Source organism: Hyphomicrobium sp. (genome assembly GCF_041674905.1).
GTDB lineage: Bacteria > Pseudomonadota > Alphaproteobacteria > Rhizobiales > Hyphomicrobiaceae > Hyphomicrobium_B.
Window position 1 is genome coordinate 1 of sequence record NZ_JBAYUV010000015.1, and the last position, 57,671, is coordinate 57,671.

General features: G+C 60.3%; 50 protein-coding genes, 1 tRNA gene and 1 pseudogene (1 of these 52 running past the window's edge). 19 read left to right on the forward strand and 33 right to left on the reverse strand.

Annotation, left to right across the window (positions count from 1 at the left end; genetic code table 11):
* Together WC026_RS08330 and WC026_RS08335 are read left to right on the forward strand one after the other, a co-directional pair.
* Nucleotides 1–403, forward strand: a 403-nt coding sequence (locus WC026_RS08330) for a molybdenum cofactor biosynthesis protein MoaE (protein ID WP_372710393.1), incomplete at its 5' end; no start/stop codon positions are given.
* Between the two features lie 172 nt (nt 404–575).
* Complete coding sequence (locus tag WC026_RS08335) at nt 576–1,883, forward strand: N-acetylmuramoyl-L-alanine amidase (protein WP_372710395.1); 1,308 nt, start codon at nt 576–578, stop codon at nt 1,881–1,883.
* A gap of 730 nt (nt 1,884–2,613) precedes the next feature.
* Here the strand turns inward: WC026_RS08335 and WC026_RS08340 are convergent.
* The 3 genes from WC026_RS08340 to WC026_RS08350 form a co-directional block, all read right to left on the reverse strand.
* Nucleotides 2,614–3,543 (reverse strand): diacylglycerol kinase family protein, encoded by a 930-nt coding sequence (locus WC026_RS08340; protein WP_372710396.1) that lies wholly within the window; start codon nt 3,541–3,543, stop codon nt 2,614–2,616.
* Nucleotides 3,544–3,891: 348 nt separating this feature from the next.
* On the reverse strand, nt 3,892–4,779 hold the full coding sequence (gene rpoH, locus WC026_RS08345) for an RNA polymerase sigma factor RpoH (protein WP_372710397.1): 888 nt from the start codon (nt 4,777–4,779) through the stop codon (nt 3,892–3,894).
* A gap of 188 nt (nt 4,780–4,967) precedes the next feature.
* Nucleotides 4,968–6,002 (reverse strand): RluA family pseudouridine synthase, encoded by a 1,035-nt coding sequence (locus WC026_RS08350; RefSeq protein WP_372710398.1) that lies wholly within the window; start codon nt 6,000–6,002, stop codon nt 4,968–4,970.
* Between the two features lie 50 nt (nt 6,003–6,052).
* Here WC026_RS08350 and WC026_RS08355 point away from each other — a divergent pair, with 50 nt between their 5' ends.
* The gene (locus WC026_RS08355; protein WP_372710399.1) at nt 6,053–6,430 is read left to right on the forward strand and encodes a hypothetical protein; all 378 of its coding nucleotides are present in this window, start codon (nt 6,053–6,055) and stop codon (nt 6,428–6,430) included.
* 153 nt (nt 6,431–6,583) lie between these two features.
* Nucleotides 6,584–6,659: transfer RNA gene (locus WC026_RS08360), tRNA-Glu, on the forward strand.
* 219 nt (nt 6,660–6,878) lie between these two features.
* Here the strand turns inward: WC026_RS08360 and WC026_RS08365 are convergent.
* From WC026_RS08365 to aceA, 9 genes are all read right to left on the reverse strand, one after another.
* Nucleotides 6,879–7,247, reverse strand: a complete 369-nt coding sequence (locus tag WC026_RS08365) for a hypothetical protein (RefSeq protein ID WP_372710400.1) — start codon at nt 7,245–7,247, stop codon at nt 6,879–6,881.
* Between the two features lie 39 nt (nt 7,248–7,286).
* On the reverse strand, nt 7,287–10,634 hold the full coding sequence (locus tag WC026_RS08370; RefSeq protein ID WP_372710401.1) for an error-prone DNA polymerase: 3,348 nt from the start codon (nt 10,632–10,634) through the stop codon (nt 7,287–7,289).
* Complete coding sequence (locus tag WC026_RS08375) at nt 10,631–12,172, reverse strand: DNA polymerase Y family protein (protein ID WP_372710403.1); 1,542 nt, start codon at nt 12,170–12,172, stop codon at nt 10,631–10,633. The genes WC026_RS08370 and WC026_RS08375 overlap by 4 nt, the downstream gene beginning before the upstream one ends.
* The gene (locus WC026_RS08380) at nt 12,096–12,746 is read right to left on the reverse strand and encodes an ImuA family protein (RefSeq protein ID WP_372710404.1); all 651 of its coding nucleotides are present in this window, start codon (nt 12,744–12,746) and stop codon (nt 12,096–12,098) included. Before WC026_RS08380 ends, WC026_RS08375 begins: the two co-directional genes overlap by 77 nt.
* A 246-nt stretch (nt 12,747–12,992) precedes the next feature.
* Nucleotides 12,993–14,537 carry a hypothetical protein gene (locus tag WC026_RS08385; protein WP_372710405.1) on the reverse strand — a complete coding sequence of 515 codons (1,545 nt, stop codon included), beginning with the start codon at nt 14,535–14,537 and terminating at the stop codon, nt 12,993–12,995.
* A 42-nt stretch (nt 14,538–14,579) separates the two neighbouring features.
* The gene (locus tag WC026_RS08390; protein WP_372710406.1) at nt 14,580–15,278 is read right to left on the reverse strand and encodes a hypothetical protein; all 699 of its coding nucleotides are present in this window, start codon (nt 15,276–15,278) and stop codon (nt 14,580–14,582) included.
* Between the two features lie 525 nt (nt 15,279–15,803).
* Nucleotides 15,804–16,190 (reverse strand): acyl-CoA thioesterase, encoded by a 387-nt coding sequence (locus WC026_RS08395; protein WP_372710407.1) that lies wholly within the window; start codon nt 16,188–16,190, stop codon nt 15,804–15,806.
* 3 nt (nt 16,191–16,193) lie between these two features.
* Complete coding sequence (locus WC026_RS08400; RefSeq protein ID WP_372710408.1) at nt 16,194–16,439, reverse strand: hypothetical protein; 246 nt, start codon at nt 16,437–16,439, stop codon at nt 16,194–16,196.
* A gap of 22 nt (nt 16,440–16,461) precedes the next feature.
* Nucleotides 16,462–17,766 carry an isocitrate lyase gene (gene aceA / locus WC026_RS08405; RefSeq protein WP_372710409.1) on the reverse strand — a complete coding sequence of 435 codons (1,305 nt, stop codon included), beginning with the start codon at nt 17,764–17,766 and terminating at the stop codon, nt 16,462–16,464.
* A 133-nt stretch (nt 17,767–17,899) separates the two neighbouring features.
* Here aceA and WC026_RS08410 point away from each other — a divergent pair, with 133 nt between their 5' ends.
* From WC026_RS08410 to WC026_RS08425, 4 genes are all read left to right on the forward strand, one after another.
* Nucleotides 17,900–19,318 carry a short-chain fatty acyl-CoA regulator family protein gene (locus WC026_RS08410; RefSeq protein ID WP_372710410.1) on the forward strand — a complete coding sequence of 473 codons (1,419 nt, stop codon included), beginning with the start codon at nt 17,900–17,902 and terminating at the stop codon, nt 19,316–19,318.
* A 22-nt stretch (nt 19,319–19,340) separates the two neighbouring features.
* Nucleotides 19,341–19,838, forward strand: coding sequence for a ribonuclease E activity regulator RraA (rraA, locus tag WC026_RS08415; protein ID WP_372710411.1), 498 nt, complete (start codon nt 19,341–19,343; stop codon nt 19,836–19,838).
* Between the two features lie 549 nt (nt 19,839–20,387).
* Nucleotides 20,388–21,788: a hypothetical protein gene (locus WC026_RS08420; protein WP_372710412.1), complete on the forward strand. Its 1,401-nt coding sequence runs from the start codon at nt 20,388–20,390 to the stop codon at nt 21,786–21,788.
* Nucleotides 21,785–22,558 carry a hypothetical protein gene (locus tag WC026_RS08425; RefSeq protein ID WP_372710413.1) on the forward strand — a complete coding sequence of 258 codons (774 nt, stop codon included), beginning with the start codon at nt 21,785–21,787 and terminating at the stop codon, nt 22,556–22,558. The genes WC026_RS08420 and WC026_RS08425 overlap by 4 nt, the downstream gene beginning before the upstream one ends.
* 36 nt (nt 22,559–22,594) lie before the next feature.
* Here the strand turns inward: WC026_RS08425 and WC026_RS08430 are convergent, their stop codons facing one another.
* Nucleotides 22,595–23,644: a LuxR C-terminal-related transcriptional regulator gene (locus tag WC026_RS08430; RefSeq protein WP_372710414.1), complete on the reverse strand. Its 1,050-nt coding sequence runs from the start codon at nt 23,642–23,644 to the stop codon at nt 22,595–22,597.
* Between the two features lie 229 nt (nt 23,645–23,873).
* On the opposite strand from WC026_RS08430, the gene WC026_RS08435 reads away from it, so the two are divergent.
* The 3 genes from WC026_RS08435 (at nt 23,874) to WC026_RS08445 (ending at nt 25,868) form a co-directional block, all read left to right on the forward strand.
* Nucleotides 23,874–24,956, forward strand: a complete 1,083-nt coding sequence (locus WC026_RS08435) for a hypothetical protein (RefSeq protein WP_372710415.1) — start codon at nt 23,874–23,876, stop codon at nt 24,954–24,956.
* Nucleotides 24,953–25,246, forward strand: a complete 294-nt coding sequence (locus WC026_RS08440; RefSeq protein WP_372710416.1) for a hypothetical protein — start codon at nt 24,953–24,955, stop codon at nt 25,244–25,246. The genes WC026_RS08435 and WC026_RS08440 overlap by 4 nt, the downstream gene beginning before the upstream one ends.
* A 247-nt stretch (nt 25,247–25,493) precedes the next feature.
* A complete protein-coding gene (locus tag WC026_RS08445) occupies nt 25,494–25,868 on the forward strand; it encodes a PRC-barrel domain-containing protein (protein ID WP_372710417.1) in 375 nt (124 codons plus the stop codon).
* A gap of 107 nt (nt 25,869–25,975) precedes the next feature.
* Here WC026_RS08445 and WC026_RS08450 read toward each other — a convergent pair whose 3' ends face one another.
* From WC026_RS08450 to WC026_RS08515, 14 genes are all read right to left on the reverse strand, one after another.
* Nucleotides 25,976–26,668, reverse strand: coding sequence for a sulfite exporter TauE/SafE family protein (locus WC026_RS08450; protein WP_372710418.1), 693 nt, complete (start codon nt 26,666–26,668; stop codon nt 25,976–25,978).
* Nucleotides 26,661–26,846, reverse strand: coding sequence for a cbb3-type cytochrome oxidase assembly protein CcoS (ccoS, locus tag WC026_RS08455; RefSeq protein ID WP_372710419.1), 186 nt, complete (start codon nt 26,844–26,846; stop codon nt 26,661–26,663). Before ccoS ends, WC026_RS08450 begins: the two co-directional genes overlap by 8 nt.
* Nucleotides 26,843–29,038, reverse strand: a complete 2,196-nt coding sequence (locus WC026_RS08460) for a heavy metal translocating P-type ATPase (protein ID WP_372710421.1) — start codon at nt 29,036–29,038, stop codon at nt 26,843–26,845. Before WC026_RS08460 ends, ccoS begins: the two co-directional genes overlap by 4 nt.
* Nucleotides 29,023–29,514, reverse strand: coding sequence for a FixH family protein (locus WC026_RS08465; RefSeq protein ID WP_372710422.1), 492 nt, complete (start codon nt 29,512–29,514; stop codon nt 29,023–29,025). The genes WC026_RS08460 and WC026_RS08465 overlap by 16 nt, the downstream gene beginning before the upstream one ends.
* The gene (gene ccoG, locus WC026_RS08470; protein ID WP_372710423.1) at nt 29,511–31,010 is read right to left on the reverse strand and encodes a cytochrome c oxidase accessory protein CcoG; all 1,500 of its coding nucleotides are present in this window, start codon (nt 31,008–31,010) and stop codon (nt 29,511–29,513) included. Before ccoG ends, WC026_RS08465 begins: the two co-directional genes overlap by 4 nt.
* Nucleotides 31,007–31,927, reverse strand: coding sequence for a cytochrome-c oxidase, cbb3-type subunit III (gene ccoP / locus WC026_RS08475; RefSeq protein WP_372710424.1), 921 nt, complete (start codon nt 31,925–31,927; stop codon nt 31,007–31,009). The genes ccoG and ccoP overlap by 4 nt, the downstream gene beginning before the upstream one ends.
* Nucleotides 31,924–32,100, reverse strand: coding sequence for a cbb3-type cytochrome c oxidase subunit 3 (locus WC026_RS08480; protein WP_372710425.1), 177 nt, complete (start codon nt 32,098–32,100; stop codon nt 31,924–31,926). The genes ccoP and WC026_RS08480 overlap by 4 nt, the downstream gene beginning before the upstream one ends.
* A 12-nt stretch (nt 32,101–32,112) precedes the next feature.
* Nucleotides 32,113–32,850 (reverse strand): cytochrome-c oxidase, cbb3-type subunit II, encoded by a 738-nt coding sequence (gene ccoO / locus WC026_RS08485; protein ID WP_372710427.1) that lies wholly within the window; start codon nt 32,848–32,850, stop codon nt 32,113–32,115.
* Between the two features lie 14 nt (nt 32,851–32,864).
* Nucleotides 32,865–34,487 (reverse strand): cytochrome-c oxidase, cbb3-type subunit I, encoded by a 1,623-nt coding sequence (gene ccoN / locus WC026_RS08490; RefSeq protein ID WP_372710454.1) that lies wholly within the window; start codon nt 34,485–34,487, stop codon nt 32,865–32,867.
* Nucleotides 34,488–34,934: 447 nt separating this feature from the next.
* The gene (locus WC026_RS08495) at nt 34,935–35,441 is read right to left on the reverse strand and encodes an N-acetyltransferase family protein (RefSeq protein WP_372710429.1); all 507 of its coding nucleotides are present in this window, start codon (nt 35,439–35,441) and stop codon (nt 34,935–34,937) included.
* A 109-nt stretch (nt 35,442–35,550) separates the two neighbouring features.
* Nucleotides 35,551–36,258, reverse strand: a complete 708-nt coding sequence (locus WC026_RS08500) for an SDR family oxidoreductase (protein ID WP_372710430.1) — start codon at nt 36,256–36,258, stop codon at nt 35,551–35,553.
* On the reverse strand, nt 36,258–37,445 hold the full coding sequence (locus WC026_RS08505) for an acetate/propionate family kinase (protein WP_372710431.1): 1,188 nt from the start codon (nt 37,443–37,445) through the stop codon (nt 36,258–36,260). Before WC026_RS08505 ends, WC026_RS08500 begins: the two co-directional genes overlap by 1 nt.
* Nucleotides 37,442–38,848 carry a bifunctional enoyl-CoA hydratase/phosphate acetyltransferase gene (locus WC026_RS08510; RefSeq protein ID WP_372710432.1) on the reverse strand — a complete coding sequence of 469 codons (1,407 nt, stop codon included), beginning with the start codon at nt 38,846–38,848 and terminating at the stop codon, nt 37,442–37,444. Before WC026_RS08510 ends, WC026_RS08505 begins: the two co-directional genes overlap by 4 nt.
* Nucleotides 38,845–40,602, reverse strand: a complete 1,758-nt coding sequence (locus WC026_RS08515; protein ID WP_372710433.1) for a PHA/PHB synthase family protein — start codon at nt 40,600–40,602, stop codon at nt 38,845–38,847. The genes WC026_RS08510 and WC026_RS08515 overlap by 4 nt, the downstream gene beginning before the upstream one ends.
* Before the next feature lie 557 nt (nt 40,603–41,159).
* Between WC026_RS08515 and kdpF the strand changes: the two genes are divergently transcribed.
* The 6 genes from kdpF to WC026_RS08545 are packed head-to-tail and all read left to right on the forward strand — an operon-like array spanning nt 41,160 to nt 49,031.
* Nucleotides 41,160–41,246: a K(+)-transporting ATPase subunit F gene (gene kdpF / locus WC026_RS08520; RefSeq protein ID WP_372710455.1), complete on the forward strand. Its 87-nt coding sequence runs from the start codon at nt 41,160–41,162 to the stop codon at nt 41,244–41,246.
* A 21-nt stretch (nt 41,247–41,267) separates the two neighbouring features.
* A complete protein-coding gene (gene kdpA / locus WC026_RS08525) occupies nt 41,268–42,977 on the forward strand; it encodes a potassium-transporting ATPase subunit KdpA (protein ID WP_372710435.1) in 1,710 nt (569 codons plus the stop codon).
* Between the two features lie 10 nt (nt 42,978–42,987).
* The gene (kdpB, locus tag WC026_RS08530; protein ID WP_372710437.1) at nt 42,988–45,039 is read left to right on the forward strand and encodes a potassium-transporting ATPase subunit KdpB; all 2,052 of its coding nucleotides are present in this window, start codon (nt 42,988–42,990) and stop codon (nt 45,037–45,039) included.
* Between the two features lie 12 nt (nt 45,040–45,051).
* Nucleotides 45,052–45,630 (forward strand): potassium-transporting ATPase subunit KdpC, encoded by a 579-nt coding sequence (kdpC, locus tag WC026_RS08535; protein WP_372710438.1) that lies wholly within the window; start codon nt 45,052–45,054, stop codon nt 45,628–45,630.
* A gap of 3 nt (nt 45,631–45,633) precedes the next feature.
* Nucleotides 45,634–48,342, forward strand: coding sequence for a DUF4118 domain-containing protein (locus tag WC026_RS08540; protein ID WP_372710439.1), 2,709 nt, complete (start codon nt 45,634–45,636; stop codon nt 48,340–48,342).
* Nucleotides 48,339–49,031, forward strand: a complete 693-nt coding sequence (locus WC026_RS08545) for a response regulator (RefSeq protein ID WP_372710440.1) — start codon at nt 48,339–48,341, stop codon at nt 49,029–49,031. The genes WC026_RS08540 and WC026_RS08545 overlap by 4 nt, the downstream gene beginning before the upstream one ends.
* A gap of 275 nt (nt 49,032–49,306) precedes the next feature.
* On the opposite strand, the gene WC026_RS08550 is transcribed toward WC026_RS08545, so the two are convergent.
* From WC026_RS08550 to WC026_RS08570, 5 genes and pseudogenes are all read right to left on the reverse strand, one after another.
* On the reverse strand, nt 49,307–52,465 hold the full coding sequence (locus tag WC026_RS08550; RefSeq protein WP_372710441.1) for an efflux RND transporter permease subunit: 3,159 nt from the start codon (nt 52,463–52,465) through the stop codon (nt 49,307–49,309).
* Entirely contained in the window at nt 52,462–53,937 is a 1,476-nt protein-coding gene (locus tag WC026_RS08555) for an efflux RND transporter periplasmic adaptor subunit (protein ID WP_372710443.1), read from the reverse strand. Before WC026_RS08555 ends, WC026_RS08550 begins: the two co-directional genes overlap by 4 nt.
* Nucleotides 53,934–54,329, reverse strand: a complete 396-nt coding sequence (locus WC026_RS08560; RefSeq protein WP_372710444.1) for a FixH family protein — start codon at nt 54,327–54,329, stop codon at nt 53,934–53,936. Before WC026_RS08560 ends, WC026_RS08555 begins: the two co-directional genes overlap by 4 nt.
* Before the next feature lie 108 nt (nt 54,330–54,437).
* Entirely contained in the window at nt 54,438–54,818 is a 381-nt protein-coding gene (locus tag WC026_RS08565) for a hypothetical protein (protein ID WP_372710445.1), read from the reverse strand.
* 66 nt (nt 54,819–54,884) lie between these two features.
* Nucleotides 54,885–55,112 (reverse strand): annotated as a pseudogene (locus tag WC026_RS08570) (cation transporter); the annotation flags it as partial.
* On the opposite strand from WC026_RS08570, the gene WC026_RS08575 reads away from it, so the two are divergent.
* Nucleotides 55,060–55,542: a LysR substrate-binding domain-containing protein gene (locus tag WC026_RS08575; RefSeq protein WP_372710446.1), complete on the forward strand. Its 483-nt coding sequence runs from the start codon at nt 55,060–55,062 to the stop codon at nt 55,540–55,542. The pseudogene WC026_RS08570 and the gene WC026_RS08575 overlap by 53 nt on opposite strands.
* Nucleotides 55,543–55,630: 88 nt before the next feature.
* On the opposite strand, the gene WC026_RS08580 is transcribed toward WC026_RS08575, so the two are convergent.
* Entirely contained in the window at nt 55,631–56,515 is an 885-nt protein-coding gene (locus tag WC026_RS08580) for a DMT family transporter (protein ID WP_372710447.1), read from the reverse strand.
* 769 nt (nt 56,516–57,284) lie between these two features.
* On the opposite strand from WC026_RS08580, the gene WC026_RS08585 reads away from it, so the two are divergent.
* A protein-coding gene (locus tag WC026_RS08585; protein ID WP_372710448.1) for a LysR family transcriptional regulator crosses the window boundary here: on the forward strand, nt 57,285–57,671 show its 5' end (the start). 564 nt of this gene lie beyond the right edge of the window; only the first 387 of its 951 coding nucleotides appear in the window; it begins with the start codon at nt 57,285–57,287; its stop codon lies off the right edge, out of view.

Consider the following 57,671-nt stretch of genomic DNA (forward strand, 5'->3'; position numbering starts at 1 on the left):
CTCCGACACGAGCATTGGCGGCGTGGCGCTGTTCGTCGGCAAGGTCCGCGATCATAAAGACGGAGAAACGCTCTCCGAACTCGTTCTCGAACACTATCCCGGCATGACGGAGGCCGAGCTCGAGCGCATCGAGGCCGAAGCCCAGCGCCGTTTCGAGCTTTCAGCTTCGCTGATCGTGCACCGCGTCGGCCCGTTGAAGCCGGGCGACAACATCGTGCTTGTGATCGCGTGCGCGGCGCACCGGCAGAACGCTTTCGCCGCCGCCGAATTCCTGATGGACTATCTGAAAACGCGCGCACCCTTCTGGAAAAAGGAAGTGTTGGCGAGCGGCAAAGGCCATTGGGTCGATGCCCGAGAAAGCGACGACAGAGCTGCCGCGAACTGGGAAACGCCGCGGCGATAACGCCACGAATTTGCTCGACTCAAAGCCTCTCATCACGCTTAACGAGAGCTTAACCGCCGCCATCTCATAACCTTAACGTCGTACCGCTCCGACCGCCAAAACGCCACGTTCCGTAGGCACACAATCGATTTGTGGCGCTTTGGGGCATGGACGCGCCACGGGGGAACAAGGAATGCGAAGCCCGGCACAACGAGCGATGCGCTGCGCGTTTGCAGCGGCGTTGCTCTGTGCAGTCGTTGGCCCGGCCGCAGCCGCAGGCCCCGATCCCGAAACGCCGAAAACGGGCAAGTCGCAGATCGCGATCGCCAACCCAACGCCCAACGCCGATTCCCGCGAGAAGGTGCTTCGCACGCGGTTCGTCGTCGGGCTCGAGCGCAAGGTCGACTATCGTGTCTTCGCGATCTCGAATCCGAACCGCGTCGTCGTCGAACTTCCCGACATCACCATGCAGCTCCCCGCCATTGACGAGAACAGGCCCGTCGGGCTGGTGAGAGCCGTTCGCGCCGGTCTTGCCGCGCCAGGGACGACGCGTATCGTCATTGGCGTGACGCAGCCTGTCGTCGTCGAGAGTTCGAGCATCGAGCAGGACGACAAGGGCCTGTCGCGCCTTGCCATCGTCATTCGCCCGGCCGGGTCCGGGATGAGCGGCCCAGGCATGAAGGAATTCGCCGAGCCTTCGGCACTCGGCGCCGCGGGCTTGCAGTTGCAGCCGCCGCTGCCGCGCCCCGCCGTAAAGCCGACCGAACGCGCCGCGAAAGCGTTCAAGCCGGTCATCGTGCTCGATCCCGGTCATGGCGGATACGACTCCGGCGCGGTGAAATTCGGCACCGTCGAAAAGAACGTGGTGCTCGCCTTCAGCCTCGTGCTGCGCGACCAGCTCGAAAAGACCGGGCGCTATAAAGTGCTGATGACGCGCCACGACGACACGTTCATTCCGCTCGACGACCGGACGAAATACGCCGAGCGCAACAGGGCGAACATCTTCATCGCCATTCATGCCGATTATTCCGACACCGGCTCGCGTGCCCGCGGCGCCACCATCTACACGCTGCGCGACGGCGTGGCTAAGAATCTCGAGCGCTCGGCCAAAGGCAATGCCGCCGAAAACGTTCTCTCGGCGGAGGAAATCGATACGGTCAGGAAGGTCAGCGACGACGTCGGCGCGGTCCGAGGCATCCTGACCGATCTCGCCGAACGCGACCTGGAAATGACGCACGAACGCACCGGCATGTTCGCGAAGACGGTGATCGAGAACATGGGGGAAAGCACGCCTATGCGAAACGAGCCGGATCAGCAGGCTGCGTTCCGCGTGCTCAAGACGGCGCAATTCCCGTCGGTGCTGATCGAACTCGCCTACGTCACCAACAAGCAGGACGCGAGCAACCTGCAATCCGACGGCTGGCGCGGAAAGGTTGCGCAGTCGATCGTCTCGGCAATCGACAACTATTTCTCGCACGAGATCGCGCGTCTGCCTTTTTGATTAGCGCTTCCGACTCGCGTTCCGCGAGCCGGCCGGAAGCGCTGGTTTTTCATCGGCGCTTCCGACTCGCGTTCCGCGAGCCGGCCGGAAGCGCTGGTTTTTCGTCGGCGCTCCGGACTCCGCTTCGCGGAGCCGGCCGGAAGCGCTGAAGAGGCCGTAAACAAAAAAGGCCGGCGCGTCGGCCAGCCTTTTTTATTTCGATGTGGCCGGGGTTCGTCGCACCTTACCCGGCATTGCCCAGTTACCTCCTACTTGGAGGATATTTCAGGTGTTGTCGCCAGAGCAGAAACAACCAGCGGTGTTTCCTCGACAGTTCACGCGGAGCATTCCTCGCAAGTGGTCTGAGAAAATCGGCTGGCCGGCGATAGCGCTTCTGCATGAGGCACTCCATCTTCCAGATGTCCGCGGCCCCGCCACAACGGCGGGGTGGTCTTCGTGGTCGGGCGAAACGCACGCATACGCTCAGCACACGGGCTCGCTGGGCGGCGCGCTAACGTCGGATAGTCGACATCGAAGTAGCGGGAAGGGGTGGACGGGATCGTAAAGGCGACGAGCCTGAACCTGAGCGACGCTCCCTCGGGCAGCCCTGTCCACTGCTGCCACGCGCCGTTCAAAGTTGTCTGCCGGTCCATCCGGATCCGGTTCAGAGAAGAAATGGGCATCGATCCCCGTATCTCGCTCTGACGCTCGCACGTGTTGTAAGGCTAAGCCTCACAACCCTTCACAGTTCTTAGGGTACGCGATTCGTGTGACGATCCGTGAGACCAGCAACATGAGTATCCGGTACGATCAGCCGAACGCGTGGCCCATCGGCCAGCACCTCCACCGGCGACAGGCCCGCCTCGTCGCCGTCGACCTCGATCAGCACCAACGCCTGCCGGCCGATCAGCGCCCGCCGCACAGGCAGGACATGGACGCCGGAAGGGCGCGTTTCCGGATTGCCCAACCGACCGAGTGACAAAGCAATCGCGCTCTTCGCGATCGCGCAACGGGAGCGCGCCTCGATGACGACCGCGATCAGGCCGTCGCGGCCGACCCCCGTCTCGCGCGTCAACACGAACGAACCGCCATAGCGGCTCGCGAACGTCAGGATCAGCCAGCTCGCCTCAAACCGGCGCCCGTCGAGCTCGACGTCGAAATGCCGGACGCCTTCCGCGAGTGTTTTGATCACGGGATAGCCGTAAGCGGCGCGGCCCAGCATCCTTTTGGTGCGATAGTTGAGGCGCGCGACGACGCGGGCGTCGAACCCGGCGCCGACCATCAGAAAGAACGGCGCGCCGTTGATCGTGCCGCCGCCGACGTCGATCACCGATCCTTCGCGCAGGACGCGGGCGACGTCCGGGGCGCGCCGTGAAAGCCCGATCTCATGCGCCAGGACATTGCCGGTGCCGAGCGGCAAGAACCCGACCGGCAAGCCGGTTCCGGCGGCGCCCGTCGCAACGGCGCGGAACGTGCCGTCGCCGCCCGCCGCGATGACCGCATCACAGATCCCTTGGCGCGCGGCTTCCGCCACCCGCTCGGCTGCTTCGGAGGCACTGCGCGCCGGAAGCTGGAAGACGTTCGCGCCGGCCGCGCGCATCGCGCTGAGGACGCCGTCAAGCAGGCGTGGAATCGCGACGCCGGCTTTGGAATTGAAGACGAGAGCAAACCGGCGGCGCATGAAAAAAGAGCGTTGAATATGATTATGGCGGCGCCGGGTGGCACCGCCATGCTTCACAAGCAGATTGCTCGGTAAGCGTCCTACGTGGCCGCGTCAAGAAACAAACGGGCAAGCGGCCCGGGCTGGCGCTAGAGCCTTTTCGATTTTGGTAGAATCGCAGAAAAGCTCTAGCTCTTTGTTTTATCGTGCTTCCTCCGGAAAACCGGTGCCCACTTTTCCGGAAGCACTCGATCGTTATTTTGCCGTGCTTCTTATCGGAAAACCGGTGCCCACTTTTCCGGAAGCACTCGATCTTTGTTTTGCTGTGCTTCTTACCGGAAAACCGGTGCCCACTTTTCCGGAAGCACTCTATGCCGCCGGGGCTTCGGCGCGGCGGGCCGTCGACGTCACCGCCTTCTGGACCTTCTCGAAGGCGCGAACCTCGATCTGGCGGATGCGCTCTCGGCTGACGCCGAACTCGGCCGACAGTTCTTCGAGCGTCGCAGGTTCTTCGGCCAGACGCCGCTGCTCGAAGACGCGGCGTTCGCGGTCGTTCAGGACGGACATAGCCGAAGACAGATACGACTTGCGCCGTGCCAGCTCCTCGTCCTCGACGAGCCGGTCTTCCTGCGTCGGCGTATCGTCGACCAGCCAGTCCTGCCATTCGCCGGATTCGGACTCGGCGCGGATCGGAGCGTTGAGCGATGCGTCGCCGCCCAGGCGGCGGTTCATGCTCACGACATCGTCTTCCGGAACGCCGAGCTTGGTCGCGATCGCCTTGACCTGATCCGGACGCAGATCACCATCATCCAGAGCCTGCAGCTGGCTCTTAGCCCGCCGCAGGTTGAAGAACAGCTTCTTCTGCGCCGCCGTGGTGCCCATCTTCACGAGGCTCCACGAGCGCAAAATGTACTCTTGAATGGATGCGCGTATCCACCACATCGCATAGGTAGCGAGGCGAAAACCCTTCTCCGGGTCGAACCGCTTCACCGCCTGCATCAGGCCGACGTTGCCCTCGGAGATCACTTCGCCGATCGGCAAGCCGTAGCCGCGGTAGCCCATCGCGATGCGCGCGACGAGACGCAGATGCGACGTGACGAGCTTTTCGGCCGCATCGGAATCCTCATGCTGCTGCCAGCGTTTGGCGAGCATGTATTCCTCATTGGGCGCGAGCATCGGAAACTTACGGATCTCCTCGAGATACCGCGAGAGACCGAGCGAACCGCCAGCCAGTGACGGCAGACCTTTTGTAGCCATTAGCCCTGTACGAACCTTCACCCGCCATGCGCGGTACGGTCCGTCGCTCCCTTCATGTCGTAGGAGTCTATCTTCGTGCCCCCGACGTCGCACGTTACATAGTGGTTAAATCTCGCAATTCACCGGGGGTTCCAGTCACGACGTTTTGAGCGTCGCGCACACGGATTAACCGCTGATTGCCTCACACACTACAAACGTTTCTTGTTGGCTTTTTCCGTCGCTTCGAAAGCCACGGCGAGGCGGCGCAAATCTTCTGGTAATTCGCTGTTAAATTTAAGTTTTTTTCCGGACCTCGGATGCTCGAACTGCAGCGTTTCGGCATGTAGCGCCTGGCGCGAGAGCTTCGAAGACGCGATACGGACGGCGTCTCTCAGCGCGGCAAGGCGCGTCCGGAAACCACTGCCGTAAACCGCATCCCCCAAAACGGGATGTCCGATATGCGCGAGATGCACGCGTATCTGATGCGTGCGTCCCGTTTCCAGGACGAGCCGGACGAGCGAGATATCGCCAGTCGGACGCTCTCCTGGAAAAACTTTCACGACCTCATAGTGCGTCGTCGCCAAACGTCCCGCCTCGCCGCGCTTCACGGCGATTTTCATGCGATTGGCCTGGCTGCGGCCGAGCCGCGCGTTGATCGATCCCTTAGGGAGCGGCAACCGTCCCCAAACGAACGCGAGATAGCTTCGGAACAGGCGGCCGTCGCGACCGTGACTTTTGAATTGCTCCGCAAGCCCTTGATGCGCGGCGTCCGTCTTGGCGACGACGAGCAGGCCCGATGTATCCTTATCGAGGCGGTGCACGATCCCGGGGCGCTTGACGCCGCCGATCCCGGACAGGCTGTCGCCGCAGTGCGCGATCAACGCGTTGACCAGCGTGCCCGAGGCGTGCCCCGCGGCCGGATGCACGACCAGTCCAGCGGGTTTGTCGATGACGATGAGGTCCGCATCTTCATGGACGATGGACAGTGGCAAAGGTTCTCCCACCACATCCGGAGCGACCGGAGGCGGCAGCGCGACCCTGTACGTCATGCCCAGTTTGACCGGGGTCCGCGCCTCTCGTATCGTTTCTCCGTCGCTGACGTAGCCGTCGCGAATCAGCGCCTGGATGCGCGCGCGGCTCAGGTCTTCGATCCTTTGCGCCAGCCAGCGATCGAGGCGCTGACCGGCGTCCTCTGGAGCGGCAGTCAGTTCGATCGTGTTTTGGGATTTCGTGATATCTGGCACGATATATCTGGAACGATCAGAAACGGTGAAAAGAAAGAAGCACGATCATCATGAGCAACGGTGAGCCCACCTCGGCGGAAGTGATGCGCGATCAACGGCTGCAGCGCAACCTCAAGATCGTCGTCATGGGATTAGGCGCCCTGATCCTGATGGGGGTCGGCGCCGTCATCGTGAAAATGGTCGGACTTGCGACCGCGCCATCCCCGGCAGGGCAAGGAATTCCGAGCATCAGTGCGGCCTGGCGCACCACCGGCGAGGTGACCATCGAAATTCCAAAGGGCTCCAAGGTTGTATCGGTCTCGCTTTCCGGAAATCGGCTGGCCGTCCACCACGACGGGCCGGCGGGGACTGATATCACCATTCTCGATCTCAACACGGGCCGTCGCGTCGTGGATGTGAAGCCGGTGGAAGCGCTGCCGAAAAACTAGAGCCCAACAACGGAACGGCCGAGTACGGCGATCCTGCTCTGCGGCCATTCGCGCTGATGCGTACGCGCACCGTTTTCAGCTTTTGCGCCTTGAGCCACCGTTTTCGGGGTTGATCGAACGGCGCCAACCGACTACACGTCGGGGCTTGCGCCGGCCCCGTTCGTCTAGTGGCCCAGGACACCCGCCTCTCACGTGGGCAACAGGGGTTCGAGTCCCCTACGGGGCGCCAACAATTTTCAGCTCAACATATTAAATTAACTCACGAAATCTATGACCCCCTAGGGATATAGCGGGTCAAAGAGAGGCTACGACATCATAGTCGACCTCATAGATCTCGTGGATCATTTAGACGCTCCGCCATTTTTTCGGAGCTTCGAATGCACGCGAAATACAGACCTGCCAATCCCGTCAAGCGGGATGGCTTCTGGTATCTCGTCCGTCAAGAATTCTATCGCTTTGAACAGCGCCGCCAGTCCTCGTCAGCACCCGTATCCGCGTTCCGGACGACCCCAAAGCCGTCGTCGCCCGGACCATCGTCGCGAAATTGGACGAAGAACTGCTGCAACGGTGGCGCGATATGCGCGAAGGCAAGGACGTCGAAGCGAAGCAGCGTTTCACCACGGTCCTCCACACCGCTGAGGAACTTCGCATCCCGTATCTGCCTCAGAGCGAAGTCATGCGCCTTGCGTACAGCGAGATCTGGAACCGCTATCAAAGGGTCGTCGGGAACCAGCCGTTCCAGGATCTGCTGACCAAAGGCGTCACCGATGAGTTCTGGCAACGGAATCTTGCGGCCTTCGGCCGGGGTCGACGTCATTGATCCGGAGATCAAGTAATTGCCGGTCTTCGAAACAGATCAATGAAAGTCTCGCGAACCCGGCAGAATGCGGACGTTGCGGGGATGGCGGGCGCGGGAAGCTTGTGGATGCAGGAATTCGTCGGCGCGCGACAGTTCTATTGTGGGCTCATGCGTCTCCGATAGGCGGGCGAGTTCCGCTGTGCGGTCGATGATGCGCGTCGCCATGAGATGCACGACGTTCTCGGGGCTGCGCTGTACTTTGCCTTCGATCAGCAGCAGGCGGCCGCCCATCACCTCCTTGCGGAACGTCTCGAACGTGCGCGCCCAGAGCACGGCATTTGTAATTCCGGTTTCGTCTTCCAGGGTGATGAAGATCGCGTTGCCCTTGCCCGGCCGCTGCCGCACGAGAACGACGCCGGCAACGCGTCCGCGGCTGCCGTTGCGTTGGGCGGCAAGCTCGGCGCAGGAAGCGATGCCTTCGCCTCGGAATATTGCGCGCAGCCATTCCATCGGATGACCTTTGAGCGATAGCCGGGCGGTCTGATAGTCGACCGCAATGTGTTCGCCGATCGACATCGGCGGCAACTGCGCATCGGGTTCATCGCCCATATCCGGCTCATGGGCGGCCGCGAATAATGGCAGCGTGTCCGCATCGGGCAGTCGCCGTGCCGCCCACAACGCGTCTCGACGCTGGATACCGATGGAGCGAAAGCAATCGGCATCAGCGATCACCCGCAGCATCCGTTGTGGCATTCGCGTGCGACGAGCCAGATTATCGACATCGGTATAGCCGTTGCGGCGGAGCGCAATCAGCCGTTTACACCACTCCTCCGACAACCCGTCGATTTGCCGGAAGCCGAGCCGAAGCGCTGTTCTGCCGTCAGCACCGGCACATAACGTATTGTCCCAATCGCTTTCGTTGACGTCGACAGGATAGACCTCGACATCATGATCGCGCGCGTCCCGCACGATCTGAGCCGGAGCATAAAATCCCATGGGTTGCGAATTCAGGAGCGCGCACGCGAACGCCGCCGGATAGCGGCATTTGATGAACGACGAGACATAGACGAGTTTGGCAAACGCCGCCGCATGGCTTTCCGGAAAGCCGTACTCGCCGAAACCTTTGATCTGATCGAAGCAACGCTGCGCGAAATCGCGATCATATCCGCGCTCGACCATCCGCTCGACAAGCATCGACTCGAACTTATGGATCGTGCCGACATTGCGGAACGTCGCCATCGCACGGCGGAGCTGATTGGCTTCGGCGTCGGTGAACTTGGCCGCGACCATGGCGAGCTGCATCGCCTGCTCTTGAAAGAGCGGAACACCGAGCGTTCTCGACAGCACGTCGTAGAGTTCATTCGGATCGTGCGGGGGCGCCGGGGAAGGAAACGTCACCTCTTTCGGATTTTTACGGCGGCGCAAATAGGGATGCACCATGTCACCCTGGATCGGGCCCGGCCGCACGATCGCAACCTGGATGACGAGATCGTAGAATTTTTCGGGTTTCAAGCGCGGGAGCATGTTGATCTGCGCTCGGCTTTCGACCTGAAAGACGCCGATCGAATCCCCCTTCTGAAGCATTTCGTAGACGTCGCGCTGTTCCACAGGAACGGTCGGGAGATCGAAGTTTTCGCCTTCGTGCGTGCGGATCAGGTCGAAGGCTTTGCGGATACACGTCAACATGCCGAGTGCCAGAACGTCGACTTTCATCAGGCCGAGAACATCGATGTCGTCCTTGTCCCATTCGATGAATGTCCGATCGTCCATCGCTGCATTGCCAATGGGGACGATCTCATCCAGCCGTCCGCGCGCCAACACGAACCCGCCGACATGCTGCGAGAGATGACGCGGAAAACCAAGAATGCGGGTGGCAAGCTCAATCGCCCGACCGATTATGGGATTGCGATGATCTATTCCTGCCTGACGGAGATGAGCTTCGGAAATTTCCGATCCCCAGCTTCCCCACACGGTGCCCGCGATCCGGCTGGTGATATCTTCGCTGAGGCCGAGCACCTTGCCGACTTCGCGAATGGCGCTGCGTGGACGATACCGGATCACGGTCGCGACCAGCCCGGCGCGTTCGCGTCCATATCGCTCATAGATGTATTGGATCACCTCCTCGCGACGTTGGTGCTCGAAGTCGACGTCGATGTCCGGAGGCTCACGCCGTTCGCTTGAAATAAAGCGTGCGAAAAGCAGATTGTGTTGGTCGGGATCGACCGATGTGATGCCAAGCACGTAGCAAACGGCGGAATTCGCAGCCGATCCGCGCCCCTGGCAAAGGATATCTTTTTCTTTGGCATATCGGACGATGTCGTAAACCGTAAGGAAATACGGTGCATAATCGAGCTGCGCGATGAGCTGTAGCTCCTCTTCCACCTGCCGCCGTACTTTCTCCGGCACGCCGTTCGGATAGCGCTCGGCCGCCTTTTGCCAAGTCAAATGATCGAGCCATCCTTGCGGAGTCCAGCCTGACGGCACCGGCTCTTCGGGGTACTCATACTTGAGATCGTCGAGAGAAAAGACGATGCGTTCACGCAGATCCTGCGTGGCGGCGATGGCGGATGGACAGTCGCGGAAAAGTTGAACCATGTCCGCAGGCGGCTTGAGGTGGCGCTCGGCGTTGGCTTCCAGCCGTGTGCCAGCCGTCTCGATGCGCAGACCTTCGCGAATGCACGTCAAGATGTCCTGAACCGGTCGCTGCTCCGGGACGTCATAGAGCACGTCATTGATGGCAATCAGCGGAACGTTTGCAGAGGCCGCAACGCCGCTCAGCCGAGAGAGAACGCGACGGTCATCTCCTTTCAGATGCACGGACGCGGCAAGCCATACATTTCCGGGCGCGGCCTTCACGACGGTGCGGAGATGCGCTTCGAGACCATCGAGCATCGGCGTCGGAATGACGATAAGGAGCAGGTCCGCGCAGTTGGACAGCAAGTCCTCTCGCCGAAGGCTGCATTCGCCCTTCTTTGCCAGGCGCTTTCCCAGCGTCAGCAGGCGGCAGAGCCGCGCCCAGCCCGCGCGGTTTTCCGGATAGGCGATAATATCCGGCGTGCCATCAATGAATACGAGGCGTGCGCCGACGAGCAGCTTAAAGCTTTCGGCGCGAGCCTTGATGGCTTCCGAAATGCTGGCCCAATCGCCCGGCTTGGCATTTTCAATCCAAGCGTATTCGCCGGGACCGGAACCTTCACGGACTTTTTGCGGTGCGGGCAATCCCTCGCGCCGCAAATCTTGCAAAGCGCCGTAAGCTCTGACAACGCCCGCCAGCGTATTGCGATCGGCGATACCGATACCCGTGTGTCCGAGAAGGACGGCGCGCGTGACGAAATCCTCAGGGTGCGATGCGCCGCGCAGAAACGAGAAATTTGTGGTGGTGGCGAGTTCGGCATAGGAGGTCATGGAAAAACTCCATGCAAAAACCACTTCTGCCGTTCGCCGCCAGCCGTCGCCGCCGCGCGAAAAATCCAGAAACGACGGCCCTCCGAGCTTTCGACGCGATAGTAGTCGCGCGTGCCATAGCCTGACGGCGAACGCCACCATTCTTCCGCAATCCGTTCTGGGCCGATCGCGTTGGCAATGCGATGCATGACGCGACGCCAGCGGACGCTTTTCGGCCTAGCGTTGTCATCGGCTTCGACGTCGATCGGATGCGGACGCGGGTAGATCAATGGCGGACGCAAGCTCGCTGTGCTGTCCACCATGTGCCGGGCCCATTCGTGCGGCGGCGCAGGAAGCACGGCCGGAATCACAGCCTGCGCCCGTTCCGGGATATGGCTATCGATCGGCTGCAACCGCATCACGCGCTCGCGTCCGAACATGGTGCTCAGTCGGTCGACAAGCTGAGCGATCTCGTCTTTCTGGTCATCCTGCGCACTGAATGTGCCCTGGCTCTCAATCCACGGCTCGACTCGCATCGCCTCGAAACAGATCAGATCGAAGCCGAATCCAGGGTCGAGCGGATCGGCGAGCGCATCGAGGCGATCGCGGTGGAGACGCAAGATCACATCGGGATGGCGCGTTGGGCTGCTGGTTTCGACGCGGATGCGACGAACCGCGCCATCCGCCCGCAAAAATGTACCTTCGAAGATGCGCCCCCCGACGCTCCGCGCGACCAGCTGGTCGCAGACGGATGTAGCCAGTTCGGCAAGCATGCCAGCGATGACATCGTGACTGGCGACGGGTTCCGCGCAGCGCTGCTCGGCTCGATAAGCGGCCGGTTCACGGAGGGGAGAAATGCGCCGATCTTCTTCTCCGAGCACGCGACCGAGTTTCGCCGTGAAAGCCGACGTGAAGCGGGCGGCAAACAGCAGCGACGGCCGGTCGGCGACGTCGGCAACCGTCTTGAGTCCTGCACGCTTTAAGGCCGTCGCATCTTCCGGCGCACATTCGAGGGCCGCGACCGGAAGCGCGCGAACCCGTTCATCGTCATCGGCAAAGCATGGATTGGTTCGGGAGAAACGCGCCAAAGCCCGCGCCATGTCGGGCGTCGGCGCGACAGCGAGTTTCACGACCGATACGCCAGCAGTGCTCAAAACCTTTTGCAGATGCGCGGCAAGCGTGGCTTCTCCCGCAAAAAGGTGGCTGCATCCCGTGATGTCGAGTGCGAGACCGTCCGGCGGATCTAAGGCGACCGAGGGGGTAAAAGCTACGGCCAGATCGGCAAGGCGTTCGATGAAAGCCGCATCCGCCGAGGGATCGGCAGCGATCGCCCGCACGCTGGGGAGACGCGCCCGCGCATCAGCAAGCGCCATACCGGATTGCAGGCCCAAAGACCGGGCCCGGGCATCGACCGCAGCCAGCTGCGAAACGCCTTTCGCCTTGGCAACGAAAACCAGCGGCCGATCTTCGTCACGCCGGTTTTCACGCTGCCAGCGATCCGATGCCAGGAACGGCATCCATAGGCACAGATAACGCCTGCGTGAAGCATTTCCGGTCATGATCCCACTCCACGATGCTACGCCTGCCATCGAGCCCTGACGGACTCTTCAGCACGATCATTTCGAAAGCCGTGCGCCGCATCCGGTCCGACGCTTGAGGCGCGGCCTGCACGCGCCAGCGGAGTTGTGCGGCATTGGGTTCGCCATGGCCTCCCAGCCGAACGAGCACGATAGCAACGCCGGACTTTTCCGCTGCGAGCTTCAATCGTCGGCTCGCCGTCAGATCGATGGGAGCCCGCATTTCCAGAACGACAGCGCCGAGTGCCGCACAACGCGCACCTTCGAGCGCGGCGCGCAGAGCATCGACGGATGTGCGCGCTTCGATGATGATGCAGCCACTGGGGGATAGACCGAAGGCCGCCAACCCCGGGCCATAGGCGTCTCCGGTTTCCACCACGGCAGCGGCTTCACGCACCCACAGCAGCGTGGCAGCGCGCGATGCTGATGCCGCCGAGATGGTCTGCACAGCTAAGGCCAGGCCAAAACCGACCGCGACGCTCGCATGGCCGGGGGCAGCGACGACTTCGCGAAGTAGGACGGATGCTTTGCCTGCGGAAATTGAGGACAACGGCATGACAAGAATAAAATCAGGGTTTAATGTTCACTTTTTGTTCTAGTGCACCCAGCCCTTGCTGTCTAGTGTTGCTTTGCATGGCCGCTTGTGGCCCAAAGCAGCCATAGCTTTTTTGGTATCCCGTTGTTGGCGGTGACTACATCGCGGTGGATGCAGTTCCTCTAATTGTCTGAAAATCTGAAACCATAATTTCGCATCCGAGTGCGTGAAGAACTTTCTTTTTTTAAGAGGCTCTCCGCGCTCGCATCAACCGCGCGTCCGGATGCGCTCCGCGATAGCGGGATGATCGAGCAGCTGTAAGTGGCGCAAATGATCGAGCGCTTCGAGCGCGTTATCGCTGGAGTGAACGACAGGTGGAACCTTTCTCTTATCACCGCCAAACTCATTTCGGATCGTGTCCTTGATCCTTATGTGCTCATTATCAAGCCGGGGATGCTTCTTTCTCATCGCTTTTGAGGGGGATTTGGGACGCGCGTCCCAGCAGACGAACCAGTACACCGGCTTAGCCATTCCATTGGGTCCCTGCGGGTCGGTCCAGTTCCCTCCACGAACGCCGGTCAGGATGCTGGCGTACTGATCAGGCGCGACAGGACCTTCGCAAAGCGTCTCGAAATGTTCCGCGAGCTTCGCGCGCACATTCGGCACTACGGAGAGGCCTTGGCCAAAGTCTCGGATGAAAAAAGTCGCCAGTCCCGCAGGCCGCTTTGCCTGATCGAAATAGCGATGCTGAAGGAAGGAGTTTCGGCGGCTGTAAAATCCGATCAAATCGAGGCTCGGCAGGCAGCCCGCATCTTTCAGTAAGGTTTCGACTTCGCTAAAGCTTTGCGGCACTGAGCGCTCTGCGCATAAAGCGAGACGCGACAGTTCATCGAAGTAATGAGGGCTTTTGAAAGTCTGGCGATTTATGACTTGCGTGCTGGGCGCGATCTTCTCCGACTTGTTGTGAAACATCAGGTGATAGCAGAAGGCGAGAAAGCGCGACTCGGCGTCGGCAACACGGACGCCCGAAGGACGAAGCGTTGCAGAACGGAGTAGTGCAACTGCGAGTTTGGAGGTGTAGTAGGGTACGCTTTTATAGCTGAATCCGCCGCTTCCGTCGTCCGTATAGACATCGAGTGGATAGGTCGAAACGCTCGAGCGGAAACATTCCAGCATCTGAGAAACATCCGACGCAGCCACGAGAATGTCCATGTCGCCCGAGTGCGTCCCGCTTTCAATTTTCTCACTCCAACGCAAGACGATCTGATTGAGATGAGAGATCTGACGCAATATCTCCAGAGGCGTTCGACCGGCAGGTGCATATTGCCTGCGGTTATCAGTCAGTTTGACGGAGGAGCGTAAGATCCAATAACTCCGCGCGCCTCCAGTCGTCCTCAGTGTCGTGCTGCCGACGATCTTGAGACCGCCGCGTCGTCCGTACCGCGCCAGTCCGATGGCCGCCGGAACTGCTCCTTGTATTTTCGGAATGAGAATGTAGCGAAATCGTCCGAACATCCGCTTGTCGATGAGAGCAGAAACGGCAGCGCCGTGGAGGATTGCGACATCGCAATTGTTTTTGCGAACGTCCGATATGGCGTCGAAACGCGCAACGAAGCCATATTCGGTCCGAGCGCCGTTCGGGGGGTTGGCGTCCCTTTCCAGCGCCAGGACGTCACGCGCACCCCATGACAGAATTAATCGTGGAGTGAGCCATGCAGGCGCGAGCGCCAGCAGGACAAGCTTGTCGGCAATGATGGCGCGCACATCCAGCTTTAGCGCGGCGTCACCCTGAATTTCACTGGTCCCTTCCAATCACGCCATCCTCTTCGACTGCAGCGAGCGAGCCGAATAGAGCTAACGCGTGGTTGGAACAAGGCGAAACATCGGAGGGCCATCGAGCGTCTTTTCAGGCTCGACAGTCAGCAGAGAATAATCAGGACAAGAGACTCCGAGCGCGCGAGCGTACGATTCCCAAAGGGAGTAGCACTGCACGAGAAACTCGGGCTGAGCGTAGAGGTGCTGTGCTCGACGACGGCGAATCCCACGAAGACTTTGCGCAAAAACACGCATCGGCTTCCTTACGCATTTTTGCCATGCGATTTCAGCGCGGTTCTTTCGGCGCATTCGTTCGCGTTCGCGGGCAAGATGCTGTCTCCGCAGGCAGGCACCATCAGTTTTAACGAATACGCAATCAATGCGGCTGGCTAACTTAAAAAGAGCGTCGGCCGCATCATCGGAATAAGATGGAAGTCCCCATCGAAAAATGTACGAGATATCATAATGGAGAACGGCGCATTTTTCGGGCCCGATGCTCTCCAGCACCTTGCTAATCGCAAGACCCTCTTTGTGGATGTCATTGACGTCAATGACGGGCCAATTGGCACAACCTGACGGTAGCTGTGCGACGATGTACGGGTCGAGCCATCCCTGAGTGAGAGCGCGAATGAACGTGGACTTCCCACCGCCGGACGCACCCGACACAAGCAAAAATCGGATCTCTTTATCTTGAGCCGAATGACCTTGCACATCGCCATGAAAACCAACATTCATCATCAGGTTGGCTCCCGCTCGAAACACCCGCACTAGGCCATGAGGCCTGATTAAATAGGCAATCTAGCCTATGCCAGGCCATCGCACTATTGCAAACCCGTCAAGCTTTCGACAGCCAAATGTCGTGTACTTGTCGCAATTTTGCACCGTGTGCCGATCGTTTGTGTATGGCGTTCAGAGCAGGTTTCGCTTTTCGACTGAAGCCTTCGGAGAAAGACTTTCTGACATGTGCTCCGCGCACCGTGCAGCCGTTCTTACAACGGGCCCTTGCATCCGCGCCATGTCCGTTCCTGGCCCGTAGCGGATTAAGCCGACGCCTTGGAATCTGAGCGTTTCCTTGCGCTGCGAGCGTTTACATAAACGGCAAAGACGGGGCTCTAGCTTTCGAAGCGTCCGCTGCCGGCAGCCGGAACATTCAACGGCCCATTTCGGTCGCCTTCTTGAGTTCGCGCTTAAAGCCAATGCGCGGAAAGCCAAGGTTTGCGGATTGAACCATGGTATTTGCCTTTTCGAAAAAACGATATCGGATCAAGCGGCGTTTTCTGCCGCGATGGGTTGCGGGCGGCCGTTCTCATCGACGGCGACCATCTCGAAGCTGCTGCGCATCGCGAGCTTGCGATCGGCCTTGCCGAGTGTTTCGGCGACAACGTCGACCTTTACCGTCATTGAGCTGCGTCCAACCCGCTCGACGCGCGCGATGAGTTCGACGAGCTGGCCGACGAGTACGGGCATGTGAAAATCGACGCGGTCGGAGCGCGCCATCACGACGCTCCCTCCCGCGCGCCGGGCCGCAGCAATTGCCGCGGCCTTGCTCATCAGATTTAAAGCGGTGCCCCCGAACAGAGTGCCGTAGTGATTGGCCTGTTCGGGGAATACAATCTCGGCGAAGCGCGTCTCGGCAGGATCGAGTGGCATCTTTTATTCCTTTGAAGGCGTATCGGGCACGCGCACGATCGGAACCATTTGATCGCCCCACTGACCGCGGCCGTTGTGGACACGATGGGCTCGCATCAGCTCGATCGATGCACCTGCTTCGACGGCCTGATGGATTTGCAGATTGAGCCGGTGCAGCGTATCCGCGACCTTGCGAATAGCTGCGTCGACATCGTCGTTTCTCGGTCCGTTGAAGGGCTCGGCCATGATGATGATGTCCGCTGATCTCAAGGAAATAACTCCCGCTACGCGGCTATTCGGCCGCCGGCCTGACTGCATCGCCGTGGAACTGCGCTGTCTCGGTCGAGCCCGACATGGCCGTCGTCGATGACGTCCCGCCGGTGATCGCGAGCGACACGGCGTCGAAATATCCGGTGCCGACTTCGCGCTGGTGCCGCGTCGCGGCGTAGCCGTGCGCTTCGCTTGCGAATTCGGCCTGTTGCAGCTCCGAATACGCCGCCATGCCGCGATCGCGATAACCCTGCGCCAGCTGGAACATGCCGTGGTTCAGCTGGTGGAAGCCTGCGAGCGTGACGAACTGGAATTTGTAGCCCATTGCGCCAAGCTCGCTCTGGAACTTTGCGATCGTCGCGGGATCAAGCTTCTTCTGCCAGTTGAATGACGGCGAACAGTTGTAAGCGAGCTTCTTGCCGGGATACCTGACGTGAATGGCCTCGGCGAATTTCCGCGCGTGCTCGAGGTTGGGTGTCGATGTTTCCCACCACAGGAGGTCGGCATACGGCGCATAGGCGAGGCCCCGCGCGATGCAGGCGTCGACGCCGTTGCGCAACGTATAGAAACCTTCCGCCGTGCGCTCGCCCTTGACGATGAATTCGCGGTCACGCTCGTCGATGTCCGAGGTGATCAGCTTTGCTGATTCCGCGTCGGTGCGCGCAACGATGAGCGTCGCAGCGCCCATCACGTCGGCCGCGAGCCGAGCCGCAACGAGATTGCGAATGTGCGCGGCGGTCGGGATCAGAACCTTGCCGCCGAGATGGCCGCACTTCTTTTCGGAAGCGAGCTGATCTTCGAAGTGAACGCCTGCGACGCCTGCTTCAATGTAAGCCTTCATGATCTCGAAGCTGTTGAGCGGCCCGCCGAAACCCGCTTCCGCATCCGCGACGATCGGAGCGAACCAAGTCGCAACGCTCGACTTGCCTTCCATGTGCTCGATCTGGTCGGCACGCTGCAGTGTGCGATTGATGCGGCGCGCAAGCTCCGGGCCGGCGTTCGCGGGATAGAGGCTCTGATCCGGATACATGGCGCTTGCGGTGTTGGCGTCGGCGGCGACCTGCCAGCCGGAAAGATAGATGGCCTGCAATCCGGCACGGACCATCTGCATCGCCTGATTGCCGGTGACGGCGCCGAGCGCGTGGACATATTGCTCGGCGTTGAGAAGATGCCAAAGGCGCTTCGCCGCGATGTCCGCCAGCGTGTAACGGATCGGCACCGAGCCGCGCAGCTTTTGCACGTCGGCAACGGAATAGGGACGCTCGATGCCATCGAACCGGTCGAGAGCCGCGTCTAGCCCCAACTGCACGATTTCCGAACTCTTCATCGCCGTCCTCGCTTGCCAAATGACTTTATATTCGCAATATCCGCATTCCTAATTCTCGCGAAACTCCTGAAATTGCGGAGTTTTGCGAGGCCATATCTGCGAATTTGCGAATTTTGCGAATATTGAGGCCGACATGAGAAAAGCTTTCATGGGCGTTCGCCTGAAGCGGCTTCGAGAGGAGCGCGCGCTGACACAGGTCGCCCTGGCGCGCGCCCTTGAGCTGTCGCCGAGCTATCTCAATCAACTCGAAAAAAATCAGCGTCCGCTGACGGTGCCGATCCTGCTCAAGATCAACGCCGTCTTCGGCGTCGACGTGCAGCTTTTTTCCGAGGACGAGGAAGCGCGTCTGATCGCGGATCTAAAAGAAGTGCTGGCCGACCCCGGACTCGGGGAATCCATCGCGCTGACGGAAATCCGCGAAATCGCCGCCAACATGCCGACAGTCGGGCGGGCGATCATCGCGCTGCATGCGCGATCCCGTCAGGCTTCCGAACGCGCCGACGCGATGGCGTCACGCCTCGGGCTGAGCGCGGAAGAGATCGAACCCGCGACGCTGATGCCCTACGAAAGGGTGCGCGACTACTTCTACGCGCGCCACAACTACATCGCGGAGCTCGATGAAGCCGCCGAGGCGCTGTTCGGCAAAGCGCATCTCGTCATCGGGGATGTCGCGACTGGCCTTAGGCACTATCTGCGCGCGGAGCACGGCGTCGATATCGTCATCGTGCCGGCGACCGATACGCTTTCGCCGCAACGGCGATTCAATCGCGCACGGCGCACGCTTGAACTTTCCGCAAACCTCAATCCTGGCCAGCAGGCGTTCGAGATCGCGACGCAGCTTGCTTTTCTCGACATCGGCGACACGCTTGACCGGCTGGCGAAGGACGCCGCGGACGACAGCGAGGAAACGTTCCGCCTGGCGCGCATCGGCCTCGCCAACCATTTTGCGGGTGCATTGGTGCTGCCCTATAAGCCGTTCCTCGAAGCTGCGGAAACACTGCGCTACGACATCGATCTACTCGGGCAGCGCTTCGGCGTCGGCTTCGAAACAATTTGCCATCGATTGAGCACGTTGCAGCGGCCTGAGGCGCGTGGCGTACCGTTATTTTTTGTGCGCGTCGATCGGGCGGGAAATATTTCGAAACGCCAGTCGGCGACGGATTTTCATTTTTCGCGTGTCGGCGGTTCATGTCCGTTATGGAACGTATACGAAGCATTCTCGACGCCGGGGCGTATTCTCACACAGCTCGCGCAAATGCCAGACGGGCGCACGTATCTTTGGGTCGCGCGAACGGTCTCGCGCGGGCACGGTGGTTTCGGCGCTCCGGTCAAAACGTTTGCGATCGGTCTCGGCTGCGACCTCAGTCATGCGAGCCGGCTCGTCTACGCGAAAGGCCTGAACCTTGCCGGCTCGGGCGTCGCGGTGCCGATCGGAGCGGGCTGCAAGGTCTGTGAGCGTCCAACTTGTCCGCAGCGCGCATTTCCGCCGATTGGCGGTCGCACCGCCGTCGATGAAAACGAGCGGCGCTTCACCCCTTATCCAGTTGCATAACGACCGATCTCAAGGAGCCGACATGACCGTTCCCGCAACGTGCGATCTATCCGACCGCTTCGGCGATGACGCGCGCCTCCTGCCGCCGCTGTTTCGCGACTTTGGTAAGCGGAAGATATTCAAAGGCATCGCTGTCACGATCAAATGCTTCGAGGATAATTCGCGCATCAAGGAAGCTCTGGCGACCCCGGGACAAGGAAAAGTTCTCGTTGTCGACGGAGGCGGCAGCACGCGCTGCGCGTTGCTCGGCGACATGATCGCGAAGGATGCCGTGGCGAACGGCTGGGAGGCCATCATCATCCTCGGCTCGGTGCGCGATACATGCGTGCTGCAAACGCTCGATATTGTGATCAATGCGTTGTGCCCAGTACCGCGAAAATCGACGCGGAGAGGTGAAGGCAGCCTCAATATCGACGTTGATATCGCGTCGGTCAGCGTTTCTCCGGGTGACGTTGTCGTCGGCGACGCGGACGGCGTGATCGTGCTGAAGAAGGATCAGGCGACACAAGCCGATCTTTGAAGATCGGGCATCCTCCGCGGCTCCGATGTCCGTCGCAACGGCTCGGTGCGCGCCGCGCCGTATACCGCGTTTTGCAAACGAACACAGCTTGGCGGAAGACAACCGGCGCGCGCGAACGTGAAGCGGAAACTCGAATGCTGAGTTCGCTTCGAACACTCGTGCGTACACATCACATTGTCGTTTCTCAGCATTCACTGACACGGATGCAGCACATGCACACAACATTTTCATGTCTGTTTCTTGACATATTTGTAACAATAGGGCGCTCTACCTAGGCGATTTGGCTTACCTGCTTTGGCCATATGGCTTGATTGACGAAGTAAGCTCAGACGCCGGGGGGACCGTGCTGATTTGGAGCGCCTCAGGCCGCCGAGTGGCGGCGCTGTTCAGTCCTACGACAACCGGCTTTCGACTGTCGGGCATCTCGCGCGCGCCAGTTGGCGGCAGCACCATTTTCGATCGCGCATCGAAACATAACTGGGAAATCCGAGCAATTGCTTCGCGCGCAGGAAGGTATCCGCGCAGATCGCGGCATGGATCATCGACAACATGATGACCATGAGCACATCGCAAAAACTGGAAGCTGTTGCCACCGAATGGAGCATTACCGGCGTAGCAGCGAGCCCTTCCCCGAATGCAAGCAATGTGAATTTGGTTCAGGACGAAACTAGGCGCACGTCGGAGGGAGGGCCGCAATCGGCGCTCGCCTCGATCATCGACAGGATTCATAGCGGTCCGTGGTGCCTCGTGCAGCTTCGCGGAAATCCTCTGAGCGCGAATGACATATGCGCCGGAGACGTCGACTTCCTCACCAGCGCATCGTCCGTCAACGCACTATTGCACGCGGTTTTCGCGTGGAGCCTCAATGGCGAATGTCATGCGCTCATACGGTCGCGATCCGGCGACAAGATTGCGCTCGAGATATTCGACATCGAAGGGCGCAACAGCATCTGTTTCGATTTCTGGATCGAGCTTTGGCAGCTTGCTGGTGGAACGACCTACCTCAAGTTTGAAGATATCAGTCATCTGCTCGCGGCATCGCGCGGCATCGTGAGATTGCCGCCGGCTATCGAAGCGGCGACCTACCTTGAGCATCTCATCAGCAAGAAGAAGAAGCTCGAAAGCGAACAGGTTCGCCGAAGACTCGCGAATTACGAAAGCACGTGCGCTTCGGCGGGATTTCCAGAGCTTTCCGCCGTTTTCGCAAGGATCGGGCGAACGGCGAAGATCGACGAGGCCGCTTTGGCCGTAAGCCGGCAACTGCTTTCAGAAAATAAGCTCTGGCCTGCCGAACGGCCCCTGACGCGACTGCGCCACAAGCTCGTGGCGGAAGCGAGCGCAGCATGGCTCGATGCTCCGCGAAAAACGCGATGCATTTCGATTATGGGCTGCGACGGTTCTGGAAAAACGAGCATCATCAAACAGCTTCGGGAAGCCGACCCCGAAAAATTTAAGAGCTACGTCGGCAAACGGCTGTACCGGAATTCCATTTTTTACAAGATTGCCGTCGCCTTGATCCGTCCGCTTCTCCTCCAAGGTCGGGAGAAATTCGACGACACCCTCGCGCCCTTCAACTATCTGCGCGCGTCCGCGGCGCTGCCCCTGTTGAACATGGTCTCGGGAAACAAGCTGATGCTCATTGACCGAGCGCTGATCGATTTTCTCATCGTCGACCGAAAATCCGATAACCCAAGGCTTCACTGGACATCCCGCCTGTCGCGCGCATTCGGACAACGAATTCCGGTCGTCCATCTTCTGGTTCCGCAAGATCGGCTGTCGCAACGCAAGAGAGAAATGACAGCAGCCGGACATACAAAATACGATCGCATTATCTTCGACAATTTATCGCTCCGCAGGCCGACGACGTACGTCCTGTTTTACAACGGAGGCGGCATCGAAACGTCGATCGCTGCCGCCCGAAACATCATTCTTCAATTCTGGAGATCATGATGGCCATCCACGATATCAAGCAAATAGCCGTCGCACTACGAGCTGTCCATCGAGACAGGGAGAATCGAGCCGTGTTTGGCTCGGCCGCGCCGAGAACTGCCGAACTCATTTGGGTTGATCCGAAAAAGATCAATTTCTATCTTGAGGATCTGCCCGAGGGTCTGAGTATTCGCCGCATAAGCGGCCGCATCGTGGATTTTGAGCGCCGAGGGTTACACTTTTCACCGCTCGAAGACCTCGTGCAGGTAAAGTCCAGCCTGATGCATTGGCGCGACGGGCTGCCATGGGAAAAAACACCGGACTTCACAAGAGGCATGAGCCGGGTCAAGCTCTTGCGGGCCGGCATACGGCGCAATACGAAATCAGCAATACTGCGCCGCTACCGCAAGCTTGACGAACTCTACCGCAGGATTGAGCAAGAAAGGGTGTTCAAGACCCAGAAACAATTGAAGCGCTGGAATTTCCGTGAATACGGCGGCGTTCAAGTCGGTATCGACGCAGCCGGTCGGTTCGCCATCATGCGAGGGTCTGGGCTGCATCGCGTCACGATCGCAAGGCTTCTCGACCTTCCTTACATTCCAGCGATGGTCGGGCTGGTCGATGTCAATGCCATTTCGTATCTGGAGCTGCTGAGGCAGCCGCCCGAAACTCGATCAGAGGCCGGCGGCGGCTCTGACATCTTTCGTGGATACCGGACATACGACCGTTCGTCCGTCGCAGCGCGATCCGCGAACCCGCTGCGATCATTGCTTTCGGGGAATGCCCGCTGAAGATCGTTACATTGAAAAGTCTGTCGCGCTGCGGAGCTACCTGAATGTCGCGGTGAATTTATTCACCAGCGCGCGCTCCGACGTCACGTCGGCTTTGCGATAGATGCGCAGACGGCAGTTTTTGATCGTGCCCTTGCTGATCTGAAGCTTTTGCGCGATCTCGCCCGTGCTGTGACCCATCATGATCAAAGCAAGAATTTCCCGCTCTCGCCGCGTGAAGTCGCCGAGCGTGGCGACAACCTGATCGACATACTCATGTTGGTTTTTGACCAAGGGCCGTGGTTCCAACGCATAAATGCGTCCGCCCGGCGCCAGGGGAAAGTGGCGATCCAGCGCCTCGGAGCGCAGAATGAAATCTTCCAGGTCATACTTTTGCGTCGCTTTATTTTCCGTGGCGTGCACGATCTCGTCGATCGCAGGATCCTGCGCCGCGGCCTGGACCCAGGAATCGCTCGCATAGACTTGCTCGCGGAACCGGTCCTGGATGAGAGTCGGGCGATTGATGAAGCCATCCATTCCGCTCCGGTTCGCGTACCGGAGTCCATTGAACAACCAACTGAGATGCGCGTGATGATAGCCATCCAGAGCCGGAAAGATCAGCTCGGCCCTTTTGATGTCGGACGACGAGAACGTTCCCTTTTCCCGCACCAGGAATAGCGCCAGGCAGCAATGTCCGACGGTGGTGAAGAACATCGCCATTTCGTCGGAAACGTTGGCGGTGGCGCCGAACATTTTTGAATAGAGGATGAACTCAACGTTTTCAGTTTTTAACCGCGATAGCGTCAGGACACCAGGCGTTCCGCGCGCCTTCCAGTGGTTGGCGTACGGATCGATCGTGGAGCATTCGCGGGTGTAAAGTTGCACGATGTCGTCCGGCACGTTGTGCGTAAAAAGAATGTCGGGCGGGGCGAAGCGCGAATAGCGCATGATCCATCTGGACTCATGCTTCATCGTCGAGCCGAAAAGATCGAGCAATTCCCGATGGAAGGTATCCTGTCCGATTGACATTGCGACGCGGCCGGTGCGGTGAAACCACTGCGCGTCCGTTAGGCGCGTAACAGGCACTTTCTTGGAATTGCCGCTCATGGCTTGCGACCGACCAACTTTTCAAGCATCCGAAATCTGCCGCACGGGCGGAGATGCACCGCGCACATAGTGCCAATAGGCACTATTGCCTGATCCAGGCCAGTGAAAACTAATCTATCGGAGAACGAGCGTAGAAAAGACGGCAGCGTCAGGTTCGCCGCAGACTTCGCGGTTGCAGCGCGCGAACGCGATCAGCGAACGAGAACTCTGCAACGATAGGGACGTTCCGATGGCCACAGCCGAAACCGTTGACAAGCTTCGAACGGAAGCACTCAAAGCGCATTACGCGCGCTTGCAGCGTTGGGGCTTCGCCTGGGCGTTGTGGACTGCGATCCTTTGGGGCGCGTGGTACGTTCCTGGGACGGCGCTCTGGTACGAAAAACCCTACGTTGACATTCCCGCCGACCAGATGGGCATGCGCCTTGCTGCGACGGCGGTCATGACATGGATCCACGCGATCATGGTTTTCGCCTTCCTGCTGCTGTGGAACGGAGCGCTTGGCAAGATCGCGGACTACGGCCGCACGCTGGTCCGCTTCCGCCGGATTTCGAAATGGTACGCGCTCGCATCTCTTTGCGGAGGACCGCTCGCGATCTTCGGTTCATACATGGCGATGGGTTTCGTTGGCCCGGTTTTCGCGGCTGTGACATCGCTCTTCTATCCGGTCATCGGCGCCGTGGTTGCGAGGCTGTGGTACAAGGAAAGGATCACCGGACGCGCCGCCCTCGGCATGGCGATCATCATCATGGGTGGAATTGCCATTTACGGTCCTAGCCTGTTCGGCGAACTCGACATTTCAAGCAATCACGTCTGGCTCGGATACGTCGGCGGAATCATGTCGGCGCTCGGCTGGGGACTGGAAGGCGCGGTTGCAGCACGAGCGATCGACGTGTCCGATCCCGACGCCGGCATTCAATGTCGCTTCAGCTTCGAGGTCCTTTTCTGGGGCATTTTGATCCTGCCGTTCTTGGCGCTTTTCACGCAGTTTCCGATCGGCACTCTCGTTGTCGATACCCTGACGCACGGCAGGGCCATGCTGTGGATCGTCCTTGCCTCGGCCTGCCACGCGTACTGCTACACGTCGTTCTACAAAAGCTTTACCCTCATCGGCGTAGGCCGCGGCGAGGCAATTGGAAACCTCTACGCGATCTTCGCACTCATCTTCATCGCCATGTTCACGCTGCAGCTGCCGGAGTGGTATTTCATCATCGGGTTGGTGCTGACGGTGCTTGGCAGTTTCGTCATGTTCAGCGAGCCCGCCGAATCCGTTGCCCAACTGCGCGATACCGATACAGGACCGAAAACGCCATGAAGCTGCACCAGAAGGGCTTCCTGCTGGTCGAGCTCAACAGCTCCGCCGGCTTATGGGACGAAGAGCTGATCGCTCGGACACTCCGGGAGTACGGTCGCTCGGGCGACTATTGGGAAAATACCATTCGCATCGCACTCGATGAATTGGCCGCAGCGGGCGTGATCACCCGGCTTCAATCGCAACTGACGACGATCCGCGGGAAGTCGATGCTGACCTTTTTCTACGCCGTCACGGAATTCGGAAAAACACGGATGATGGATACGGGACTACTGACGGAGACGACACGATGAGCGCATTCTGGGGATACGCGGGCGCGGATTGGCTCGCCATCATCATCATCGGCGGCGCAACGGCCGCATGTCTCGCCTGCGCGCTTCTGTTCGTGAAGCGTTATAGCGCGTAGAGAGCTTATAACCCCAACTTCCTCGAAAATGGGAAGTTCCCAGATCTCTAAATCCTGCGACGATCGCGGTCTCGTGACCGGGAACCAATGGCAGGCTCGGGCGCTTTGTATGCATCTGTGAAATGGAGGCATACATGACCCGTGTTTTTCTGAAGAGCCTTGCCGCTTCTGCGGTTCTTGCAACGAGCGCAATGGCAACTCCCGTCTTTGCCGTCGACAATATGCAGACTGCGGACGAATTTCGCACCAGCAAGCTTGTGGGCTCCAAGGTCTACAACAGCGCCAACGAAAATATCGGCAGCATTGAAGATATCGTTCTCAAAGCCGATGGATCTATGGACGAAGTCGTGCTGAGCGTTGGCGGGTTCCTCGGCATTGGCGACAAGTATGTCGCCGTTCCGTTCAGTAACCTCAAGATCACCCGCGACGGATCGAGCCTCAAGGTCGTCACCGACGGCACGAAGGATTCGCTGAAGGCACTACCCGATTATCAGTTCTTCAAATCCTAGATGGACGTTTCTGGGTGGACAGTAGCGGTTCTTGAATCCGCGTGACTTAGCGAGTGCGATCGATCGCACTCGCTTTTACTTTCCGCGAATTGAGCAAAAACGGCAGGCTATTTCACGATACACAACAAGCTCGCGAAATGCTGCGGGAAATAGATGACCGCAACGCCGCCCGCCGCGAGAGCGAGACCGGCAAACAGTTTCCAGCTCGTACCCTGGGCGCGCCGGTTCAGCCACGAAACGCCATAGGCTGACGCAATCACGGCCGGCACCGTTCCGACGCCGAAGCCCAGCATGAACGTTGCGCCCTGCACTCCTGTCTGCGTGAGCGACGCAAGAAACGCTGCTCCATAGACCATCGGACAGGCGTTGAGGCCCCAGACGACACCGAGCGTCATCGGCGCAACATACCGGGTTCGACCCGCGGGCCGGAGCAGCGTATTCGCACGTGACGCGAGCGCCTGCATGCCGTGATCGATGACGGCCAGTCTCGGCATCAGCCCGGCGAGCACCATCCCCATCCAGAGCAGAGAGACCGCCGTTGCCCACTGCAGCACGGCGGGATTACTCAAGGGTGAGTTCGCCAGAACCGATCCGCCGAACGCGCCCGCGACGCCGCCGATTACGGAATAGGTCGCGATGCGTCCGACCTGCAGCAACGCGAGATTGAGGTTTCTTTCGCCCGGCGTCGTCGCTCCGAGCAGTAGATTGGCTCCGCAGGCAATGCCGCCGCACATCGTGCCGCAATGGAATGCGCTCGCGAGCCCCGCTGCGGCACCATGAATGAAGCTTTGCTCAAGCATCTCCCGCCGGGCCTCGTTCGGGCGGTGCACCGGCGACATCGGTATCGTCGCTGATGGCGCGCCACTTGGCGCCTTCGAGATCGTCGAATTGACCGCTGCGCAGTGCCCATAGGAAGGCGGCGAGCCCCATCATACCGAGCGTCAACGCAGCAGGAATGAGCCAGGCAAGCGCGGTCATGGCGATGTTCCGATCTCTGGAAGATGCAACTTCATTGAACGGAGCCGAAGCGCGTTGGCCGTCACCGTGATCGACGAACCCGACATGGCCAACGCCGCGATCAACGGCGTCACGTAGCCCAGCATCGCGAGCGGCACGAAAACCGAATTGTAGATGATGGCGATCGCAAAGTTCTGAAGCGCCAGGCGGCGAGCCGCCTTGGCAAGCGCCAGCGTCTCGATGACCGGCTGCAGAAGTTCGCCTTGAAAGACGGCATCGGCGGCATTCTGAGCGATGTCGATGGCGGATGCGGGCGACAGCGAAGCATGACCGGCGGCGAGTGCGGGCGCATCGTTGAGGCCATCGCCGACCATCAGGGCTTTCAAGCCGCGAGCCTTCAGCGCTTCGATCGTCTGCAGTTTCTGGTCGGGACGAACCTCGGCGGCCCATCCTTCGATGCCGCAAACGGCGGCTGTCTGCTCGACGGCCTCACGCCGGTCGCCCGATAACAGGCTGACCAAGTAGCCTGAGCGCTGAAGCTCGGACACGCACGAGGTCGCATCCTTCCTCGGTTCATCGATGAAGTCGAAGCCGACGGCGGGCTTGCCTTTGGCCCGGTACCAGATCGAGGCGAGGCCCTCTTCGGCGCCGACCCAGGCTGCCGATCCAACTTTTTCTTCAAGGCCTCCCGAGGCGGTGATGAGGCCGGAGCCCGGCACTTCGCGTACATCGTCGACAGCGTGCGCGCGAATGCCTTCTTCTCGGGCCGCCTTTGCGAGCGCCTGCGCGTAAGGATGCTTGCTCGTTCCTGCGATCGCTCCGGCCCGGCCAAGCGCCACCGTATCGACGTTGCCGTTCGTCTCGAGGCGCAGCTCGCCCGTCGTCAGCGTTCCCGTCTTGTCGAAGACGACGCAATCGATTTCGGCGAGACGCTCCAGTCCATCGGGAGCCTTGACGATCACGCCCTTGCTGAACAAGCGGCTCATCGCGGCGACCTGCACGGCGGGAACCGCAAGCGCCAAAGCGCACGGACAGGTAATTATCAGAACCGCGATGGCGTAGGTCAGCGCCTGATCCCAGGGCGCGCCGATCAGCATCCAGGCGGTGAATGTCAGCAGCGCTAAAACGTGGACGGCAGGAGCATAGAGGCGCGAGGCGCGATCGGCGAGGCGGACATAGCGGCCGCGGCTTTGCTCGGCGGCCAGCATCATGCGGCCGATCTCGCTCAACAGTGTGTTTTCTTCCGCCGCCGTGATGCGGACGCGCAATGCCCCGCCGCAATTGACGGTTCCGGCGTAGACGGCATCGCCGGTCGACACGGCGCGCGGCCGTGTTTCGCCGCTGATCAGGCTTTCGTCAATTTCGCTCTCGCCGGAAATGACTTCGCCGTCGCCGGCGACGCGCTCGCCCGCCGCGACCGCGATGATCATGCCGGGCTTGATCTGGCTTGCCGAAATGACCTTGGTCGTTTGATCGCTCTCGATGAGCGTCGCGTTTTTCGCCCGCAGGCCGAGTAGATTCTCCGCCGCGCCACGCGCCTTCGTGCGCATGCGCTCATCGAGCGCCCGGCCGATCAACAGGAAGAACAGAAGCGTGACGGCGGCGTCGAAGTAGATCTGATCCGAGTTGCGCATCGTCTGGAAGAGACTCATACCAGTCGCCAGCAGGACGCCGAGCGAGATCGGAACGTCCATGTTGAGACGCCCGGATTTCAACGCCGCAAGAGCCGACTTGAAGAACGGCTGCCCCGCGTAGGCGACTGCCGGCAACGCGATGAGCGCCGATAGCCAGTGAAACATCTCCCTGACGGAGCTGTCCATGTCGCTCGCCTGCCCCGACCAGACCGAAACGGAGAACAACATGATGTTGGCAGCTGCAAATCCCGCTACACCGACGCGGGGAACGAGTTCGCTGACACGGGCCTTCTGTTCGGTCTCGGCATCGTCGGCGAGCAAAGCCGACGGAAATCCAGCGCGTTCGAGAGCCGCCGTCAGGTCGACCATCGAATTGAGCGCGGGATCGAACACGACGGACACGCGCCGGGTCGTCAGGTTGGCGCGCGCGGCTTCGACCCCACGCAACGTGCGAAGCGTATTTTCGACGGAGCGGATGCAATTGCCGCAAACGATGGTCGGCACCGAGAGCACGACCGTCTGCCGTGTTGCCGCCTTCAGCTCATGCGTTACCGTTGTCGCGTCTAGGGCTGCTTCCATATCCGGGCCCTCGATCTATAAACGATCTTGCCATCCTCCGATGCCTTGACCGAAAGCGTCCACGCTCCCTCGGCGAGTCCGGCGATGTCGGCTCCGTAAGTGCCGCTGCCCACGGGCTCCAACATGATGCTGCGATCGAATATGTCTGTCGCCGCGCGTCCGATGTCGGCCTGCAAGCGGAGACCGTCGACGGGAGTCTTGTTTTCATCCGTCACGGTGATCGAAAGACGTCCCGTGCGCTGCTCGAACGACCGGCTCTCGTGCCACCCGAGCCGGTCCTGAATGGCCTCTTCCTCGAGCGTATGGTTGTAGGCCAAGCCTTTGCGGTAGGCGTCGGCCGTGTCACCGCTGAATGTGGAAACGGCCTTGGTGACCAAGATCAAATCGACGGCGGTGACGGTCAGGAAGAAGCCTACGAGCGCGGCGAGCACGTGCCATCCGCGAATGACACCTTTCGATGAAACGGCTGCGCTCATGGCGGGCTCCTGAATGTTGTCGTGCGCGATGTCGTATGTCCGTTCGCAACGTCGTCGAGTTCGATTTTGACCGGATCGGCGTCGGATTTCAGGTCTTTCTTTTTGTCTCCGGGCAGCAACAGGAACACCTTGACCGCCCTCACCTCGGCCGGACCGACCTCGATCATCGGATCGGTGCCGTCGAACTCGACGAATTTTGGCTGCAGTCCAGGCACGCCGCTAAAGCGAAGTTTGAATTGCCGCGCGCCCTCGATCTTGTTCGCGATTTTCAGCGTATAGCCGTTGCGAACCCCGCCGTCGCTCAACACGACGAACAGCGGATTGCGATCCTGTATGACGCTCAGTTCGAAATCGGCACGATTAAACAGCGACCATCCCATCAGCGACGCTACGAGCGTGATCATCGCCGTATAAAGTAATGTACGCGGACGAATAATGCGCCAACCCTCGCGCGGTGCCGACGTGGCATTGGCGAGGTTGCCTATGGTTGTGTAGGCGATCAGGTCACGCGGACGACCCACGCGATCCATGATCTCGTTGCAGGCATCGATACACAGCGCGCATTGAATGCATTCGAGCTGCGAGCCGTCGCGAATGTCGATGCCCATCGGGCAAACGGCGACACAGGCCGTGCAATCAATGCAATCGCCGCGGTCGTCCCACGTCGTGCCCTTCTTGTGGGCGCCGCGCGGCTCGCCACGGAGATCGCGATATGAAATGAGAAGCGAGTCGCGGTCGACCATAGCGCCCTGAATGCGCGGCCACGGACACATATATATGCAGACCTGCTCACGCGCCCAACCGCCGAGCAGATAAGTCGTCAGCGCGAAGATCCCGAGGAAGACGTAGGCCACGCCAGGCGCTGTTCCGTGCAGCAGTTCGACGCCCAGCGTCGGCGCATCGCGAAAATAGAAGACGACAGCGCCACCGGTCGCGAGCGAGATCAGCAACCACGAGAGATGCGTAACCGACTTCTTCCAGATTTTTTCGAACGTCCATCCATGTTCATCGAGCCGCAACTGCGCGTTGCGATCGCCTTGCCAGAACCGCTCGACCGCGATCATCAGATCGGTCCAAACTGTTTGCGGGCAAGCGTAGCCGCACCACATGCGGCCTGCGATCGATGTGGCGAGAAACAGCCCAAGCGCGCCAAGCACCAAGAGCCCGGTGACGTAGTAGAATTCCTGCGCCCAGATCTCGATCGGGCCGAACAACAGACGCTGATTGGCAAAGTCGAACAAGATAGCCTGATCGGGCAGGCCCTCGCCACGGTTCCATCGTAACCAGGGCACGATGTAGTAGATGCCGAGCGTGATCGCCATCACGGCCCACTTGACATTGCGGAACGTCCCGCGAGCAAGTTTGGGGTATATTTTTTGCCGGGAGACGTAGTCCGAATGAGCTGGCGTAGCCGGGGGCGGTGCAGCCAGGGGCGGTGCTGGGTGAGCACCATCCCCTCCGATCAGAAACTTGTTCGGTTTGCCCATTGCTGTCATTGCGCTTTTGTTGGCTCCGCAGAAGCCGGAGCGCTTGCCGCTTCGGCTTGCCCTCCACCCAGAGAATACACGAAAAGCGTCAGCATTTTCACGGCGACCGGATCGAGACGCTCCGACCACGCCGGCATGATCCCGCCCCGGCCCGTGCGAACGCTCTGCATCACGGCTTCCTGAGAATTCCCGTAAAGCCAGATGGCATCCGTCAGGTTGGGAGCACCCATGTCCTGATTACCCTTGCCCTGCTCGCCGTGGCAGGCGGCGCAATTGTCGGCAAAGATCTGCGAGCCTCGTTTGGCTGCCTCGGCGTCGACATCGAGATGAGAGAACGCACGAACGAAGTTCGCAACGTCGCTGATCTGCGCATTATCGAGAATTTTATCAGTCCCGAAATGCGGCATCGCAGTATCGTGAGCCTTTGAATTGCCGTTCCTGACGCCGTAGGCAATGGTCTCGTGAATCTTTTCGAGATCGCCGCCCCACAGCCAGTCGTCGTCATTGAGGTTGGGATAGCCGACGCCGCCCTGCGCTCCACGCCCATGGCAACCGGCGCAGTTCTCGCCGAAAAGTGCCGCGCCGCCCGCAATCGAGAATTGAAAGAGTTCTTCGTTCTTGCGGATGTCGGGGAGCGAAAGCTCCGCGATCTGCGTGCGGTATTTGGCGTGACCGGCTTTCCACTCATCGATGTCGTGCTGTACCTGACTGCGCTGGCTGTAACCCAACACGCCTGTCGTATAGCTGTTGACCAGTGGCCAGGCCGGGTACACGATCCAATAGCCGATCGCCCAGAGGATGCAGGCATAGAATGAGTAAAGCCACCACTTAGGAAGCGGCTTGTTCAGTTCGTAGATGTCGCCGTCCCAGACGTGTCCAGTTGTTTCGACACCTGTTACATCGTCGATCTTTTTGTGATGGCTCATTGCTTATCCCAATCGGCAGGCGGCGCATCGTCGCGAAGAGGCATTTCGGAAGCTTCGGCGAATTTAGCTTTGTTGCTTCTGCGAAAAGCGTAGATGTACGCCACGACCATGATGCCCATGAACAGTGCGAGCGACGCAATCTGCGTGACGACTTGTATGTCTTCGTAAGCCAAGACCCGATCTCCCTATCGCAGGTTGGGACCACTGGCGTCGAACTTGGTGAAGTCGACGAGCGTGCCGAGCATTTGCAGGTAGGCGATGACGGCATCGAGTTCCGTCGGAGGGACGTTCTCTCCCGCCGCCTGACCGTCGAATTTTCTCACCTGCGCCTTCGGGTAGCGCGCGAGCATCGCCTTCGCTTCTTTCGTATCCGGCGAAATTTGCGCAGCAACGTCCTTGTCGGCGCTGGCGATCATCTCGTCGGTATAGGGAACGCCCAGCGTCTGCATCGTTTTCATGCGCTTCGAGATTTTCGACGTATCGAGAAGCGTCTGATCGAGAAACGGGTATCCCGGCATGATCGAAGCGGGCACGACCGAGCGCGGATCACGCATGTGCTCGACGTGCCAGGCATCCGAATACTTGCCGCCAACGCGCGCAAGATCCGGCCCCGTGCGCTTCGATCCCCACTGGAACGGGTGGTCGTACATGCTTTCCGCCGCCAGCGAGTAGTGACCGTAGCGCTCGACTTCATCGCGCAGCGAGCGGATCATCTGGCTATGACAATTATAGCAGCCTTCGCGCACGTAGATGTCACGTCCGGCAAGCTCGAGCGGCGAGTACGGGCGCATGCCCTGCACTTTCTCGATCGTCGACTGGACGTAAAACAACGGTGCGATTTCGACGATGCCGCCGATCGACACGACAATCAGCGCGCCGATCAAAAGAATAATCGAGTTTCGCTCGAAGATCGCGTGGTTCACGATTATCGCTCCTGTTATTCGGCTGGCATTGCGATGGCACCGGGGCGCAGCTCGGGCGCAGCGGCCACCGCAGGCTGATCCCGGACGTCGACGGACACATCACTACGAATGGTGCGCCAGACGTTGTAGGCCATGATCAATCCGCCGAGCAGAAACAGCACGCCGCCTGTCGCACGGATGACGTAGGGCCAATGCAGCGCCTCAACCGTTTCGATGAAGGAATATTTGAGGAAGCCGAGGCGGTCGAAAGCACGCCACATAAGACCCTGCGTGATGCCCGCCACCCACATCGACGAGATGTAGAGAACGATACCGATCATCGCGAGCCAGAAGTGCCATTCGACGAGCTTCTGCGAGTAGAGACCCTTGCGCTTCCACAGCCACGGCACGAGGCAGTAGACGGCGCCGAATGAAATCATGCCGACCCAACCCAGCGCGCCGGAGTGAACGTGTCCGATCGTCCAGTCAGTGTAATGCGAGAGCGAGTTGACCTCTTTGATGGACATCAGCGGGCCTTCGAACGTCGACATTCCGTAGAAAGCGACGCTGACGACGAGCAGCCGGATGACGGGATCGGTCCTGAGCTTGTCCCATGCGCCCGAGAGCGTCATGAGGCCGTTGATCATGCCGCCCCATGACGGCATCCACAGCATGATCGAAAACGTCATGCCGAGCGTCTGCGTCCACTCCGGCAGAGCCGTGTAGTGGAGATGGTGCGGGCCTGCCCAGATGTAGAGGAAGATCAGCGACCAGAAGTGCACGATCGACAACCGGTAGGAGTAGACCGGGCGTTCGGCGCGTTTCGGGATGAAGTAGTACATGATGCCGAGGAAGCCGGCCGTCAGGAAGAAGCCGACGGCGTTATGCCCGTACCACCATTGCGTCATCGCGCCCTGGACACCGGGAAACAGCGGGTAGCTCAGCGTTCCGAGGAACGACACCGGCAGCGCGAGATTATTGACGACATGCAGCATCGCCACCGTGACGATGAAGCCGAGGTAGAACCAGTTGGCGACATAGATGTGCGGTTCCTTGCGGCCTTTGAGCGTGCCGAGGAAGATGAGCAGGTACGTGACCCATATGACCGTCAGAAAGATGTCGGCATACCACTCGGGCTCGGCGTACTCCTTGCTTTGCGTGACGCCCATCAAATAGCCCGACGCGGCGATGACGATGAAAAGCTGATAACCCCAGACGACGAACCACGGCGCCCATTTGCCTGGCATCCGTGCCTGACTCGTGCGCTGGACGACGTAAAGCGACGTCGCGATGAGGGCGTTGCCGCCGAACGCAAACACGACGGCCGAAGTATGCACCGGGCGCAGGCGACCAAAGTTGGTCCACGGCAGATCGAGGTTCAGAGCCGGGAACGACAGCTGCCAAGCGAGAATGTCGCCAACCAGAAATCCGACGACGCCCCAGAAGACACATGCGATCGTCGCAACGCGAATAGGCCCGTCGAAATAGCCGGAGCGTTTTTCTTCCCTGATGTTGGTCGGATGCGTTGCGACGTATAAGCCCGCCGCCACCGCCGCCGCCAAAAAGAAAAGCCCCTGAAGCCGGAGGATTTCCTCCTCTCCGGCGACGGCGAAGATCAGACCGATCACGCCGGTTATGACCGCGCCAATCAGCGCCAGCGAGTCGCTTAAACCTGAGCGCTCGTCCAATACATCTTGCAAAGCTGCCTCCCGATCCCACCAGGGAAGCGCACACTCGGATGATGAACGGTTAGCAACCTTGATTTAAGTCAAGTGCGTCACTGGGGCTCGTGATGCGATTGCTTGGGGTGAAACGCTTATGTGGGGATGTTGTATGTGGACGGTGGCACCGCCGGTTCATGACAAGTTATCTTAGTTCGACATTCGATGGAGATTGTGCGGAACGTGCGATGCTTGCTGAGGCGAGATAGCGCAACACATGCGAACGCGTTGCATAGGACGTGCGGGGAGAATGGTCTGTGACGCGACGGGCGGCACGACGCGCCTCACCTCCATTCGCCCTGCCGCCTATCGGTCAATTGCCGCAATTCTCCGATGCGCCGAATCGCAATTCTCCGACGGCCAGGAGAATTCCGCAGGTTCCGATTAGGACAATTGCTTGGAGACGAGCACGAGTGTGTTATCGCCGGGATAGGACGAGACGGCAAAGCCCATATTCCGCTCGACCTCGATCGCCTCGTGATTGTTCCGGCTTTCGATCGATTCAATCGTTTTCAATCCTCGCGCCGCGGCCTGATCGGCGAGCAACGTCAGCATTTCCCAGCCGATGCCTTGATGGTGATGGTCTGCGTGAACGGAAATCGCGACTTCGCCTTTCTGTTTCGCCTCATCGCCGGCAAGCGCCGCCACGGCGACGACGACTCCGTCGTCTTCGCTGAACGCCACATAAGTTTCGTTGGCTTTGTGATCGATATGGGTCATGCGCCGGATTTGCTCGGCACCCACTTCATTGATGCTCGAGAGGAAGCGGAAGCGCAAATCCTCAGGACGGATGTGATGGAAGAAGTCCGACAACAGCGCATCGTCATCCGAAGTCACCGCGCGAATATTCAACTTCAAACCTGATCGCGTAACAATTCGCCAATTATTCATATGATTTCTCGTTCCAGATTGACTGCGTCATATAAGAGTTAAACGCGGATTATTACAGATCTCGGACGGGGCTGCGCGGTCCGCATTGATGCGCAGCAATCGCCGCGCGTCACGCGACGATGTGAAAACCATGATCGGCGTAGGAGGTCGAGCCCGTCATCGCGCTTCCGGCATCGCTGGCGAGGAAGGCCGAAATGCGTCCGATCTGCTCGATCGTGACAAGCTGATGATCGGGCGCGCGCTCTCGCGCTTTCTCCAGAAGGTCGTCAAAACGATCAATGCCCGAGGCCGCGCGGGTGACCACCGGACCCGATGATGCTGCCTTGACCGGTCCCATAAGATTATAATGTTCGACCACGCGATTGGCGCCGAAGAAACTCACCGTCTGCAGGCTGCCGCCATCGGCCATTAACGGTAGCGCCAATTTCGCCATCCGGATGAAGGAGTGGCACGAGACATCCATGGCCATGGCAAAGCCGTCCGCCGAGCAGTGCACGAGGCCATTGTGCAAATCCTCGCGCGGCGCGAACGCGATCGAATGCACGATGCCGTCGAGACGGCCCCAGGACGTACGGATGGTTTCGAATACCGCCTCAAGCTCGCCGGGAACGCGCACATCGCACGGCACGACGATCGAGGCGTTGAGCGGTTCGGCCAAGGGCCTCACATGCGGTTCGGCCTTGGCATTGAGGTACGTCACCGCCAGGTCGGCGCCGGCGGACTGCAGCGCCTCGGCACAGCCATACGCAATGCTGCTCTTATTGGCGATGCCTACGACGAGCACCCGCTTGCCGGTAAGATCGACGATCGGTTTCATCAGGTCTCTCTGTTCAATTTCAATAGCGCGCAAGCTTCGGCGGCGATCACCTGCTCTTCGTCCGTCGGAATGACGAAGACGCCGACCTTGCTGTCTTTTGCGTCGATGCGCGTGGCGTTGCTGCTATTCGCGCTTTCGTTCAACGCCACGCCGAGCCATGACAGCCGCGCGCAGACGGCGGCGCGGATCGCGGGCTGATGTTCGCCGATACCGGCCGTGAAAATCACTGCGTCGAGGCCGCCGATCGTCGTCGCGAGCGCTGCAATTTCCTGCGCGATCCGGTGCGTGAACAGTTTGATCGCTTCGCGCGCGGCGGGCTCGACGCTCGCGAGCAGATCGCGGCTGTCGGCGCTGATGCCGGAGACGCCGAGCAGGCCCGAGCGGTGGTAGAGAATGTCTTCGACGCTTTCGAGCGGCAGGCCTTGCTGCTTCAGCAGGTAAATAACGACGCCCGGGTCGAGCGCGCCGCAGCGCGTCGCCATAGGAATTCCGTCGAGCGTCGAAAAGCCCATGCTCGTATCGCGGCTTCGCCCGTTTTTCAGCGCGCAAAGACTGGCGCCGCTTCCGAGGTGCGCGGCGACCACACGCCCGGAAGCGAGATCGGGAGCGAGGTCGCGCAGCCGCGTTGAAACGAATTTATAGGACAGGCCATGAAATCCGTAGCGCTTCACGCCGGCGTCGAACATCGCGCGCGGCAGAGCGAAGCGGCGCACGACATCCGACTGCGTCTTGTGGAATGCGGTATCGAAAGACGCTGTTTGCGGCAAGTCGGGGCGCAGATGACGGATCGCCCGGATCAACCGGAGGCTCTGCGGCTGATGCAGCGGCGCTAGATCGGCGAAGCGGGAGATCGTCGCCAGCGTGTCATCGGTGATCAAAACCGCCGCGGAGAAAGCATCTCCTCCGTGCACCACGCGATGACCGACAGCCGCTATGCCTTGCAACGCGAAGTGGTCGGTCAGCCAGCCAAGTGTCTCATCGATAAGCTCGTGCAGATCGTCGGTTACCTCGGCGCGCAAGGGAATCTCGGCGACGGCCGGGCCTTCGACGACGTGCAATTGCAACGGCGTCCGCCTGAGATCGATGATGCCCCTGCCCAATCGCACCGGCTGATCGTCGCCCATCCGGTAGAGACCGAGCTTGATCGTCGACGACCCGGGATTGAACGTGATCAGGATTTCGCTCATGCCGTCGCGCTGGTCCGATGTTCCGCGACGAGCTTAGCCAACGCCGCCGACACCAGCCGCACGCGCAGCGTATCGGATCGGCTGGTCAAGATGATGGGAACGCGCGCGCCGAGCACGAGACCGGCAGCGTCGGCGCCAGCGAGATAAATGAGCTGCTTGGCGAGCATGTTGCCCGCTTCCAGGTTGGGAACGACTAGAATGTCGGCGCGACCCGCAACCGGCGAGACGATGTCCTTGATGCGTGCGGAATCGAGGTTGATGGCATTGTCGAACGCCAGCGGGCCGTCGACTTTCGCGCCGGTGATCTGACCGCGCGCGGCCATCACCGTCAGGGCGGCCGCGTCGAGCGTCGCGGGCATCGCGGGGTTGACCGTTTCGACGGCTGCGAGAACGGCAACCAAAGGCTCCGGCACCCCCAGCACATGCATCAGATCGATGGCATTCTGACAGATGTCGCGCTTCTGATCGAGCGACGGCATGATGTTGATCGCCGCATCCGTGACGATCAGCGGCTTGGGATACGCGGGCACATCGAGCACATAGGCATGGCTGATACGCCGGTCCGTCCGCAGCCCAGATTGCGCCGCAACGACCGCGCCGAGCAATTCATCGGTATGCAGGCTGCCCTTCATCAACGCATGAACGGCGCCTGCCGAGGCAAGCTCGACAGCCTTGGCTGCGGCCGCGTGGCTGTGCTCCGTTGCCTCGATGCGCAGGCCGTCGATTGAAACGCCCGCTTTCTCGGCAGCCGCAGCAATTTTATGAGGCGGTCCTATCAGAACAGGTTCAATCAAGCCTTCCAGTTTGCCCTCGATCACGGCGGAGATTGCCTCGGGACTGCACGGATGGACAACGGCCGTCGGCAACGCGGGCAGCGCTTTCGCACGCTCGAGGAATTGGTCAAAACGGCTGTGACTGCGCAGCGCAACTTCCGGCACGGGGATGCGCGGCAGGCTCAGCTTCTCTCCCGGCGCGATGACCGTCGCCTGGCCGGACAGAACTTCCTTGCCATTCTGATTGACGCATATCGTATCGAGAACGACGCGTTTTTCCGGTCCCTTCTCGCGCACCGTTACCGTCGCCGTGACAGTATCGCCCGGAGCGACCGGACGACGAAAGCGCAGATCTTGACCGAGATAGATCGTTCCGGGTCCCGGCAATTGCGTGCCCAGCAACGTCGACAGCAGCGCTGCGGTCCACATGCCATGAATGACGACGTGTCCGAAAATATCGGTTGCCGCATAGGCTGCATCGAGATGCGCCGGATTGACGTCGCCCGATGTCGCCGCGAACAGCTTGATGTCGTCCTCGCTGACGAGACGGGTGAGCGAGGCGCTTTCGCCGATTTCGAGTTCGTCGAAAGTGCGATTGGCCAGGCGTATCTGTGGGATCGTAGCTGTCATCGTTGCAGTACATAGGTTCCGGGCGCGACGGCTAGCGGCGGAAGGCCCTTGGCTTCGCAGCCCATTGTCGGGGGCGGAACTTTCTCGGACGAGGAATGCGTCGCGAGCCAAGCCGCCCAAACCGGCCACCACGAACCGTCCTTGACTTGAGCCGCGGCAAACCACTCATCGGCGCTGAGGCGGATGTCGTTCGCTGCTTTCGTCTGCAGACGGAAATGGCGGTTCGAATGTCCGGGCTCGTTGACGATGCCAGCGTTATGGCCGCCATTCGTCAGAGCAAAGGTCACGTCGGTATCCGCCAGATAGTGGATTTTATAAACCGAACGCCAGGGCGCGATATGATCGCGCTCGGTTCCGACCGCGAAAATCGGCGTGCGGATATTCTGCAATGCTATCGGATTGCCGTCGACGACATAGCGGCCGCTCGCGAGATCATTGCGCAGGAACAGTTTGCGCAAATAATCCGAGTGCATCTGGAAGGGCATGCGCGTCGCATCGGCGTTCCAGGCCATCAAATCGATCATCTGGCTGCGCTCCCCCATGAGGTAGTCATGGATCATGTGCGACCAGATCAGATCGTTGGATTTCAGAAGCTGGAAGGCGCCAGCCATTTGCGACGACTCGAGCGTTCCGCTTTGCCCCATCAGCGCTTCCAGAAGCGCAACCTGACTATCGTCGATAAACAGCTGAAGATCGCCGGGTTCCGTAAAATCGGTCTGGGCGGCGAGCAGCGTCACGCTCGCAAGCCGATCGTCGCCGGTTTCCGCCATCGCGGCCGAGGCGATGCTGAGCAGAGTTCCGCCTAGGCAGTATCCGGCGGCGTGAACGCGGTGATCCGGCACAATGGCCGAGATCGCGTCGAGCGCCGCCATCACGCCGAGCCTGCGATAATCCTCGAGCGATAAGTTGCGATCCTCAGCAGAGACGTTGCGCCAGGACATGCAGAAGACCGTGAAGCCTTGGTCCACGAGAAATTTGATGAGTGAATTGTGCGGCGAAAGATCGAGGACATAGTACTTCATGATCCATGCGGGAACGATCAGGATCGGTTCCGCATGCACGCTCTCTCCGATCGGAGCGTATTGGATCAGTTCGATCAGATGATTGCGAAAGATGACTTGCCCCGGCGTTGCCGCGACTGTCTCACCGACCTTGAATGCTTCGACGCCCGCCGGAAGTTTTCCACCCGCAGTCCGCTTGGCGTCCTCGAGCCAGATTTGCGCGCCTCTGACGAGATTGAGACCGCCTTCGCGGAGCGTCTGCTGCGCGATAGCCGGATTGGCCAACGGAGAATTGGACGGGGACCACATGTCGAGCCATTGGCGCACGGCGAAGGACACAACGGCTTCATGATGCGGGGACACACCCGGCACGCCACGCGTCGCGCTCGCCCACCAGTCCTCGACGGCGCAGAAGGTATCCGCCCAGAGCTGGAACGGGAACTGATTCCAAGCGTCGCCGGAAAAGCGAGGGTCGCGCTGTGCGGAGGTTTTGTTTTTATCGCCTTCCTCGGCAGGAAATCGCGCCGCGCGCTGCATGGCGTCCGCGACAAGCCGACCGTACGCTTCGGCGAGCGCAATCCGCTTTCCTGGAGCCACTGCCAGATGCATGCTCCAATCCAGGACAGCCAAGGTCAGACCAATCGGCGAGAGCCCGGATGTGAGTTGACCGAGACTCGCGAGTGCCGTCTGATCGATCAATTGCTCAGGCGACAGGTTGTCTTGGCTATCGTTAGATCGATGAGTATCTCGCAAAAGCGTCTCTCCACGCGCATCACTACCGGCCACGCTTGGGTTCGTTTGACGCTCCCTGCATCACGTTGTTTATTTTTTTGTTATATACGCCTGGATATATGAGAGAAATTTGACAACGACCAGAGGCGCAATTGCGCGCAGGCAGGCTGGCAGTGGCGGCGTCGGTCGGGGCGGCCGCGCTTGAATTGAAGTAACCAATCGCCTGCTGCTATGCGAACATGTTTGTTTTGAGAACGAACCTAGAGTTTCGTTCACCGGTTTCAGACGCGATCGGCCTTGAGAAAAGAACCGATCTGTTTGTCCATCGGCTCAGAAAAATACTTCAGAGCATCGCGTCATCCGACCCCGCCGTTCGCTTCCGTCGCCTTTATGCGTTCTTTATATCGGTGTCGCGATTTCCCAATCGAGACTTGATGCGCTTTTCCTCATGTTCCGCCGGTCAGTCAATTTGGAGCGGAACAGAGCGATGCTCGATATTGTCTATCTCCTCCTCGGTCTCGGCTGCTTCGGTCTGATGATCGGATACGCCAAGCTTTGCAGCTGGCTGTGAGGCGGCAATGAGCGATCCCATCATCGGCCTCATCGTCGCCATCGGGCTGGGCGTGTACCTCGTCTACACGCTCATCAGGCCCGAAAAATTCTAGCGGCCCCGGAGGGCTCATTGCATGACTTTCGCGGGTTGGTTTGAGATTGCGCTGGTGCTCGGCGCGGTTCTCGCGGCGGCTTGGCCGCTCGGACTCTACATGGCGCGCGTGTTCGCGGGAGACCACACCGCGCTTTCGCGTGTTTTGGCTCCGGTGGAACGCGGGCTCTACGTGTTTGCGCGCGTCAAGCCGAATTCCGAGCAGAGCTGGCTCTCCTACACGATGTCGATGCTCATCTTCAACGGCGCGGGATTCCTTTTCCTCTATGCGCTGATGCGGCTGCAGCATGTGCTGCCGCTCAATCCGCAGAATTTTGGGGCTGTCGAACCGGGACTGGCCTTCAACACGTCGATGAGCTTCGTCACCAATACCAACTGGCAATCCTACGCCGGCGAGACGACGATGGGCCACCTCGTGCAGATGGCCGGTCTTGCCGTTCAGAACTTCCTGTCCGCAGCAACCGGCATTGCCCTTGCAGTTGCGGTGACACGCGCCTTCGCCCGCAGCGGCACGAGAGAAATCGGCAACTTCTGGATCGACGTTACGCGCGCGACGCTTTACGTCCTGCTTCCGCTGTCGATCTTGATCGCGATCCTCTATGTCGCCTCCGGGGTGCCGCAGACACTTTCCGCCAGCGTCTCGGCAACGACGCTGGAAGGCGCGAAGCAGACCATTGCGCTCGGCCCGGTCGCGAGCCAGGAAGCGATCAAACAACTCGGAACCAACGGCGGCGGCTTCTTCAATGCCAACGCCGCGCATCCGTTCGAGAATCCCAATGCCTGGTCGAACATCCTGTCGATCTGGAGCATGTTGCTCATTCCGACCGCGATGACATTCACGTTCGGACGTATGGTCGGCGACCGGCGTCAAGGCTTCACGCTGCTTGCTGTCATGGGCGTGCTTTTTATCGTTGGGACGGCAATCGTCTATGCGTCCGAGGTTGCGGGCAATCCGCTGCTCACGGCAGCGGGCGTCGATCCTTCCTCCGGCAATCTCGAAGGCAAGGAAATCCGCTTTGGACAAGCGCTGACCGCGCTCTATGTCGTCGCGACCACGGGGCTGTCGTGCGGCGCCGTCAACGCCATGCATGATTCACTGACCCCACTCGGCGGCATCGTTCCGCTGTTCATGATCGAGCTTGGCGAGATTCTTCCCGGCGGCGTCGGATCCGGGCTCTACGGCATCATCGTCATGGCGCTGCTTGCCGTGTTCGTCGCCGGCCTGATGGTCGGGCGAACACCGGAGTACCTCGGCAAGAAGATCGAGCCGCGTGAGATGAAGCTTGCGATGCTAGCGTTACTCGTGCTGCCGTTCTGCATCCTCGGTTTCACTGCCATTGCCGCCGTTCTTCCGACGGCACTCGCGAGCCTTGCCAACGGCGGCCCGCACGGCCTGACAGAAATTCTTTACGCCTATTCGTCGGCAACGGGAAACAACGGCTCGGCGTTCGCCGGTCTCAACGCCAATACGCCGTGGTTCAACACGACGCTTGGCCTGGCGATGATGTTCGGACGCTTCGCCTACGTTGTACCCGTGATGGCCATCGCAGGTTCAATTGCGCTCAAGACGAAGACAGCCGCCTCGGCCGGTACATTTCCGACCGATGGCGCGTTGTTCTGCGGCTTGCTTACCGGCGTCATCCTGATCCTTGGCGGTTTGCTTTATTTCCCGGCCCTCGCGCTCGGGCCGATCGTCGAGCACCTGCTGATGCTGGCCGGCAAGACGTTTTGAGGAGGCAACAATGAGCAAGCGCGCGATTTACGGTTTACTGGACCGATCCATTCTCCGCCGTGCCGTCGTCGATGCCGTGCGCAAGCTCGCGCCGCGAAAGCTCGTCCGCAATCCGGTGATGTTCGTGACGGGTGTCGTGGCGGCGCTCGTCACACTGATCTTCATCCGCGATATCGCCATGGGTCATAGTGGGCTTCTCTTCACTGGGCAGATCGCGGCGTGGCTGTGGTTCACGGTTCTCTTCGCCAACTTTGCCGAAGCGGTGGCTGAAGGCCGCGGCCGAGCGCAAGCCGACGCGCTCCGGCGTGCGCGCAGCGACACGATAGCCAAGCTTCTGCTTCATCCGGACGACACGAAAGATGATCCGTGGGAGCCGAAGCCCGCGCAAGATCTCGTTGCCGGCGATGTCGTGCTGGTCGAAGCCGGAGACATGATCCCCGCCGATGGCGAAGTCATCGAAGGTATCGCCTCGGTCAACGAATCCGCGATCACCGGCGAATCCGCGCCTGTTATTCGAGAGTCGGGCGGCGATCGCTCGGCGGTGACCGGCGGCACGGTCGTGTTGTCGGATTGGATCATCGTGCGGGTGACGGCGGTTGCGGGTTCGTCGTTCCTTGACCGCATGATCTCCCTGGTCGAAGGCGCCGAGCGGCAGAAAACGCCGAATGAAATCGCGCTGTCGATCCTGCTGTCCGGCATGACCCTGATCCTGCTCATCACGGTTACGACGCTCTGGGGCATAGCCTATTATTCGGCGACCGAGGTTTCGGTGACGGTGCTCGTGGCTCTGCTCGTCACGCTCATCCCGACGACGATCGGCGGGCTGTTATCGGCCATCGGCATCGCGGGCATGGACCGTCTCGTTCGTTTCAATGTCGTCGCAACCTCCGGCCGCGCGGTCGAGGCCGCAGGTGACGTCGACACGTTGCTTCTCGACAAGACAGGCACCATCACCTACGGCAACCGGCTCGCGAGCGCCTTCGTCCCGGTTCCCGGTCATACGGAGCACGATGTCGCGGAATCGGCGTACTTGGCATCGCTTGGCGACGAAACGCCGGAAGGACGTTCGATCGTGGCGCTGGCGCGGAGCCGCTACGGACTTGCCGAGATCATCAACAAAGTGCCGACGAAGGTTATCCCCTTCTCTGCCCAGACGCGTGTCTCCGGCGTCGATGTTGACGGTCGCAACATCCGTAAAGGCGCGGTCGATGCCATGCTGGCGCAGGTCGGCCAGACGATCGAGCGCGCACCGGCGGTATTTCGGCAAGCCGTGGATTCAATCGCGCGAACGGGCGGCACGCCGCTCGCCGTTGCGGAAGGCGTCGACCTGGTCGGCGTTATCCATCTCAAGGACGTCGTCAAACCCGAGATCAAGACGCGCTTCGCGGCGCTGCGCCAGATGGGCATCAAGACCGTGATGGTTACCGGCGACAATCCCGTCACGGCCGCCGCCATCGCCTCCGAAGCCGGCGTCGATGACTACATCGCGGAAGCAACACCACAGGATAAGCTCGCTTATATTCGATCCGAGCAGCGCAAGGGCCGCTTGATCGCGATGTGCGGCGACGGCACCAACGATGCGCCCGCGCTCGCGCAAGCCGATGTCGGCGTCGCCATGCAAACCGGCACGCAAGCGGCACGAGAAGCCGGCAATATGGTCGACCTCGACAGCGATCCGACAAAGCTGATCGAGATCACCGAGATCGGCAAGCAGCTGCTGATGACGCGCGGCTCGCTGACAACGTTTTCCATCGCGAACGACGTGGCAAAGTATTTCGCGATCATCCCGGCGCTGTTCGTTGCCACCTATCCCGAGCTTGGCAAGTTGAACGTCATGTCGCTCGCGACGCCTCAGAGCGCCATTCTTTCCGCGGTCATCTTCAACGCTCTCATTATCATCGCCCTGATACCGCTAGCGCTGAAAGGCGTCGCCTATCGCCCGGTCGGGGCCGGCGCGCTCCTGAGGCGCAACCTTCTCGTCTACGGATTGGGCGGCATCATCGTGCCGTTCATCGGCATCAAGATCGTGGATCTGGCCGTCTCCGCCCTGGGTCTTGCTTAAGGAGTGCTGCGCATGCTGTCGTATTTGCGCCCTGCTATCATTTTGCTCGCAGTTTTCACCGCTCTCACCGGCCTTGCCTATCCGCTGGCGCTCACCGGGATCGCGAACGTCTTGTTCCCCGCGCAAGCGGCCGGTAGCCAGGTCATTCGCGATGGACACGTGGTTGGGTCTCAGCTCATCGGCCAGACATTCGCGTCGAGCCGCTATTTTCATGGACGCCCTTCGGCAGCGAGCCAAACCGGCTACGACGCGTCGTCCTCGTCCGGATCAAATCTTGGACCGCTTTCGAAGCAGCTTCTGGAGCGGGTTACGAATGACGTCGCCAAGTTGCGCGAGGCAGGCGCCGCCGACATCCCGGCCGACGCCGTGACGGCCTCGGGCAGCGGCCTCGATCCCCATATCAGTCCGGCTTATGCTGAGCTTCAGATCGCAACGGTGGCTAAAGCGCGCGGCGTTTCGCCGGATCGTGTCCGCACGCTCGTCGCGCACGGCACCGACCGGCCGGCACTGGGATTCATAGGCGAGCCACGCGTTAACGTTCTGCTGCTCAATTTGGCTCTTGACCAGACATTTGGAGCAGGTTCCGGATAGCACATGGTCAATACCTCGCGGCCCGACGATACGCGGCGCCCTTCTGCAAAGGCACTCCTGGAGCTTGCCGTTAATCAACGGCGCGGCAAGCTCAAGGTGTTTCTTGGCATGGCGCCGGGCGTTGGAAAAACGTACTCCATGTTGTCTACGGCGCGCGCGCTGAAGAACGAAGGGCTCGATGTCGTTGTCGGCGTTGTCGAGACGCATGGGCGCTCCGAAACCGCGGCGTTACTCGAAGGACTCGAAGTGCTGCCACGCCGGACGGTCGCCTACCGCAACCGCACGCTGATGGAATTCGATATCGACGCCGCCATCGCGCGCCACCCGGCATTATTGCTCGTCGATGAGTTTGCCCACTCGAATGCGCCGGGGCTAGTTCATCCGAAACGTTACCAGGACGTCGAGGGCGTATTGCAGGCCGGAATCGACGTTTGGACGACACTCAACATTCAGCATCTCGAAAGCCTGACCGATGTGGTCGAACGCATCGCCGGAGTTACGGTGCGCGAAACCATTCCCGACAAAGTTCTTGAGCGCGCCGATGAGATCGTGGTCGTCGACCTGCCGCCCGAGGATTTGATCCAACGCCTCAAGGAGGGAAAGGTCTATCTGCCCGACAATGCCCGCCGCGCGATGGACCAGTTTTTTCAGCTGAGCAATCTTACGGCGCTGCGCGAACTGGCGCTCCGGCGCACGGCCGATCGCGTCGATGAGCAGATGCTGTCGCAGCTACGCCGGCAAGGCATCGAAGGTCCCTGGCCGACGGCCGAGCGCCTGCTGGTTTGCGTTGGCAACGACGAACTGGCGGAAACGGTGGTGCGCGCCGCGGGCCGCATGGCGGCGGCGCTCAAGTCCGATTGGATCGCAATCCATGTGGTGCGGAGCGAGCAAGAAAATGCCGACCGCGCCGCTACCCGAAGAATGGAAAAAGCCATGCGTCTCGCGGATCGATTGGGCGCGGAGACGGTCCGCTTTCATGCCAAAGATCTGACATCGGAAGTCCTCGCCTACGCGCGCCGCAACAACATCACCCAGATTATTGTCGGCCGTTCGCGGCCAAATTTTCTCCAACGCTGGCTCGGAAAATCCTTCTCGACCGCGCTGGTGAGCGAAGCAGCGGGCCCGTCGGTAACGGTCGTAGCACCGGATACGTCGCGCACGCCCATCGTCGCGTCGCCCTTCATTCTTCCGGATATCGGCAAGCTCTGGTCCGGCGCGCTCGCGGCGCTCGTCGCTGTTGCCGGAGGCGTCATCGCCGGCAAGATTCTGGAACAGATAACACGCCTGCCCAACCTCTCGATGGTGTTCCTGTTCGCCGTGCTTATCTGCGCCCTCAGGTTTGGAACCGCATCAGCTGTTGCCGCAGCCGTGCTGTCGTTTTTTGCCTTCAACTTCTTCTTCATCGAGCCTCGCTACACGCTGACGATCGCATCGCCGCATGAGTTGTTCGGCCTGCTGATATTTCTCGTCGTCGCGGCGGCGACCGGCAGTCTGGCCGGGCGCCTCCGCGAACAGGCCAACGCCACGCGAGAGCGAGCCGACGCAACGCAGGCGCTTTACGAATTTTCCGGCAAGCTTTCCGCAGCGACAAAGATCGACGACGTTATCTGGCTGCTTGCCGCCGAATCGGCTGCTATCGTCAAAGGCAAGTCGATCATCCTTCTTGATGAGGCTCACGAGTTATCTATTGCTGGCGGCTGGCCACCGGAAGACACTTTAGCAACCGGCGATTGGGCCGCGGCCCGGTGGGCCCATCGCAATGGCGAGTCGGCGGGGCGGCTGACAGACACAATGCCGTCAGCGATCTATCAATTCCGACCCTTGATATCGTCGACGGGGGCGGTGGGCGTGCTTGGTGTCGCGCCCGGAGACGAAGACGAAGCATTGCCTTCCGCAACCGCAAGCGCACTTCAATCGTTTGCCGATCAAGCCGCTATTGCCATAGAGCGCACCCATCTGGTCGAGCAGGCCGCGGAAGCCGCGACCACGGCCGAAAGCGAACGTCTTCGCGGCGCGCTTTTATCGTCGATCTCGCATGATCTCCGCACGCCGCTCGCTTCCATTCTCGGTTCCGCGACCAGCTTGCGGCAGCTCGGTGACCGGATGAGCAAATCCGATCGCGCCGAGCTTCTCAAAACCATCGAAGAGGAAGCCACGCGTCTTTCTTCATTCGTCTCAAACCTGCTCGACATGACGAAGCTCGAAACGGGTGTCCTCGACATCCGGCGCGACTGGGTGGATGTAGCCGACGCCGTCCGTGGCGCGATCGCAAGAGCCAAGAAGAGTTTTCCGGAGCGTAAAACCGAAACATTCATTCCGGCGAAGTTGCCGCTCATTCGTGGCGACGCAGCCCTGCTCGAACAGGTTCTGTTCAATCTGCTCGACAATGCGCACAAGTACAGCCCGCCGGAATCGGTCACGCGCGTCAGCATAACCTGGGCAACCAGCAGCTCGGTCCATATCGTGGTTGCGGACAACGGCATCGGCATACCGCCTGAGGCATTGGGCAAAGTCTTCGAAAAATTCTATCGCGCGCACGCCGGTGACGGCCGGGAACCCGGCACGGGTTTGGGTTTATCGATTTGCGCAGGGATAATTTCGGCCATGGGTGGAACGATAACGGCGCAAAGTCCAATCGCCAATGGAAAGGGCACCGAGATCTCAATTCTGCTTCCTGCCGGCGGCGTCACAGAAGAGAATGATGTGGCATGAGTAGCTTGCGCATTCTTGTCGTCGATGACGAACCGCAAATTCTTCGGTTTTTGAAACCGAGCCTGACGGCCGCGGGATACGACGTCATCGTCGCCACAACCGGCAAGGACGCCTTGAAGATCGCGGCCACGCAATCGCCTGATGTTATCCTGCTCGACCTTGGCCTCCCGGATATGGATGGCAAGGATGCGATCCGCGAGTTGAGAAGCTGGTCGAAGACGCCGATCCTGGTGGTTTCGGCGCGCGATCGAGAGGCGGAGAAGATCGCAGCATTCGATCTTGGTGCCGACGACTACGTGAACAAGCCGTTCGGGATTGGCGAGCTTACCGCGCGCCTGAGAACGGCTCTCCGCCATGCCGCACAGCAAGCTTCAGAACAAACTCATTTGCAATCCGGCGCTCTTGATGTGGATATTCTCGCGCATAAAGTGACGCTCAATGGTTCACCCGTAAAGCTGACACCCAAGGAGTTCGAGTTGCTCGCCATTTTGGTTCGCAATGCCGGACGCCTGTTGACCCATCGCCAGATTCTCGCGGCCGTCTGGGGTTCCGCTCATACAGAGGATCTTCAATATCTGCGCGTCTTCATCGGTCAATTGCGCCAAAAACTGAAAGCCTCCCCCGAGGCGCCGGACCTCATCCTGACAGAGCCCGGAATTGGATATCGCCTGCAAATCGACGCGAGCTGATCTCTAGCAGCCGCTGACACCCTCAAGACTTGGATTGATTTGTCGGATCTATTCAACTCCTGGCGGAAGCGGCTCCCGCTCGATTCTCAATAATGTCAGCGGCGTGCAGCGGCCTGCTTCATCGCGTTGTGGCATGGGTCGTCCGCAGGGCCTCCCGCGCGCATTTCGGCCGCCATCGTGCAAGCCTTGGCCATGACGGCGCCGGCCACCGGCGCGAACGCCGAGGCCGGAGACAACAGGATGATGATCAGTATGCAGAATTTTACATCATGCCCTCAGGGATTTCCATGTGCTTCCAGCCGGTGCGCCTGCACGGCCTCCTTCACGGGCAGGCGCCAGCCCTTCACCAGCCCATAGATGGCGGGGATGACGATGAGCGTCAGCAACGTGGACGACACCATGCCGCCGATCATCGGCACGGCGATGCGCTGCATCACCTCCGAGCCAGTGCCGGTGCTCCACATGATCGGGAGCAACCCCGCCATGATGGCGACTACAGTCATCATCTTCGGCCTGACGCGTTCCACCGCACCGACCATGATGGAGCGGTAAAGGTCTTCCCGCGTGAAGGGCCGTTTCTCAAGCAGGCATTCCGCCCGCACCTCACGCGACGCCTGGTCAAGGTAGATCAGCATGATCACGCCGGTCTCGGCGGCGACGCCAGCGAGGGCGATGAAGCCCACCGCCACTGCGACGGAGAGGTTGAAGCCGAGCCACCACATCAGCCAGAAGCCGCCGACGAGCGCGAACGGCAACGACAGCATGACGATGAGCGTTTCCGTCAGACGTTGGAAGTTGAGGTACAGCAGCAGGAAGATGATCATCAGCGTCACCGGGACGACCATCTGCAAGCGCGCCTCCGCTCGCTCCAGGTACTCAAACTGTCCCGACCATACGAGATAGGTGCCCGGCGGCAGCTTCACCTGCGCTTCCACCGCCTTCTTGGCGTCGCCGATGTAGCCGCCGAGATCGCGATCACGGATGTCGACGTAGACGTAGGTCGCGAGCTTGGCGTTCTCGGTGCGGATGGTGGTGGGCCCTTGCGTGAGCTGGATGTCGGCCACCTCACCCAACGGCACCGTGCCGCCACCGGGCAGCGATACGACCACGTCCTTGGCGATAGCCTGCGGGTCCGAGCGGAGATCACGCGGATAACGCAAGGCGACCGTATATCGTTCGCGGCCCTCGACCGTTGTCGTTATAGGTTCGGCGCCGAGCGCCATCGAGACCACGTCCTGCACGTCCGAGACCATCAGGCCGTAGCGGGCGAGCCGCTCGCGATTGGGGACGATTTCCAGGTAGTAGCCGCCCATCACGCGCTCGGCGTAGGCGCTGGAGGTGCCTGGGACAGTTTTGAGGACGGTTTCGACCTGGCGGGCCACCTGATCCATGGCGGTGAGGTCGGCGCCGATCACCTTGACGCCCACGGGCGTCCGGATGCCAGTCGAGAGCATGTCGATGCGGGCCTTGATCGGCATGGTCCAGGCGTTGGAGACGCCGGGGAACTGCAGCGCCCTGTCCATCTCCGCGATCAGGCTGTCGACCGTCACGCCCGGCCGCCAGTCCTCCTTGGGCTTGAGGTTGACCACTGTCTCATACATCTCGGTCGGAGCCGGGTCGGTGGCGGTCTCGGCGCGGCCGGCCTTGCCGTAGACGGACGCCACCTCGGGGAACGACTTGATTATGCGGTCCTGCGTCTGCAGCAGTTCCGCCGATTTGGTGATACTGATGCCGGGTAGCGTACTCGGCATAAACAGCAGCGTGCCCTCGTCGAGGTTGGGCATGAACTCGGTGCCGACCTTGGTCACCGGCCATATCGAAACCGCAAGGATAACCACGGCGAGCACGATGGTCAGCGTCTTCGCCTTCAGCACGCCCGTTATGACCGGGCGGTAGATGGCGATGAGCGCCTTGTTGATGGGGTTCTTTTCCTCGGGGATGATCCGCCCGCGCACGAACACCACCATCAGCGCCGGCACCAGCGTCACCGACAGCAGCGCCGCCGAGGCCATCGCGAAGGTCTTGGTGAAGGCCAGCGGCCCAAAGAGTCGTCCCTCCTGCGCCTCAAGGGTGAAGATCGGCAAGAACGACACCATTATGATCAGCAGCGAGAAGAACAGGGCTGGCCCCACCTCCGCCGCTGCGTCCACGAGGATTTGCAGCCGGGGCTTGTCCTTGGGCGCTCGCTCCAGGTGTTTGTGGGCGTTCTCGATCATGACGATGGCCGCGTCGATCATCGCGCCGATGGCGATGGCGATGCCGCCCAGGCTCATGATGTTGGAGCCAACGCCAAGGACTTTCATGGCGGTGAAGGCCATCAGGATGCCGACCGGCAGCATCAAGATGGCGACCAGCGCGCTCCTGAAGTGCAGCAGGAAGACGATGCACACCGCCGCGATCACCAGGCTTTCCTCGATCAGCGTGCGCTTCAGGGTCTCGATGGCGCGGTCGATGAGCTGCGAGCGGTCGTAGACCGGCAGGATCTGCGTGCCCGCCGGCAGTGACGGCATGATTTCCTTCAAGCGCTCCTTGACGTTGTCGATGACGGTGAGCGCATTGGCGCCGTAGCGTTGAAGCGCGATCCCGCTCGCCACCTCGCCCTCGCCGTTGAGTTCGGCGATGCCGCGCCGTTCGCCGCCGGCGATTTCCACGCGCGCCACGTCCTTGAGCAGCACCGGCGTGCCACCGCCCGTTTTGACCACGATGTTCTCGAGGTCGGGCACGCCCTTGAGATAGCCGCGCCCGCGCACCATGAATTCGTGCTCGGACAGCTCTAGCGTCCGGCCGCCCACGTCCATGTTGTTGTTGCGGATGACATCGCGGATTTTATTCAGGGGGATGTCGAGGCTTCTTAGCCGGCTCGGGTCGACGATGACGTTGTACTGTTTGACGAAGCCGCCGACGCTGGCCACTTCCGCTACGCCTTCGGCCTTGGACAAGCCGAAGCGCACCTCCCAATCCTGCATCGAGCGTAAGTCGGCGAGGGATTTGTTCGGCGCCTGCAGCGCATATTGATAGACCCAGCCCACGCCGCTGGCGTCCGGACCGAGTGTCGGGGTCACGCCGGTCGGCAAGCGCTTGGCGGCGGCGCTCAGGTATTCCAGCACGCGCGAGCGCGCCCAGTAGATGTCGGTGCCATCCTCGAAGATGACGTACACGAACGACACGCCGAAGAAGGAGAACCCGCGCACCACCTTGGAGCGCGGCACGGTCAGCATCGAGGTGGTGAGCGGATAGGTGACTTGGTCTTCAACAACCTGTGGAGCTTGTCCGGGGAACTCGGTGTAGACGATGACCTGGGTATCGGAGAGGTCGGGGATAGCATCGAGCGGCAGGGTCTTCACCGCCCACACGCCCGTCGCCACCACGAACGCGGTGGCGATGAAGACCAGCATCAGGTTCTTCGCCGACCAGGCGATGAGGCGCGCGATCATTGGCTGGCCTCCGTGGCGGGCTGCGTGGTGTCCGAGGCGTCAAAGCCCTTCAGCGCCGATTGCAAGTTGCTTTCGGCGTCGATGAGGAAGTTGCCGTTGACCACGACCTTGTCGCGTTCGGAGAGGCCACTGAGCACCTCGCGGAAACCGTCGCCGGTGCGGCCGAGCTTCACCTCACGGGGCTCGTAGCGGCCGTTTCCAAGGTCGAGCAACACAACTTGCCGATTGCCGCTGTCGATCACAGCGCTAGCGGGGACGGCCAGCGCGTTGGCGTTGCCGCCGGTGGTGATCTCGACGTTGCCGTACATGTCCGGCAGCAGCGCCATGTCCGCGTTGGGCATCTCGATGCGGACCTGCGCGGTGCGGGTCTCCTTGATCAGGTGCGGGTAGACCACCGTAACCTTGCCTTCAAAGACCCGGCCGGGGTACGCGCGCATCGTGACCTTCACGCGCTGCCCGGGCTTGATCAGGGCGATGTCGCCCTCAGACACGTCCGCCATCATCCACACCACCGAATGGTCGGCGATGCGGAAGCCCACGTCGCCTTGCTTGAAGCCCTGGCCGTCGCTCCAGTTGCGTTCCAGTACGTCGCCGCTGATGGGGGCGCGAATGGTGAAGATGTCGGGCACCTGCCGGTCGCGCTTGACCTGGTCGATAAATTCTTGCGTGACGCCGAGGTTCTGCAGCCGGCGGCTGGCGCCGACCACGCCGCCGGGGCCCTTGAGGCTGGGCGGGGTGAAAGTGTCGTCGCTGCGCATGAAGCCGGAATTCTGCTCGATGAGCAGGCGCGCGGCTTGGTCAAGGATGGCTTGGCCGAACACGGTGGCCAGCACGTCGCCCTTTCTCACATGCGTGCCGGTGGTGATGTCGCCGACCTTGACCACGTAGCCATCGAACTTTGGCGCCACCACCGCAACGCGGCGTTCGTCGATGGCGACCGCGCCTGGCGCCTGGATGGTGCGGGTGATGGGGTGGCGGCCGACTTCCACGGTCTCGACGCCGGTGCGCTGGATCTTGCCCGGCGACACCCTGATGGAGCCGTCATCGCTGTGCTCGCCCTCGTAGACAGGGATGTAGTCCATCCCCATCGAATCTTTCTTCGGCACCGGGGAAGTATCCGGCAGGCCCATAGGGTTGCGGTAGAATTTGATCTTCTTGTCGCCGAGCGAGGCGGCCGCCCGCGCGACGGCTTCGGTCTTCGGCCTGGGCTCGAAGGATACGTCTTCGCTGGCCCGGACGGCGACGTAGGCCTTTCCATCATCCGTGTTGCGCGGCTCCAGCGAATAGAACGGTTTGCCGTTCGGGGCGCGGTAATAGACGACGAGCCCGCTAGCGGCGGGATGCGTTTCGGTCATAGCCGCTGCGGGCGACAGCGGGAGCTTGATGAGGCCGGTCTGGCAGGCCCACAAGCCGGCTCCCGCCGCAGCGACGATCGCTGCGGCGGAAACCAATCCCTTGGTCACGGCGCTCATTGCTCGGCCTTGACGATGAGCTTGCTCTCGACCGTGCCGGTCTCGCCCTGCACTTTGGCGCCGAGGGAAAGGGCCCATTGCCCGGCCATGCCGAGGTAGGTCTTGAACGTGTAGACACCAAGTTGGGTGGATGAGACGGCCTCGATCGGCGCGGTCATCGTCTCCATCCCTTCCGGCCCCATGTCGATGCGCTTCGCGAAGACGACGGCATCGGCTACGGCGCGGCCGGACGGCTTGTGGACCAGTTTCACCGAGATAACCGCGGCGCCCGCCTTCACGTCCTTATCGAGAAGCTGGAACTCGTAATCCTTGGTGTTGGCAAAGGCCGTGCCGGCCATGCTTATGAGCAGCGCGACGCCGATGGCGGCCGCGCGCAACGAGGATCGTTGCATGTTGGGTATCTCCTATTGTCATGAACCTTCAGCGCGGGGCCACCATTGGCCGACGCGCTTGCAGGCCACGGCAATGCCGCGACCGCGTGGACGCCCGGAGGGCGCGGTTCAGACGCTGGGAGGTCGGAGGAGTGGAGGGATCAAAGAGCCGGCGGTGACGGCGGCAGGCAGGGCTACCATGCGCTCCGCAATCACGTCACAGGACAGCCGCGCTTCGGAAATCGGCGCGAGCAAGGGCTGGAAGCATTTGACAAGGCAGCTGCCCATCTCCGGGCAAACCTTCTGCGGGCAGTCCGGGGACGACTTCATCGGCTTCTGGCAGGGCATTTCGCCCTTGGCGTCCGCCATCGACATGTCGTGGGAAACCGCCGTGTGCGTGCCGGCCATAGCCAAGGCATAGGTCGCGGTGAGAGGCATGGATATGAGCGCCCCGAGCATGGCGATCATGCCGAGCGTCGCAAACCAGCGCTGGAAGAGCTTGTTTCTCACGGGACTCAAATTGGCACAGCTCGCCCGCGTCGACAAGCCGCCCAACCCAAACGGCCACATGGCTATCTAAACTTGAGCCGCGGCGAGCGCGGATTTCCGGCGTTCCTGCCTCGCCTGCCGCAAGATTTGCATGGACGAGGTGAGGAAGACGCAGGCCATGATGCCGGCGACAATCAAATCGGGCCATGCGCTGGCGCTACCCCACACGCCGGGGGCGGCGATCATCACCGCCACGTTGCCGATGGCGTCGTTCCTTGAGCACAGCCACACCGAGCGCACGTTTGCATCGAAGTCCACACTTGGAATTGATCGACCGGGTACGCGACGTCGGCTTCAGCACTGCTCCGCGCTTCGATGGCCGGAGTTCGCCGAGCACCGTTTGCGACATGGCCCGGTGAGCGCGCCCAAGAGTTGGTCCCTGATGAAAAATGGAAAGCGCAAGACGGTGCACCCGGTTGGACCGATTGTAGCTGACAATTCCGAAGCTGTGCTCACGGCAGCCATTGAGGGGCTTGGTATCGTCTACGCGGCCAATTGGCTGGCGGGCCCTGCTCTCCGTGCGGGGAAGCTCGTTGAAATTTTACCGGGTTGGGGCGAGCGCGGCGATGAAGGGGTCTACGCCTTGCTGCCGCCTGGGCATTTGATACCAACCAAGACAAGGCTCTTCGTGGAGGAAGTCTCTAGGGTCATCAAAGCCGGATGGAGCACGGCAAAGAGGAAGTAGCTTCCATCCCCAGGATTTCACCCGTGAAACGGCGACCGGAGAGCTGCGGCTGTCAAAGCGACGGAACAACTGAGACGTGCCACCAGATTTATTCCACTCCAGGCGGAAGCCGCTCTCGTTCGATTTTCAATAACGTTAGGGACGCGCCAACAATCAGAATGATGCTGACAACAATCCAGGGCGTTATCGGTTCATGGAAAAGCAAAGCAGCGAACATAATGGCGTAGACAGGCTCTAGTGCGATAAAACCACTGCACGTGGTGGCGGATATGCGCTTCAATGCGTAGAGGTAGAGCTGGAACATCAAAGCCGTATTGATGATCCCCAATGCTGCTAAGCAGAACCAATCAAAGCCCGATGCTGGCGCAGGTCGTGAAGCAATCAACGTTGGAATGACCCACAGGAATGCCGCCGCGTTCTGGTAAAACGATATTGTGACCGGCTCCAGGCTCCTGTTTAAGCCCTGGCTCACTTTCCAAAAAAGCGCATACGTTACAGCAGATGAAAGGCCAACGATGGCGCCGGTCAGGTTTGCCTGTCCATTGTCCGGGCTCGTAAGCAAGGCAACAGCGACAATGATGAGACATCCGACTCCAACTTCGGCTAGTCGCGGCAACCTTCGTCGCAGCGTGGCTTCAACAAGCACCGTAAAAAGAGGAAATGTTGCAAAGGTAAGAGTGGCGACTGCGACACCGGCCAGCTGAACAGAGGCGAAGAACGTCAGCCAATGTGTCGCCAATAGAAGCCCGCTGACCGCGATGGTGCCCCAACAAGATCCAATTCCAGATTGTGTTCTGTATCCGCCAAGGAGCGCCAAGGTGATCGCGCCGAAGCCTGAGCGCATCGTGACGATCCAGAACGGTGAGACGTCCAGCTTTCCATACAAAGCCGCTAATCCGAAAATGACGGCGGCGAAGTTGATCGCGATTACCCCCTCCGCCTGAGAAGAGAGCCCGAGAGATTTTAGAGGCATCGATCAGCTTTCAATGCGCTTTGGCTATGCCGCGACAGCCGTCCGACTAAACAACGTCAACTAATTCACCGCGCACAACGAGGCAATGGACTATGGGCATCGCAGACAAAAGAATGCACTGCCACGAGGCGGTTTTCGGAACCATTGAGAGCATTGACAGGATCGGCCTTTCTCGGCCGATCGACATTATAGCTTCGGCGCAGACACATGAAAATGTAGGACAGACCGCCTCCTCTGAAGGAGACCCGCGATCCCAAGACGATCGCGCAAAAGTTAGCCTAGCGCTCTTTAGTTGCGCCCCGCGGTGGCAAGATCGTTGTTTCGGGTGGAGTTCGGCGCGCCATAGCGGAAACGTCGTTGGGATAATTGCTTCTATCGAGGAGCGATGCCGAGTCACAATCGCCGTCCGTCTGTACGGAGAGTGCTTTCTGCCATGCGCGCGCTAGGACGTAGAGGAGCGTGATCGCGAAAACGTAGAAACTGAGCATAAAGAACACCACGGAGAACGCTTCGCTCTCAAACATTATTTGCCTCTATCTGAACGGGGCTAGCCCTACATTGGGCTGTACACGTGCCTTTTCGGCCGATGACGATAGCGGTTGCGCTCGCAATTAAAGACCTACCGACTTTCTATTTTGAGCATTGACCGGACCAATGCTCCGCTCGACTGCAGTATGCTGCAATGCACTCATGGTTGCGGCGCGTTGCGGCTTCGGTAGGATCGCGTAACTCATAACGTCGGGAACCCGACCTTTACCGAGGAGCGTCCATGAGAGCGCGTCACAAGTTTTGTCTCGATCTGGATTGGAATCTCCTCAAGATTTTTCACGGCATCGTTGAAGCAAACGGCGTGACTTCGGCCGCGAATGTCCTTTGGCGCAAGCAATCGACGCTTAGTCTCGCGCTGCAAAGGCTGGAAAAGCATCTTGGCAAGAAGTTATGTCGGCGCGGCCCGGCTGGTTTTGAACTGACCGACGAGGGGCGAATTCTGTACGAGTGTGTCAGAGAAGTTTATGCAAAGTTTGATCGCATTCCAGACAACCTCGACAATGTCCCGAAGGAGCTTCGCGGTCGTCTTCGGCTATGTACAATTAGCAACTTTGTAAGTGTGAAATTTGATAATCTATTAGTCGCGTTCAGCACGCGGTGTCCACTT

Excerpts from the sequence above, each read along its gene's own strand:
- WC026_RS08370 (WP_372710401.1), bottom strand. The coding sequence starts at position 10,634 with ATGACCTCCTATGCCGAACTCGCCACCACCACAAATTTCTCGTTTCTG.
- kdpF (WP_372710455.1), top strand. The coding sequence starts at position 41,160 with ATGAGCGATCCCATCATCGGCCTCATCGTCGCCATCGGGCTGGGCGTG.
- kdpA (WP_372710435.1), top strand. The coding sequence starts at position 41,268 with ATGACTTTCGCGGGTTGGTTTGAGATTGCGCTGGTGCTCGGCGCGGTT.
- WC026_RS08580 (WP_372710447.1), bottom strand. The coding sequence starts at position 56,515 with ATGCCTCTAAAATCTCTCGGGCTCTCTTCTCAGGCGGAGGGGGTAATC.
- WC026_RS08425 (WP_372710413.1), top strand. The coding sequence starts at position 21,785 with ATGATGGCCATCCACGATATCAAGCAAATAGCCGTCGCACTACGAGCT.
- WC026_RS08380 (WP_372710404.1), bottom strand. The coding sequence starts at position 12,746 with ATGCCGTTGTCCTCAATTTCCGCAGGCAAAGCATCCGTCCTACTTCGC.
- kdpC (WP_372710438.1), top strand. The coding sequence starts at position 45,052 with ATGCTGTCGTATTTGCGCCCTGCTATCATTTTGCTCGCAGTTTTCACC.
- WC026_RS08555 (WP_372710443.1), bottom strand. The coding sequence starts at position 53,937 with ATGAGCGCCGTGACCAAGGGATTGGTTTCCGCCGCAGCGATCGTCGCT.
- WC026_RS08495 (WP_372710429.1), bottom strand. The coding sequence starts at position 35,441 with ATGAATAATTGGCGAATTGTTACGCGATCAGGTTTGAAGTTGAATATT.
- WC026_RS08365 (WP_372710400.1), bottom strand. The coding sequence starts at position 7,247 with ATGACGTCGACCCCGGCCGAAGGCCGCAAGATTCCGTTGCCAGAACTC.
- WC026_RS08420 (WP_372710412.1), top strand. The coding sequence starts at position 20,388 with ATGATGACCATGAGCACATCGCAAAAACTGGAAGCTGTTGCCACCGAA.
- WC026_RS08545 (WP_372710440.1), top strand. The coding sequence starts at position 48,339 with ATGAGTAGCTTGCGCATTCTTGTCGTCGATGACGAACCGCAAATTCTT.
- WC026_RS08440 (WP_372710416.1), top strand. The coding sequence starts at position 24,953 with ATGAAGCTGCACCAGAAGGGCTTCCTGCTGGTCGAGCTCAACAGCTCC.
- ccoG (WP_372710423.1), bottom strand. The coding sequence starts at position 31,010 with ATGACAGCAATGGGCAAACCGAACAAGTTTCTGATCGGAGGGGATGGT.
- WC026_RS08505 (WP_372710431.1), bottom strand. The coding sequence starts at position 37,445 with ATGAGCGAAATCCTGATCACGTTCAATCCCGGGTCGTCGACGATCAAG.
- rraA (WP_372710411.1), top strand. The coding sequence starts at position 19,341 with ATGACCGTTCCCGCAACGTGCGATCTATCCGACCGCTTCGGCGATGAC.
- rpoH (WP_372710397.1), bottom strand. The coding sequence starts at position 4,779 with ATGGCTACAAAAGGTCTGCCGTCACTGGCTGGCGGTTCGCTCGGTCTC.
- WC026_RS08340 (WP_372710396.1), bottom strand. The coding sequence starts at position 3,543 with ATGCGCCGCCGGTTTGCTCTCGTCTTCAATTCCAAAGCCGGCGTCGCG.
- WC026_RS08575 (WP_372710446.1), top strand. The coding sequence starts at position 55,060 with ATGGCGTCGTTCCTTGAGCACAGCCACACCGAGCGCACGTTTGCATCG.
- WC026_RS08510 (WP_372710432.1), bottom strand. The coding sequence starts at position 38,848 with ATGACAGCTACGATCCCACAGATACGCCTGGCCAATCGCACTTTCGAC.
- WC026_RS08430 (WP_372710414.1), bottom strand. The coding sequence starts at position 23,644 with ATGAGCGGCAATTCCAAGAAAGTGCCTGTTACGCGCCTAACGGACGCG.
- WC026_RS08560 (WP_372710444.1), bottom strand. The coding sequence starts at position 54,329 with ATGCAACGATCCTCGTTGCGCGCGGCCGCCATCGGCGTCGCGCTGCTC.
- WC026_RS08390 (WP_372710406.1), bottom strand. The coding sequence starts at position 15,278 with ATGATGAATGTTGGTTTTCATGGCGATGTGCAAGGTCATTCGGCTCAA.
- ccoP (WP_372710424.1), bottom strand. The coding sequence starts at position 31,927 with ATGAGCCATCACAAAAAGATCGACGATGTAACAGGTGTCGAAACAACT.
- WC026_RS08460 (WP_372710421.1), bottom strand. The coding sequence starts at position 29,038 with ATGGAAGCAGCCCTAGACGCGACAACGGTAACGCATGAGCTGAAGGCG.
- WC026_RS08335 (WP_372710395.1), top strand. The coding sequence starts at position 576 with ATGCGAAGCCCGGCACAACGAGCGATGCGCTGCGCGTTTGCAGCGGCG.
- WC026_RS08500 (WP_372710430.1), bottom strand. The coding sequence starts at position 36,258 with ATGAAACCGATCGTCGATCTTACCGGCAAGCGGGTGCTCGTCGTAGGC.
- WC026_RS08465 (WP_372710422.1), bottom strand. The coding sequence starts at position 29,514 with ATGAGCGCAGCCGTTTCATCGAAAGGTGTCATTCGCGGATGGCACGTG.
- ccoS (WP_372710419.1), bottom strand. The coding sequence starts at position 26,846 with ATGACCGCGCTTGCCTGGCTCATTCCTGCTGCGTTGACGCTCGGTATG.
- kdpB (WP_372710437.1), top strand. The coding sequence starts at position 42,988 with ATGAGCAAGCGCGCGATTTACGGTTTACTGGACCGATCCATTCTCCGC.
- WC026_RS08375 (WP_372710403.1), bottom strand. The coding sequence starts at position 12,172 with ATGACCGGAAATGCTTCACGCAGGCGTTATCTGTGCCTATGGATGCCG.
- WC026_RS08395 (WP_372710407.1), bottom strand. The coding sequence starts at position 16,190 with ATGCCACTCGATCCTGCCGAGACGCGCTTCGCCGAGATTGTATTCCCC.
- WC026_RS08435 (WP_372710415.1), top strand. The coding sequence starts at position 23,874 with ATGGCCACAGCCGAAACCGTTGACAAGCTTCGAACGGAAGCACTCAAA.
- WC026_RS08550 (WP_372710441.1), bottom strand. The coding sequence starts at position 52,465 with ATGATCGCGCGCCTCATCGCCTGGTCGGCGAAGAACCTGATGCTGGTC.
- WC026_RS08445 (WP_372710417.1), top strand. The coding sequence starts at position 25,494 with ATGACCCGTGTTTTTCTGAAGAGCCTTGCCGCTTCTGCGGTTCTTGCA.
- WC026_RS08540 (WP_372710439.1), top strand. The coding sequence starts at position 45,634 with ATGGTCAATACCTCGCGGCCCGACGATACGCGGCGCCCTTCTGCAAAG.
- WC026_RS08410 (WP_372710410.1), top strand. The coding sequence starts at position 17,900 with ATGAGAAAAGCTTTCATGGGCGTTCGCCTGAAGCGGCTTCGAGAGGAG.
- aceA (WP_372710409.1), bottom strand. The coding sequence starts at position 17,766 with ATGAAGAGTTCGGAAATCGTGCAGTTGGGGCTAGACGCGGCTCTCGAC.
- WC026_RS08450 (WP_372710418.1), bottom strand. The coding sequence starts at position 26,668 with ATGCTTGAGCAAAGCTTCATTCATGGTGCCGCAGCGGGGCTCGCGAGC.
- WC026_RS08355 (WP_372710399.1), top strand. The coding sequence starts at position 6,053 with ATGAGCAACGGTGAGCCCACCTCGGCGGAAGTGATGCGCGATCAACGG.